This is a genomic window from Acinetobacter sp. 24-47-66 (genome assembly GCF_056779755.1).
The window spans coordinates 171,704-229,374 of the sequence record NZ_JBWYIL010000003.1 but is presented as its reverse complement, the minus strand read 5'-3'; the positions used below and the strand labels follow the sequence as shown (position 1 = coordinate 229,374).

Below are 57,671 nucleotides of genomic sequence, written 5' to 3'. Positions count from 1 at the left end.
GTCCACCTGGGAACTCTACCCATTTCACTTGAATGTTTTGATCCTTCAAAACGGCTTCTAATTCACCACGTTCTTTAATCACGGGCAGTAAGCCATACTTTTGATAACCGATATTTAACACTTGGGTTTTATCTTCTTTTTTTGAGTCGCAACCAGTGAGTAGCAAAGCACCTGTTAACGCAGAAGACAAAATGAGTGTTTTTTTCCAAAGATTAGCGTTAAAGCTGCTCATATTGAAAATCCTGAAAACTTAAAAATAAAAAAAATCAAAAAAATAAATGCGTCATGTAACGCGCCTAAGTTAATGAATTTTCTATTTCGTAAAAAATAAGAATTCAGGAATTCCTAATGAATAAAAAAGATAAAATTAAAAGAGAAAAAAATATCTAAAAAAATGCAAAAGACTCAAGCTGATAATAGCGATATTTTTGTTTCTAAGTTAATGAAATATATAAATATATATTAAAATATTAAATTGTGATAATGATATGATTTGTATGAATATATCGAATGAGTGTGAAGATAGTTCAACTAGGAATATCGATATATAAAAGAAAGATAAAGCAGTTCATGAGGGTGCAATAAAAAAGCCACTTTAGAGTGGCTTTTTACAAACAATTGAGTTTCTTTGGAAATTATAAAGTGCCTGACGCGCTTGTGGTAAGTCATCCACCGATGCTTTGACAAACCCTTGTTCCAAAAACCAATGTGCGGTTCGTGTCGTAAGAATAAATAACTGTTGGATATTAGACTTTTTTGCTTTCTCTTCTAAATAGTGCAAGATTTGGCTACCACGATTTGATTTGCGGTAACTTGGATGTACTGCCACACAGGCTATTTCTGCAGAACGAATTTCATTTGATTCAGTTGGTATTGGATATAATGCTGCACAAGCCAGAACCATACCGTCACGTTCAATCACAGCGAAATGATCAATTTCATTTTCTAAGCGTTCTCTAGAGCGGTATACCAAAATGCCTTCTTGTTCTAATGGGCGTAATAAACTGATTAATCCACCGACATCCTGAATCGTCGCTGTGCGGACTTCTTCATAATGTGCATCGGTGATCATCGTGCCATGCCCATCACGAGTAAATAATTCTTCGATTAATGCACCATCATGTTCATAAGATAATAAATGAACGCGGTTAACGCCATTTAAAGAGGCTTCCTTGGCATTTTGTAAATGCAATGCCAATTCATAATTTTGCTCTAAAGCAACGTCAATATGTTGATCTAGCTGATGCGGGGTCACTTCGCGCAACAACTGCTGTGGGCTTTGCATTAAACCTTGTTCGGAACCGAGAAAAATGAGTTTATCGGCACCGAGTTGGATAGCTGTTTTGGTCGCCACTTCTTCAGCAAGCAAGTTATAAACTTCACCAGTGGTTGAATAACCTGAGGGGCCAAGCAATACAATATTGTGATTGTCCAAATGTTTTTGAATCGCATCTGCATCGACTGAACGCACTTCACCGGTAAGTTGAAAATCGATACCGTTACGAATGCCATAAGGTTTAGCTGTTATAAAATTACCAGATACCACATCAATGCGAGCACCATACATGGGTGAATTTGCAAGTCCCATAGACAATAAGGCTTCGATTTGTAAACGGATTGAGCCTACGGCAGACATGACCGCACCTAATGAGTCACGTGTTGTTACTCTACGATGATTATGAAAAGGACTATCTAAATTCTTCTCAGCAAGATTTGCACTGATTTGTGGTCGTGCTCCATGAACCAGAATGAGTCGAATGCCGAGAGAATGTAAAAGGGCAATATCATGAATAATATGTTGAAAATTTGGTGATTGAACTGCTTCGCCGCCAAACATTAAAACGAAGGTTTTATTACGATGGGCGTTGATATACGGCGCTGAGTTTCGGAACCAATGCACATATTGCTGTGTCATATTTTGAATTGTATCTATTGAGTCCGATTGCATGCATGTACCGATAGAAGCGGGAAGTGGTCATCAGATTCTAAACAAAAAAATGATTTTCCACACCTGCATTAAAATAAAGACATAAAAAAGCCCAAACTGAGTTTGGGCTGAGTGCAGGGAAGATCAATTTGAGAAGATCTAGGAATAAGCTTATCCGATGATACGCACGATGCGATCTGTACGCTCATTCACTAAGACATAGTCTCCATTAATTTTGTACCACTGCTGGTTACGCGCCGCTTTAGGTAGATTCTTCGCTTGACGATCACTTAACTCAAATTTTGAAGAGTTGAATTGACGTGGTAACTGTTGACCTACTCGCCATTGACGGCTTGGATTTACATTTTGGAAGCCACGATTTTGTTCATAGCGGTCATGTTGATATTTCGCAGTCTGACCTTTATTCCAATGCGCTGGTGGAGGAGTTGGTTTTGAATAGTGACGACCATCGTCATGTGGACCAGCCATCGCAGATGTTGCCAATAAACCACTCATTGCTAATGTAAGTACTGATACTAACTTTTTCATGTGGGATACCTCTAACTTTGTTATTTATCCGATATCGCTAAAGTACAAAATGATTTGAGATAAACCGTGGAGAGATATAGTCAATTTGTGAAATGTATGAAGAAGTGATGAAGATGAATGATTAGGATTGAACTCAACAAAAAACCCGACATGAAGTCGGGTCGATTTAAACGTCAAAATTAATCTTGCTGGATTTTCAAAATGCTATTGCTGTTTGAATCCACCAGAATAAAGTCATTATTCACTTTGTACCATTGTTGGTTTTTACCAGGTTTTGGTAGGTTATGATCTTTATATTCGGTTTTATAACTATTGCCACGATAGTGTTGAGGCATGACGTAGCCAGTTTGCCATTTATGTTGACGTAAACGTTTTACGCCACGCTCTTCTCTGTTTTTACGACGATCTTGGAACTCTTGATCTGATGAAGCATCATATTGAGTACGTTTCTCAAATCCTTTACCACGTTCACGTGAACCTTTATCTTGGTAGTCATCAGAGTAAGGAGCAGCATTGGCAATATTTGCTGTAAATATTGCACTTAAAGATAATGTCAAAACTGTCATAATCTTTTTCATATTCCGCCCTCGTTGACCTTATAAATTGGGGTTCACACTAATGTACTGAAAAAATGCAGAGAAACTGTGAAGATAGAATGTAATTTAGATTAAAAATAACGAGATAATAAGAACATATTTTAATAGGAATGAAAATAGAAACCGATGCTTTAGCTGAGCAATCAATGCTTTGAGCAATTTTAAATTTTGAATCCTAATATGATTTTTAAATTGTAAATATTTTAATAACACAGAAGATGATTTTCTTTTAAATAAGAAAAATCATCTGATCCGTTTCATCTCAGTGCCACTGATTATGATATTCCTGCAATTGTTGAATAGCTTCGATAATGATCCACGCAGTTTCGGCATGATCTAAACCTTGAACTAATGAAGCATCCAACTGTAACTGTTCGATCGTTTGGATCGTTGATAATTTTCGAGCTTGGTCTGCCATATTATTTCCTTATAAAAGTGTTGAATTTCATGGCATTGATCATAGTTAAAATTTATAAATATAAAAAACCGAATATTTTTCTCAATTTAATCTGATTATTCGATTAGTGTTCGAATCAAATGCTTAGAAGACAGCATAATTTTTTATATCGATAAACTTAGCGTATGTATAGACTTTTGTTATAGTAAGAACAATTTTAAAGCAACACTAGGAATAGGTTATGTCTGTCGCTCCGCGTATTGGGATTTTAGGTGCTGGTGGCCGTATGGGTCGTACATTGATTCAAGCAGTTCAAGATGCTGGTTATCAATTAGCAGCAGCGGTAGAGCGTCCAGGCAGTAGCCTTATTGGCGCGGATGCAGGCGAATTAGCGGGTATTGGTACACTTGGTGTGAAAGTCGTGGGTGATATCCAAGATGTTTTAAATGATTGCGATGTATTTATTGATTTTACTGCACCAGTTGCAACTGAACAGCATTTGAAACTGTGCCGTGAGGCTGGTGTTGCATTAGTGATCGGTACGACGGGAATGAACGATGAGCAAAAAGCATTTTTAGATGAAAGTGCAACGATTGCTCCTGTAGTGTACGCAGCAAACTACTCCGTAGGCGTGAATGTATCCATTAAACTTTTAGAATTAGCATCTAAAGTCTTTGGTGACAGTGTCGATATTGAAGTGATCGAAGCACATCATCGTCATAAAGTTGATGCGCCATCAGGTACTGCTTTAATGATGGGTGAGGCGATTGCTGATGCATTAGGTCGTGATTTGAAGCAAGATGCTGTGTATCACCGTGAAGGGCATACTGGTCCTCGTGAACGTCAAAGTATTGGTTTCCAAACCATTCGTGGTGGCGATATTGTGGGTGAACATACGGTAATGTTTATTGGTGAAGGTGAACGTGTAGAAATCACACATAAAGCCACGAATCGCATGAATTTTGCTGCAGGTGCAGTACGTGCCGCTGCTTGGGTTGTAGGTAAAGCACCGAAAAAATATGACATGAAAGACGTTTTAGGCTTCAACGATATCAAAGTTTAAGTTTAAAAATACTGCGTGATCATCTAAATAATAATGTTAAATATGAAGAATAAAAATGAAGAAAATTTCTATGATCTGCTTGCTTGTCAGTGCCATTGGCCTGACAAGCCAAGTTCAAGCCAATGAAGCCTCTCGACTCACCATTAACAAAAACAATATTAAAGTGTGGACGATGCAAAATCTTGATCATCCTGTGTTGTCCTATCGTGCTGAAACAGTAGTGGATGCTTCACTCGAAAGAGCAGTTGCAATAGTTTTGGATGTGGAAAATGCAAAATCATGGGTACCCAATGTCGGCTCAGCACAGGTGATTTCTCAAGATTTGAAGCAAGGGGAATTTAAACTCTACATGGTGTTAGATTTTCCATTTCCTTTGAAAGATCGAGATCTGATTGTGCAAGGGAAAATGTATAAGGATTCAAAAGGTATTATTCATATTAAGAATAAAGCTTCGCAAACGGGAAAATCGAAGAATCCTCAGTATATTCGCCTGCAACACTATGTTGGAGACTGGAGCTTTGAACAGATTGGACCGAATAAGGTAAAGGTCAGCACTTCAGGATATGCGGATCCAGAAGGTGCAATTCCACAAAGTGTGACCAATATGTTTGTACAACAGCAGCCTTATCAAATGTTGCAAAAAATGAAAACTGAATTAGCAAAATCTCAATCTGCGCAGATATCGTTACCAGATATTTTGAAATAATGACGTTACATCAGTCATTTAATCATTTTTCAAAGTGTAAGCTGTAAATTGCTTTAACTCTGCTGCTTGAGGCAAATGAAAACTCAAAATTGGTTGCTTTGTCTTAGATGCCTGATCCAATAGAAAAACTTGGTAGGTCTGTTTTTTGGAATCATCACATTGAAAATTTAAATTTTTTTGTGTGGGACTATTGAGCTTGACCGCATGATCAGAAGATACGGTGTAAAGGTAAATTTTCTCCTGCTCTGGAGATTCAATACTTTTTGTAAAACGATAATGACTGTTGTGCGTCACTTTCAAGAAGCCATCAATTAATGATGTACAAATAAATTTTTGCTCAAGTGCAACTTGATCGATAGCATGCTCTGGTTGGCAAGCTGTCAAAAGTGTTACCAAGGGTAATATCAAATATAATTTATCGTTGTTCATATGGCCTCCTGTGTGTTTTTAGCTGTAAGACCATCATAAATTTGCTAGGTTTATAGATACAGATACACACATTTTATAAAAATGAGCACAGTTCATGTTTCAGTATCAAATCTTAGCCAAACATATCAAACAGAAAATTCTGAGTGGAGAACTGTGTTCAGGACAGAAGCTCATTTCCCTTCGGCAATTTTCAGCATTACATGCCGTCAGTTTAAATACAGCAAAAAATTGTTATGCATTATTGGAATCGGAAGGGCTCATCACTGTTAAAAATAAATCAGGTTATTTTGTACAACATTTGAAATCCAAAAATGATCAACCAGTATTGCCTTATCATCGTGAATTTGAAGCTGAAGCAAAGGATATCAGTAACTTAGATTTGCAAATTGAAATACAGGAGTCTTCAACCAATAATCGATCAATTCATTTAGGTGCAGTACAAATCTCTCCAAATCACGTGCCTGTAGATGCAATCCGAAAGTCAATTCAACGTGCTTTAAAACACAGTCAACCTGAAGATTTCCTTTACAGTAATCGACAAGGGCATTTGAGATTGAGACAAGCTTTATCAGACCATTGGGCTGAAGATGGGTTTTATATCAATCCAGACGAGATTTATATCACCAATGGCTGTATGGCTGCGTTATCACTCGTGGTTCAGCTCTTGACCAAGGAAGGGGATGGCATTGTGATTCCAACCCCAAATTTTAATGGTCAATTACAGTTGTTAGGGACACTGAAACGCAAGTTGATTGAGATACCTGCAAATGTGGATGGTTTTGATTTAGAACGCTTAGAAAGAGCAATGCAGCACCCCGATACCAAAGCCTGTCTATTGACTGTGAATTATCAAAATCCACTAGGATTTGAGCTTTCTAATCATGATAAGCAGAAGATTGTGCAATTGGCTGAACAATATCAATGCTATGTGATTGAAGATGATATTTATGCTGAATGTAGTTTTAATTTACAAAGACCTTTACCGATTAAGCATTGGGATGAAGCAGGCTATGTCATTTTATGCAGTTCAATATCAAAATCATTGTCCAGCGCATATCGAGTAGGTTGGTTTTGTTTACCGCCAAGGCTTAAACATTTACATCGTCAAATTGTCATTCAAAATGTCAGTGTGAATACACCTTTGCAATTGGCTTTGGCTGACCTGATGTATAGTAGAGCCTATCGTGAGCATCTACTCCGATTAAAACCAAAATTAAATCATCAAGTTGATGCATATCGAAAAACGATATTAAACGCTTTCCACGGGATCGATATTGGGTTAAGTCAGCCGGATGGTGGTTATGTTTTATGGCTGCAATTGCCGACACATATTGATGGTTTAGAACTCTATTATGCCGCACGTCAACATGGTATTAACATTGTTCCCGGTGATGTTTTTGGAGAAGAGCGCCGTTATAAAAATTATATTCGCTTAAATGCAGGGCATGAACTGACTCATGAAATTCATGACTCCATCGTGTTTTTAGCGGATTGGGTGAAACAAAAAATGAGGTCATCATCCCAAGCACCTTCTTAAAAAGTTTATGGCGCTAAACTAAGGTTTTTAAAGCAGTGATTTTCATGATCATCAATCATTCCTATCGCTTGCAGATAAGAATAGATAATGGTTGGACCCACGAATTTAAAACCATTCTTTTTTAGAGTTTTAGACAGTTGCAGGCTTAATTCGCTTTGTGTTGGTGCTAAGCGATAGTCTGGCACAGAATGAACTTTGGGTTGATGCCCTACAAAACTCCATAGCCATTTGACCATATCAGGCATGTTTTGGCGCATATTCAACCATGCTCGAGCATTATCTCGAATCGCCTTTAGTTTACCTAAATGACGAATTATGCCCGGATCTTGTGCTATTTCGATTAAATGTTCATCTGTAAAAGTCGCAATTTCTTCAATGGTGTATTGAAAGAAATGATGTCGATATCGCTCGCGTTTTTTTAAAACAATAATCCAAGCGAGTCCTGCTTGCTGACCTTCTAAACAGAGCACTTCAAATAAGGTGTGTTCATCATATACAGGAACACCCCATTCTTGATCGTGATAATCAATATAAATCTGCTCATCGGAGCACCAGCTACAGCGTTGAATCGTCATGCGAATGCTCCGAAGTGATCAAATGGTAAAAGCAACCCACTGATCGTTTTGATTGTCCCAAAAGAACAACTCTGCTTGTTCTAAATCCGAAAAATTAATCCAGAAATCTTTACCTGCTTTATCTGCAAAACCAGTGCTAATCAACAGAGCTTCTTCGGTAATTTCCATAATCCAGCCCTGATGGCTTTGTCCATTTAAGACAATACGTTGTTGATTGCCAGATTCTGCAAATTCAACTAGACGATTAATCAAGGCTTCTGACATGAAAACTTCCTAAAAATAAAAACTTTAATTTAACGTAAATAAGGGTATGGATTGACAGGGCCTCGACCGCGACCATCTAAGTAAATTCCATAATGTAAATGAGGGGCAGTATGTCGAGCATTACCCGTATTGCCGACATAACCAATATGGTCACCTCGTCGCACGAAGTCACCCTCATTGAGACCTTTTTTATGCTGATCTAAATGCGCATAATAATGCCAAGAACCAGCGGGTCCTAAAATCCAAATGACTTTCCCACCCAGCTTATTATCGCGCATACTGCGAACAATTCCATCAGTTGCACTATAAACTTTTGTACCACGAGCCGCCAAGATATCAATGCCTTCATGTGTTCGACCGTGACTTCGTGATGCACCCCAAGTGTCTGTCAGTTGTCTCGCTTTTACACCTTGTACTGGGATAGGTAATTTTCGATCCAAAGGAAGCATATGTAAACGAGCAACGAGGGTTGGATCAAGCGGCGTTTGTTTTGGAGGTTGGCTACTGCAGGCGACAAGTAAAATAGCTACACTTAGGATGATGTAATGTCGCAAATACTTAGTCACTCGAACTCCTTGATATGATACAGCCACACTTATTTGAATCGACTATGTCACAAATTCACGGCTGAGATCAATTTTTTCATCGCAGTTGGAATGCCCATTTCTGTTACAACTTGTGGAGCGAGCCATTCACCTCCTAATTCTGTTTGGAGGTATTCCATCTGGTCGAAATCAACATGGAAAATATGTGCATTCAGTAACCAGGTAAAGTGGGTGAAACTGTGTGAAATTTGAGTTGGTAATTGATTACTCACCAAACCATATTGCTGAGTCAATTGACTAAATTCTGAAGTTTCATCAATGATGGGTAAGGTCCATAAACCACCCCATAAGCCTGAATGCGGACGTTGTTGCCATAACCATGTATTTTCAGTACTTCGCAGTAATAAAACATCCGCAGTCTTTATAGGCACTGCTTTTTTTGGCTTTTTAAATGGTAACTCTTGTGTCAGACCCTGCTTTAAAGCTTGGCATTCTGACTGCATTGGACAGTACAGGCAAAGTGGTTTTTTAGGAGTACAAATTGTTGCACCCAAATCCATAATGGCTTGCGTGTAATCATGGTTGCGTTGTTCAGGACAGAGTTGCTCGGCTAATTCCCACATTGCACGTTCATGGACAGGCTTTGATAAATCATCTTCAATGGCAAAGAAACGTGCTAAAACACGCTTAACATTTCCATCCATTATCACGCCGTATTTGCGTAATCCAAGTGACATCAATGCACCAGCAGTTGATCTACCTATTCCTGGCAGGGCCATCCAAGCTTCTAAAGTCTCTGGAAAATGTCCATTTTGACTTACGATTGTGGCTGCTTTATGCAGGTTGCGAGCACGCGCATAATAGCCTAGACCTGCCCAGTAAGGAGCAACTTCATCCCAAGTAGCATGACCTAAATCGGTGACCGTCGGAAAGCGCTCAATAAAACGATCATAGTATTTCAGAACAGTTTTCACTTGGGTTTGCTGCAACATAATTTCAGAGACCCAAACTTTGTAAGGATCATCTGCGACTTGCCATGGCAGGTCATGTCGACCATGTACATCAAACCAATCCAGTAACGCAGTTGAAAAAGAAAACATGAAAATACCATTAATACAATCTGTGCTCAGTATAACCAATCTAGGCAAAGACCTTTTAAAAAAGCATGAAAAAAGGCGCATATTGCGCCTTTTTGTAAAATCAACATTACTCTTGAATAATGCCCCAACGACTATCTAATTTAAGCGGTTGGTTTTTGTAACGAGGAATAATATGGATGTGTAAATGTTCCGACTCTTCATCGCCAAAAACTTTGCCATCATTAAAAGCGATATGAAAGCCTTCCGGATGATGACGGATTTTTAACTCGTTACGTGCCAGTTCTAACAACGACTGTAAACTTTTACGCTCTTTATCGGTAATTTCAAAAAAAGAACTCACATGACGTAAAGGAATAATAACGGAATGTCCTTTAGTCAACGGCTGCTGTTCTGGCAAAATCACACCGAATTCATTTTTATCAATCACATCATATTCATCGTGATTGCAATAAGTACATTGTTCACTCATCCTTATATTCCTCTTATATTTTATCTTCTTTCTTCAATAATCTTAGCGCTAATAAACTTTGAAAGTAATTAATCTAAGTGACGCGACAGTAACTCATACATCGCAGCTAAGCTTTTTTCCTCAGCTTCAGCGTTATAACCGAGATCTACACCATTGGCTTTTGCCCGTTCATCAGCTTGTGGATTGCTAAAACCATGTTTTGCATCCTCAAAGATAATGACCTCATGTGGCACCTGAGCTGCAAACATTTCTTCTTTAAATTGTGCCACATCATCTAGCGTGACCATGCTATCTAGCTCACCATGCAAAACCAGAATTTCAGCTTTTACTTGACCTTGTTGAGCAGGTGTTTGCGCAGATAAATTAGCATGGAAGGTAGCAACTGCTTTTAAGTTCGCACCAGAGCGAGCAAGATCTAAAACAACTTTTCCGCCGTAACAAAAACCAATCGCAGCTAATCTAGTTGCGTCAACTTCAGGCTGTGCAGATAAAGTGTCTAACGCAGCTGTAGCGCGTTGTACAATCGTTTCAGGCTGTGCGAAAGTTTGCATCATCCACTCATTTGCTTGAGAAGCTTCAGTGGTTACCTTTTTGTCGCCGTACATATCAATGGCAAAAGCAGCATATCCTTGTTCTGCAAGTTCTCGAGCACGTTGTTCTGTATATTCATTACGACCCCACCACTCTGGGGCTACAATAATACCTGCAGCTCCTGAAGAGTTTTCAGGTGCGGCAAAATAACCAATCAATTGAGTACCATCTGCCGCTTTATACTGAATTTCTCTTGTTTGAATTGCTGAAGTCATTATTGAAAGTCCTTTCGTTTATGAAAATCAGCAAAGATTAAAGCATAAATGTTTTCCGAAGTGATGAATTTGCAATAAGAAAGTAAAATCAAATGTGAGAATTTATGAAAGATTGGAATATATAAAACGCGTATCAATGAACAGATAAAAAGAAATAAAAAAAGAAGAAGGAGTACCTTCTTCTTTTCATCAATCTTGTGTTTTCAATTTAATCTAGTGATTTAGAACACTAGACTTTGCCTCTTGAGATAAAGCCTACAATTGCGAGAATCACTGCAATCACAAGTAAGATAATTGCGAAATCTTTAGATAAGCCTGCTACACCACCAAACCCTAGCAAACTTGCTATCAATGCAATCACTGCAAAAATAATCGCCCAACGGAACATTTTGATTCTCCATAAATTTTTATTAATGTTCATTCAGTATAAGAAAATAAACTGAGCAAAATGTATACAAAGGGTATTTTAACGTAGAGTATTGATATTCTTTAGTTAATCAACTGTAACTGAGATTGATGAAATTTTATGCGAATTATTAGTGATATACTGACTCAAATTTTTGATATTTAGCTGAATCATGAGCACATCTTTACGCCCTGAATTTTGGAAACATTATTCACTGTTTGAAATGAACCAAGCAGAGTGGGAGGCACTGTGTGATGGTTGTGGTATGTGTTGTTTGGTTAAATTAGAAGATGATGAAACCGAAGAAATCGCATATACCAAAGTTGCGTGCAAACTTCTAGATTGTCAGACGGGGCATTGTTCAGATTATGAAAATCGTCAGGTGCATGTACCTGACTGTATTCAGTTAACGCCTGAAAAATTACAACAAATACGATGGCTACCTTCGAGTTGTGCATATCGACGTATTAATGAAGGTAAAAAGCTACCGAATTGGCATCACTTGGTGACAGGCAATAAACAAAGTGTGATTAGTGCTCGAAAATCTGTAGCAGGTCGTTGTATATCTGAACAGCTTGTTAATGAAAATGAAATAGATGAATACATCGTACGGTGGGTACGCTAGTACATTCAATTGCTAGACTACACATATTTTGTAATATAAAAACACTTTTAAAATGATCATTGCCGTTTAATCCTTGAGACTGATATTCAAGGATTTAAAAAGGGAAAGGCATGTTAAAAGCTGCAAAACTAATTTGGATTGTTGGTTTGAGCGGAATCATAATGGCGTGTCATGCCAATCAAAATAAAGCCACTGAAGCACAGAATCCGCAGGAATCAACAGTCAAAAACGAGAATTCAAAAGCTCAAGAACAACGATATCAAGTTGAAAAAATTGCTCTATTTGATGAACCATGGGCGATTGCAACTTTACCAAATGGTCAACTGTTAATTACAGAAAAGTCAGGCATACTTAAGTTGTTTGACCCACAATCAAAACGTAGTTTTAACGTGGCTGGTGTGCCTCAAGTTGCTTATGGCGGACAAGGTGGGTTAGGTGATGTTTCGATTCATCCTAATTTCAATAATAACGCTTGGTTATATCTCAGTTATGCCGAAGAAAAAAATGGATTGTTTGGTGCAGTGGTAATCCGAGCGAAATTGGATTTATCGAATATCGAAGCACCGAAACTGACGGATATCGAACGCATATGGGAGCAAGTCCCTAAAGTGTCGGGTCAGGGGCATTATGCACATCGTATAGTGTTTGACCAGCAAGCGAATTTATGGATTAGTTCAGGGGAACGGCAGAAGTTTCAGCCTGCACAAGATATGCAGTCTAATCTAGGTAAAATTGTATATTTGTATGATGATGGTCGTGCTCAAGAATCTAATCCATTTGCCAAACAAGGTGGTGTCTCAGCGCAGATTTGGAGTTTAGGTCATCGTAATCCTTTAGGTATGGCATTTGATCATCAAAATCGTTTGTGGGTGGCAGAAATGGGCCCTAAAGGTGGCGATGAGTTCAATCTTATTGAAAAAGGTAAGAATTATGGCTATCCAATTGTATCTAATGGTGATCACTATGATGGGAAACAGATTCCGAATCATGAAACGCGACCTGAATTCATAGCCCCTAAACTTGATTGGTCTCCAGTGATTTCACCCTCGAGTCTGATTTTTTATAAATCTAACTATTTTCCACAATGGAAGAACAAAGCCTTAATCGGTGGATTATCATCGAAAGCCATTATTGTGGTAGATCCACAATCTGAACCTGTACGAGAAATTCAGCGCTTGGATATGGGGGTTCGAGTACGAGACTTGCATGAAGCGAAGGATGGCACAATTTGGGGAATAGAAGATGGACCGCAAGCTTATTTATTCAAATTAAAAGCAAAACTCGAATCTGAGTAAAATGAAAAATGTTGAATAGTGATGGTTGTTTTGACTATTAATATTGGAATTTGACTATTACATAGTAGACTAGTCAACAGCACTTTGAGATCTATAAAAAATATGTCCGATACACAAATTCCGCTACCTGAACGCTTACGTCCACGTGATTTGTCTGAGATTATCGGACAAGATCATTTACTTGGTGAAGACGCACCTTTACGTCAAATGATTGACCAAGGACATTTACCTTCGATTATTTTTTGGGGGCCTCCAGGCGTCGGCAAGACCACCATTGCGCTATTGTTAGCTCAAGCTGTAGATCGTACTTTTATTAGCTTGTCTGCACTCAACACTGGTGTTAAAGAGCTTCGAGAAATCATTGGGGAAAGTGGTGATCTCATTGTGCCAGTGGTTTTTATTGATGAAATTCATCGTTTTAATAAATCTCAACAAGATGCCTTACTGAGCGCAGTAGAAAAAGGCAAGATTACTCTGGTTGGTGCAACCACAGAAAATCCTTCTTTTGAAGTCAATAATGCTTTGTTGTCGCGCTGTCAGGTGTATACGCTGAATGCATTATCTGAGCATGATATTCAACATTTAATTGAACGTGCACTCAAGCAAGACCAATTTCTGAAAGACCGTCATATTCACATCGAAGAATATGATGCATTAATTCAATTTGCCGCAGGTGATGCTCGTAAAGCACTCAATTTATTGGATCTCATTGCGAGCACATTTGAAGCAGATGTTGAAAATATTGTCACCAATGCCATCGTGGTGAAAGTAGCTCAACAAAATATTGCGCGATATGACAAATCTGGTGAGCAGCACTATGATTTAGTCTCAGCATTCATTAAATCAATTCGTGGAAGTGATCCTGACGCTGCACTATATTGGATGGCGAGAATGTTAAAGGGGGGGGAAGATCCAGTCTTTATTGCGCGTCGGATGTTGATAGCCGCTTCGGAAGATATTGGAAATTCTAATCCTAATGCGTTGTTATTGGCTGGGGAGTGTTTTAGGTCCGTTCAAGCGGTTGGGATGCCAGAATGCCGTATTATTTTAGGACAATGTGCAGTGTATTTGGCCACAAGCGCGAAAAGTAACAGCACTTACTTAGCAATCAATAAAGCATTAGAGTTGGCTGAACGTACGTCAAATCTTCCAGTTCCATTGCATTTAAGAAATGCTCCAACCAAGTTAATGAAAGAGCAGGGATATGGTGTAGATTACTTATATCCACATCACTATCCAGAACATTTCGTGTTGCAGGATTATATGCCTCCAGAGCTGAAAGGCACCAAATTGTACGAATCAGCTCGTAATAAGCGTGAAGTCGAAGCAGAGCGTTTACAGCAGCGACGTTGGCAGCAAGAGCAGCAACAACAATAAAAAAAAGCCCAGTTCTATAGGAAGCTGGGCGAAAAGCGATTCATCTGGTCGGCAACTACAGTCTCTCTCTTGAGCCACCAACTCCTGTAGTTGCCTGGTATAAAAATATATTAGTTGAACTTAGTGATATTGTAAAAACGATCATTTTAATAAATAGCATTAATTTATTCGATTAATGGGGGTAAATTTAAAAACAAAAACAACAATTGAGTTTTTTAATGATCAATGACCCAGATTTGTCATCTTATTTAAATATCGATTCGATAAATTAATAGCATTACCAATGAGGAGAGAGCATTGGTAATGCGACTTAACAAAAATAATGAATGTATAACAATAATTTGAAAATATAAAAATAATATCAACAGATACAAAAAAGCCGAGTCATATGACTCGGCTTTATTTTATCTAAATTTTGATTTAGATATCAGAAAGGTCAACACCGATACGTGTAGCAACTTCTTCATAAGCTTCAACCACACCACCTAAACCTTGGCGGAAACGGTCTTTATCTAATTTTTTCTTGGTATCTTTGTCCCATAGACGGCAACCATCTGGAGAGAACTCATCACCAAGAACGATACGGTCATGGAACACACCAAATTCAAGTTTAAAATCAACTAAAAGCATGTTGCCTTGAGCAAAAAGATCTTTTAACACCACGTTTACTTGGTGAGTTAACTCTTTCATACGCTCAAGTTGCTCAGCAGTAGCCCAACCTAAAGCAATGGCTTGAGATTCATTCACCATTGGGTCGCCCAAAGCGTCATCTTTGAAAAATAATTCAAATGTAGGTGGTGTAAGTTCTAAACCTTCTTCAACACCCAAACGACGGCAAAGCGAACCAGCTGCATAGTTACGGATTACACATTCAACTGGAATCATGTTTAACTTTTTAACCAAAACTTCGTTTGGTGTTAAAAGTTTTTCGAAATGAGTTTCGATACCTGCAGCTGCAAGTTTTTCCATGATAAAGGCGTTAAAACGGTTGTTCACCTTACCTTTGCGATCTAGCTGTTCGATTTTTTCGCCATTAAATGCTGAGGCATCATCACGAAAGACTAAAATCAGGTGGTCTGCACTATCGGTTTCATAAACGGATTTAGCTTTACCAGTATAGAGCAAGGTTTGTTTTAACATGGTGGAACCTTTTTCAGAAAAAATATGCCTAGAACGACTAGGCTGGCCAGTTTTGATAAATCTGGGTTAACAGGCTCGCAGCTTTTTGTTTGTCTGCAAACGCGTTAGTTGGGGTAAACACGGCCAAGGTATGACTCGAACCTACAGATGTCAGTTTAAGCACTAAACTTTCACCATCCACTTGAATTGTCGCGGAATGGGGATTCTTAGGTTGATTGACAAAGTTGTAGTTGAGGCTACTGAGGGTGGCGATTGTGTATTGCCAAATTGTAGCAGAATTTCCGTCAATTTTGATCAACGGATTGCCATTTCCATCAGTTAAAAGTTGTGGACGACCGACAGCAGTTGATTGTTCACTCTCAACAGGATTAGAAACGGTTGGTGCCACATTAGGACGAGGTAGCTCGAAACGATTACCTCGCTTATTAACCATTTGTGGCGCATTGTCTATTGCAAGCTGTTCAACAACAGGCGCTGGATAAAGCGGTGTTGCTGGTCTAACCATTGAACCTTCAGGAAATTTAAGCGGGGTTTGTGCAGTAGATTTTTTATAATCGAGTGAACCATTATCGATACCAATCGTACTACAACCGACCATGCTGAGGGCTGAAAGGGCAAGGGGTAAGCCAAAACGTAGTTGCATAGTTGTTATACTCTTCTTTAAATAATGCTCGCAGCTTTTAATGCATCACGCAGTGAAGCTCGATATTGTTCTGCTAATGGAGTAAGTGGTAAACGGATACCTGTACCAATTAATCCCATTTCATGAAGTGCCCATTTCACAGGAATTGGGTTTGATTCACAAAATAGAATTTCGTGTAAATTTGCAACTTGATCATTAATTGCTTTTGCTTGAGCTGCATCACCCACTAAACCAGCGGCACACACTTGGCTCATTTGCTTTGGAGCAACGTTAGCGGTCACAGAAATATTACCTTTCGCACCATGCTCAATCAGTTGATATGCTGTTGCGTCATCACCTGAATAGACCACCATTTCTTTGCCTTCAAGTGCTTTTAAAAGCTCAGCACCGCGAGGAACATCACCTGTTGCATCTTTAATACCTACGATTTGAGGAATATCAGCAAGACGAACTACAGTTTCATTGCTCATATCAACGCCAGTACGGCCAGGTACGTTATAAAGAATTTGCGGTAAATCAACAGCTTCAGCAATTGCTTTGTAATGCTGATACAAGCCTTCTTGAGTCGGTTTGTTATAATATGGCGTTACTAAAAGTGCAGCATCTGCACCAAGCTCTTTAGCTTCTTTGGTAAGCTCAATCGCTTCATGCGTTGAGTTTGCGCCTGTGCCGGCAATAATTGGAATGCGTTTATTGGCTACACGAATTATTTCTTTGATCACTTGAGTGTGTTCAGCCATGCTTAAGGTCGAAGCTTCACCTGTTGTTCCCACGGCAACGATACTATTTGTACCTTGTTCAATGTGCCATTCAACAAGCTTCTCGAGACCCTTCCAATCAACAGTTCCATCTTCAAACATTGGAGTGACGATTGCGACGATTGAGCCTTGAATTACCTGAGCTTGCTGAGTAGTCATTTTAAAACACGATCCTATTTTTCCATCCAGTGAAGGTTGAGAAGCGAAGTTTGGATGGGTATGTATTTTGATTTATATCACGATCCAATATGCCTGCATACTGGATAATGCGTATGCAAATTATGAACTAAGCAACCAATAAGAACAATATGAATTCACTTCAGTCAAAAAAAAGTTTAGTTAAAACAAGTAACTTTTTTTAAAAAAAGCAATTTTAAGACCTTATGGTTAGGCATTTAAATAACAGTGAAGATAGATGTTCGTCTATGAAAGTATTGCGGATAAAAATGAAAATTCGAACTAAAATCTGACCAATTTACCCTGAATTAATAGCTTATATCACTTACATCAGATTTAAGATGTATGTATATACAGGTGAATAGACTAATAATTTTTAAATTATGTGATTATTATAATTTATAAAACGTCTTATTTTTTTTACTTAAAGGTTAAATTATTCTAATACTTATAGATTTTATAATAGATTTTTCTTGGTTTTTTCCTAAATAAAAAAAATAATTAATCGTTTTGAAGACTAGAATTTATTTTGGTTGGCAAGAGGTATGAAATTTAATCTTATTTTGATTACATTTTATTACACCATTTGATAACTCTCACTTTCATTGACTTACATAGATAATCGGGCATCGGACTCAAATGCTGATGAGTGAGGGAAGTTCAATGCAAGAATCAGTAAGTAACAAACATGCAATTTTGACGGTAGGTATCTGCTTCCTCATTGCAGTAATTGAAGGCTTAGATATTCAGGCTGCAGGTATTGCAGCTGCGGGTATTCGTGAACATTTTGGTTTAGATAGTTCACAATTAGGTGTGTTTTTTAGTGCCGGTATTTTAGGTCTGTTACCTGGGGCACTGGTAGGTGGGCGTATTGCGGACCGTATTGGTCGTAAAACAGTTTTAATTTGGTCTGTTGCTGTTTTCGCTGTATTCACTTTATGTACGGTATGGGTAAATAGTTTTAACAGTTTATTGGCTGTACGTTTCCTTGCAGGTGCAGGACTAGGTGCAGCAATGCCAATTCTCATCACTTTGGCTTCTGAAGCAGTAACCCCACAAAATCGTGGTCGCGCTGTTGGGCTAATGTATTGCGGTATGCCTGTCGGTGCTGCGATCTTATCTTTAATTGCAAGTACAGATTTCGGTGCTAACTGGAAAAATATTTTCTATCTTGGTGGTTTATTACCATTAATTGTTATTCCAGTGATGATGAAGTTCTTACCTGAATCTAAAGAATTCTTGAAAACGCAAAATAGAACTGAAGCTGAAATTGCAGAAGCTCCACAAGGTTCGTTTAAAGATTTATTTAATTCACAGAATCTTCTTCGTACGATGTTCATCTGGTGTAGCTATTTCTTCACGCTCATGGTGGTTTACATCATGCTCAGCTGGTTACCTTCTCTATTCCAAGAATTAGGTTTCTCAAGAAAAGAAGGTGCGACAGCGCAATTCTACTTCATGGTAAGTGCTACTGTAGGTACTGTGATTTTAGGTGTATTAACTGACCGCTGGAAAAAAGCTTATGTGATCTTGTTAATGTACGGTGGTATTTTGGCTGGCCTTCTTGCGTTGAATGCAGCAAGCTCACTCACACAAATGTATTTGGCTTCAGCATTGGTTGGTGCTTTCGTGATTGGCTGTCAAGGTGTGCTTTACGCATTTGGTGGTATTGTGTACCCAACAGAAGTACGTGGTACAGGTGTTGGTGTAGCATCAGCAGTAGGTCGTATCGGTGCTATGCTTGGGCCAGCAATTGCAGGATCATTGTTAACGGCAGGATTTGGTGCAGCAGGCGTAATCTCTGCAGCAATCCCTTGTATTATTATTTCTGCGATCTTCATGTTAATGTTGGTACGTCGTATCCAGAATTAAGACAAAAACATAGATTAAAGCCTGCTTGATGCAGGCTTTTTTTATAGAGTTTTCTTATCAAATTTTCTACTCAAACAATTGTAGTTCTCATGATCCTATGCAATAGTCCCTAACAATTTCAAAAATATTGGGAGCTGAAAAGGATGTTCCAACCACAACAAAGTGCACTTATCGTTGTTGATGTTCAGAATGGATTTACCCCTGGGGGAAATTTGGCGGTAGCAAATTCAGATCAAATTATTCCAACCATTAATTTACTTGCTCGGCATTTTGACAATGTTGTCCTTACCCAAGATTGGCATCCTCAAGACCATATTTCATTTTTTGAAAATCATCCTGGAAAGTCTGCTTATGAGACGATTGAATTAGCTTATGGCCGCCAGGTGTTATGGCCTTCACATTGTGTGCAGGGTACACATGATGCAGATTTTCATCCAGACTTGAATATATCCAAAGCGCAGTTGGTCATTCGTAAAGGTTTTCATCCACATATTGATAGTTATTCTGCCTTTTTAGAAGCTGATCATCGAACATCGACTGGCTTAGCAGGTTATCTGCGTGAGCGTGGAATTCGTGACATCTTCATTGTCGGGATCGCCACTGATTTTTGTGTGGCTTGGACGGCAATTGATGCTGCAAAATTAGGTTTTAACAGTTATGTCGTGTCAGATGCGACTAAAGGCATCGATTTAAATGGTTCGTTGCAACATGCATGGCAAGAAATGCTTGCACAAGGTGTGAAACGAATTTACGCCAAAGAACTGATGACTCTCAGACACTCAGCGCAGACCATTTAAAGGCATGGCTCAAGATCATACGTCGTTAATCCAACAAGTGAACTTCTAAATGAAAGCTATCAATCAATTCGTGCAGAAAACCTTTGCGCTGTGGGTACTCTTATTTGCAGGAATTGCCATGTATATGCCAGAAGCTTTTATTTGGCTTAAGTCTTATATCACTTGGATGCTCGGGATTATCATGTTTGGCATGGGAATGACCCTGTCGTGGGAAGATTTTAAAAGTGTTCTCAGCCAGCCTAAGGCGGTTGCCGTTGGCGTGAGTGCTCAATTTATAGTGATGCCATTATTGGCATGGGGATTGTGCATAGCATTTCGATTACCCGCTGAAATTGCCGTTGGCGTACTCCTTGTTGGATGTTGTCCCGGAGGTACAGCATCTAACGTCATTGCTTATATGGCAAAGGCAAATGTGGCTTTGTCCGTCGCGTGTACCTCAGTTTCAACGATGTTAGCACCTTTGCTGACACCATTGATTTTTTATCTCTTAGCGAGTCAGTGGATCGATATAGATGCGGTAGCAATGCTTGTATCGGTAATGCAAGTGATTTTGTTCCCTATCATTTTAGGGGTGATCGTGAGCGGCCTATTTAAGCAAAAAATAGATCGATATATCGCAATGATGCCTATGGTTTCAGTCATCGCGATTGTATTGATTGTGGCTGCGATTATTGCTGGAAGCAAAATGCAAATTTTACAGTCAGGGTTACTGATCCTTGCTGTTGTAATTTTACATAATGGATTAGGATATTTTATAGGTTATTGGGCTGCAAAATTATTGCAGCTCAATCAAGCAGATGCTAAAGCAGTTTCGATAGAAGTAGGGATGCAAAATTCTGGCTTAGGCGTTGCTTTAGCTGCGGTTCATTTTGCGGCAACCCCCATTACAGCACTTCCAAGTGCAATTTTTAGTTTGTGGCACAATATTTCTGGACCCGTCTTGGCAAGTTATTGGGCGACGCGTGACAAAGCTCACCTTAAAAAACATGAATATGACGATGATGTGATTAAGTAGCTGATTTTATTTCATTAACTGATCTAGAAATTCTTTTTCAGTCATGATGTGAATACCATGTTGCTTTAAAAGCGCTGCTGTAACACCGTCCGCATTTATTTTTGACCCCGAAAAAGAGCCATCATAAATCTGACCAAAACCACATGATGGACTTTTAGCTTTCAAAATCGCATGAGTAATCCCATGTTTTTTCGCAAAAGCTAAGGTCTGTTTGGCACCTAAAATAAATGCTTCGGTAACATCTTTTCCCGAAAGATCAAATACTTTTGCATGGCCACTCAAAACATCGGAGCCTGTTCCTTTTTGAATTTCAGCAGGGGCTCTGGGAGTGCTAAGTCCTCCAGAAATTTCAGGGCAGATTACGACGGCCTGATCGGTATCAATCAGCGTTTTAATTTTTTCTTGAAGGCAATGTTGACCATCGTAGCGAACTGGATGTCCGACTAAACATGCACTGATAAGATATTTCATTTGATAAAAAAAGACCGATAATTTTCATTATCGGTCTTTTTGTATGAGAGTAATAAAGTTTCATACTGATCAAGCCTTATCTCATTGATATTTCGAATTCGAAATTAATGGAAGAAAAAATAAAGTTTCATACTTAACTTTAAATTTTCTTCCATTTTTACTTTTCATCGAGTAATAAAGTTTCATACTGAAATGAAACTCTAGGCTCGTTTAATTTATTTTCATATTATATCAATGATGTTAGAAAGTCAGTGTAAGCTTTCAGTTTTTCAAGATCTTGAAGTAATTGGTTTTTTTTTCTTAATATTTCTGTTTTTAGTTCTGGAAAGTCTATAAGTGCTTGTTCAGAAGCTTTGATTTGGTTTTCATAAATCTTTTGCTTTTCTTTTAATTCATTAGTCTTGAAGTTAAGTTTTTTCGAATCACTTTTAACAATTGCTAAATCAAATTGTTTTCTAAATTCATACATGCTTTCTGTTTCAACAAATGTTGAAAGCCTTGGATTGTCAGAATGAATATGTTTGACCAAGTGTCCTTGTCGTACCATTTTTCTCAGAAGCCTATAAAGTTGCTGGTGGTTGATTCGTTCCTTTTCATCTTTTAAAAGATTCAAGTTGTTCCAAATTTTGTTTGATGTCCATCCATCAATTTGGTTGTGGGAAAGAAGTACTAGAAAAGATTGAAAGAAAGGCGAAGTAATTTGTTTCATGATAAAAAAGTAGAAAACTTAAAAAGAGGATTATAGTCCGTGGATATATAGTCCTCAAATAGTGATAGTTCTGTTTTTTAAGCACTTGAATGTTTATGTCAGAACTTACTATTCAATTTGGGCAATTGGTTCGAAAGTACAGAAAAGAAAAAAACATGTCTCAAGAGCAACTTGCATTACTCTGTAATATGGATCGGAGTTACTTAGGGCGGATTGAAAGAGGTGAGGTGAATCCTACTTTGGAAAAACTTTACGAATTAGCAAATTCTTTAGATGTAAATGTAAAAGATTTATTGCCTGAGTAATTTTATAAAGTTATCTTCTGTTATGATTTGGCATATTTTTTAATTTAAAATTTGGTGCTGTTTTGAAAGTAATTGATTTCTTTTCTGGTTGCGGTGGTGTAAGTGAAGGATTACGCCAAGCTGGATTTGAAATTACAATTGGTTTAGATTTTGATTCTAATGCGGCGACAACATATCAAGCTAATTTTCCTGAAGCTTTATTTTTTAATGATGATATTCGCAAAGTAGATGAAAAAATATTAACAAAAGCTTTTAAAGAGAAAAACATAAAAAAAGAACCTCTTTTGTTTGTTGCATGTGCTCCATGTCAGCCATTTTCTACACAAAATAAATCAAAAAGTGAAGATGATATTCGACGTACATTATTAGATGAAACACACCGGTTTATCAGTAAATTAAAACCTGAGTATATTCTTGTTGAAAACGTTCCTGGTCTTCAAAAAATTGATAAAGAAAAAGATGGCCCTTATAAACGGTTCATCACTTTTTTAGAATCTAAAAAATATAAGATTACAGAGTTCATCGCAAAATCTGAAGAGTATGGCGTTCCTCAAAAACGTAAACGTTTTGTTCTATTAGCTTGTAAATCTGGAAAAATGGAAATTCCACAAAGAACACATGGAGAAGGTTTAGAACCGATTAAAACTGTTCGAGATTTTATTGGAGAATTTCCAGCTATCCAAGCTGGTGAAGTACATCCAGATGATCCATGGCATAGATGCCCAACATTAAATGAACGTAATCTAGAGCGTATTCAAAATACTCCAGAAGGTGGGGATCGTCGAAATTGGCCAGATCATTTGATTAATGAATGTCATAAGACACATTCTGGTCATATGGATGTCTATGGTCGTATGAGTTGGGATAAGCCAGCTCCGACTTTAACAACACGTTGCTATAGCTATTCTAATGGGCGTTTTGGGCATCCAGATACGAATCAACATCGGGCAATTAGTGTGAGAGAAGCTTCAAGATTACAAACATTCCCTCAGGACTTTATTTTTAATGGAAGTGTGGTCGAAGTTTCTCGGCAGATCGGAAATGCAGTGCCATGTGAAATGGCTAAACAATTTGGTTTAGCCATTTTGCAACATTACCAAAAATTAAAATAATTTTAATCTATCGGGTACTTCGATATTAGAGTTGATGTAGTCTACTCCGATTCTAGCAGCATGTTGAGCAGCCATAGATTGATAGCGTTCAGCATATCCGACACGTAACTGTGACTTCGGTTTCACTTTGATATCTTTTATTACTACATTACCACTGTGATCTTTGGTAAATATCATAAGTGGGATTTCTTTTCTTTTAAGCTCATCTGCATGATTTTTGATTATCATGTAATCTAGAGCTGGCAGATTAGATATCTCATTTAAAATAGAAAAATATTTTCTTTGATCATTATCATATACATACACATACTTGGAATGTGTAGCAAATTTAATAGCATTCTCTTGATTAGCAGGGAAAAGTTCTAACACACGTATTAATCGATGCGGAGTTAATCTATCATTATATGGATCGTTGGCTTGGCTGGGTATCATGTCACAGGCTGCAGATACACATAAATACCATTTAGACGGCTGATCTGTTTCCTCATGTTCGGAAATTGTTTTAAAGATCGTACCAGTGGAAATATATTCATTCTGATAATTTTTAGATGATAAATGCATGTTTAAGGCATGATACATATCTTTAGGTGTTTTATTTTCATTAAAAGGAAGCTTCATTTGTTCACAACAGAATTTAGCTAGATTGGCATCAGATTCGAGATTTAATTTATTTTTATAAAACTCAAAAGTTAAAAGAATAAAACTCTTCAAATCATCATTGCAGTTGAATTTAAAAGAAATTTCTTCAGATACGTCAGCGTAAATATTGCTAAGAAGTTGAGACACCTCAGTTTCGTTAGTTGACTTCAAAATTTCTTGCAACCAAGCAGCTTGGCCATGTTTATCGTTGTCATGAACGCTATCAAAAGCCATTGCATCAGATTCGATATGATTCTGGATTTCAGATTGTATTAACTGATAGTAAGAAGGTTTCCAACTAACTAAAGAGTTTTTTAAAGTATTCCAGATGTTAATAGGGTCTTGGTCGAGATTTTCTGAACTTTTTGGATAAATACATACGAAAAGATTGCCTGACTTGATCCAGGTTTTACCTTCGGAGTCGCCTTCTATTATAGTATAGCTATTTTCTGAAGATTTATATATTTGATTGTTACCTAAAAAATAATCGCAAATAATATTTGAAATTTCCTCTTTCTTATCTTTGAATTGTGGGTTTCTAGATAATATGCCTTTGAGTCTACCACTATTTTTGTCAAAGAGAATGTAATCTATAAGTTCTTTGTCTGACAGACTATAGGTACCACCTGATTGTATGCTAGGTAAAATTTCTGTATCCCAAAAATCGTCAAATTCATCAATTTTTTCAATTTCATATTCAATATTTTTAATAGGACTAAAAGAGGCAGCAATTTGTTTCCAAACAGTTTCAGGTTTTTCACTGGTATACACTACAGCTAAGTTAAAATGCTTAGAATTTTTCAAGCCACATAAAATTTCTAAAGTTTTACTCGGATTATCTCGTTCAAGATGATAATCAATAATAAGTAAATCAGATTTTCTAATGCGCTCTACATCTAGATTGCGTACTGAGTTATCAATATCACATAATATTTTTTCATTTTGAAAAAATTTTTCTAGTAGAGCTGCTCTTTGGGATGTAAGGACTTTATCTTCATCAATGTGTTCATTTTTAGACAATGAATCTATTAAATCCGGATAGGGAATAAATTGATCGTCAATCATCATGACTGAGCGTATAGCATTATTGCAAAACGTTTTTTGAACTAAACTTTCATATTCATTAGCAACAGTCACACTTATTTCTCCAATCCATTAAATTTAATAATAAAGTTAGCGCCCTCTTCGAATATGAAAGGGTCATCATTATGTTGTTCGGCATACCAAATTTTGTGATGCGCTACAGCTAGGTTTTCACGGCATAAATACAGCCCTACGCCACGTCCATTCGCTCGTTTTGTGTAGAAAAGATCAAAAAGTCTTGGAACATCGTCTTCATCAACTTTGGGTCCTGAATTTGCGATTACTACGAGATCATTAACTAAATCAATTTTAATTTTTCTGTCTTCAACTAATGAAACCCAATACATTGCATTGTTAATCAAGTTAATGAATACAGGATAGATACGTGAGGGAAGATCACTAATTTTTAATGATCTAAAAGCTTCAGTTACTTCAAAATTGATTCGTTGTCTTTCAAAACGATCGCCATAGAACTGATTAATATGGGCTTCGATATTTTTCCCTGTAATGGTTTGGCGTGTTTGATAGCCAGAAATTTTTAATGGGGAAAGGAAGCGAATTTGGCTTGTGAGTGCTTTATGAGAGTTGTAAGCTAATTTAAAACCAGGATGTTCTTTTACATCACTTGGTAATGAATTTAGCCCACGAGTGACTAAGGAGTCTATTTCTTCAAGCTCATGAGATAAAATTTCTACACTAATTCCAAGTTGTGCGACTGCATTGATTGTCCGCATTTTGTCTTCAATATCAGAGCGTTCTTCTTCAGCTATTGAGAATGCTGAATCTAAGTTAATGCCGTCAGATATTTTTTCTAATGTTTTTAAAATTGCATCATATTTAAATGTATAGGTTTCAATTAACTGTAGATATATGATATCTAGATTGTTTAGAGCATTTTCTAAATGAGATGAGTCCTCAACACTTTCAACAATATTGATTGCTTGACTGTAGTATGAGCTTCTATCTTCACTAATATCTTTTTTCCAAATAGAATGAAGTGCATCAATCTTAGCCTCAATGGTAGATAGATATTTATTCAATTTTGAATTGAGAATGCCCTGGTTTTTATCGAACAATTTCTTAGCTGTTTGTTGTGGAGCTAACTTATTGAGTTCTGACTCCATCTTGTTAACAACAGTTTTTAACTGAATAATATAAGCTGAGAATTCGTTATATTTATCACGATATTCCCTATACTTTTCTTCATAAATTCCTAGCTTGGGTGGTTTCGTAGGCGTTTTAATTTCAGTACGGATCACGTCAAGTTTAGAGAGCTGTTGATCAAAATCTTGAAGTTTATCAATAGTTAGTTTATCTACATTCTCTAAACTATTTTTAAGAGCTTTAGCTAGTGATAGAGAATTATCTAATTTGGGTGTCTGATCTTTTAAAGCTTCTTTAAAGCTGTTTTGTGATGCCTTTCGAGCTTGTGTTTGAGCATCTTTTCTTAGCTCTTTATTTTTCTTTGCAATAAGTAATAACTCTTGTCGTTCTTCAGATTTAGAGCCAAAATATCTATCAGCTAATTCAATTAAAAGATCAGAAACTAATACTTTTAATTCTCTTGATGCTTTATTTTTAATAAAGCCTTCACGTCCAGCTTTGTCTTTGAGTTCTTTATTTAACTCATAACTGATACCAATATATCCGAAAGTTCTTCGGTTTGACCAATAGTGTCTCCCCGCATGATTTGTACGACGTTCTTCAATTTCAAAGAAGTCATTATCAACTCTTCCATATGGTAGTACACGTAAATTATCTCTAAATATTAGTAACCCAGCATATTTTTTTGCTTTCTCACTTAATACAGCCACGCTTTTTTCATCTAAGGAGGTAGTATCCTGCTTATATTCAAAAGAACCAATTTTAAATTTGAACCTACCTACGCCAGAACTAGGATTAATACTAATATTTGGAGGTATAAGGACATCACCTTTATCTTGACCAAAAGCTACAATATGACCTCTAAACCAACCTTTTTCATCGAATTCACCTGATATTTTATGTTCAAGAGTTTCAAAATCTTGCATATTAAAGACATCAGTCTCTCTTAAGATATCCGATGGTTCTGAAGTATTTTTTATTCTAAAGAGGCGGTATGAGAAACTTTCATCTTTTTCAACGTATGGATTTGTGAATGCTCTTAGAGTATCAACAAGGTCTTTTTCGATTGAAGCTAATTCAAGATTATCTTTTGCGAGATCACCTTGATTAGTTAATAAACTTAAATCGCGTCTTAGATCAAGCAAGAATAGAGCTGTACCATGTTGCCCACCATCTTTTTCAGAAACATTATTTAGTATTTCCTTCCAAGGTAAGATAGCTCTTTCATCTAAGACAGATTCCTGGCAAAAATTGAGAATTTTATTCTGTGTAGTTATAAAGTTTTCTGATTTATTGTTTTCTAACTCATCTTCAGAAAATTTTATCCAAGCTCTTTCTTTGATTAGTCTTTTTAATTTTAAATCTTCATCTTCATCTTCATCTTCATCTTCATCTTCATCTTCATCTTCATCTTCATTGAATACAATATTTTGAAGAAGTTCTTGCTTTAATAAATCAAAAGCAATAGTGATTTCATCAATCGTGTCGAACTCTAAGAAAGGAATACTAATATCTTCAAAGGACAGATATGGATTTTCAAACAATCGCCAATCGACAAGAAGAGAAGTAAAAGAGCCATTTAACTTTTTAGTCACAAGAAAAGTAACATTTGCTAAAAATGCGGCAGAGAGTCGCCCAATACCTTTTTCACCCTGGGTTTGGCGAATTGGAATACCAAAACGATCTTCATCACTTAGAGCTTTTTTCTTACTTTTAGATTCTGTTCCGACAATTAGCCAGTTATCAATAATCTGCTCTGGTGACATACCACAGCCATTATCGATCAATGCACCACAAGGATATTCAGCATCTACAGTAAATAATGCAACATCTCTCGCATAAGCATCATAAGCATTTTTCCAAAGCTCACTTACAGCTGTGGGGCAGTCTGCAATTTGTCCTTTACCTAAGTGCTCAATAGTACGAGCTCTGGCTCTAAAGTTAAAAGATTTTACAGACATAACAACCCTTGATAAATCAAAATTATGAGAGGTGTGTATCTAAATATGGATACTTTTTCTTGTTATATGATCTTAACTTAATGTTTGTTAGAAGTCTTTTAAAATGAGAAAAGATAGCCTGAAAAAAATTATATAGCTTTAATACCAGACGGATTGTAAGGCATCTTGTTTGGCAATCTTAAATTTTTAAACTTTTTTTTTGTTCATCAGAAATCTAATTTAAAATAATATTAGTTAAACGCTCCATCCATCCTTTTAATTCTTGTTCGGATATATCCTGATTCTTTGAATTCATCCGTGGATGGTTCAAAGTACTATTTTTAGAGCTAATATTTTTAAAGATGCCTTTTGGCCAACGTAAGCATTGAGTGACGACAAGCTCAAGAACTTTGGCACGATCAGTTTGGTTCCATTGATTCATGTCTTTAAGTGATAAGACACGAGTTGAAAGAGGTTTCTTATTATCAGAAGTATCTACTTCTAAGATCAAAATATTTTGCCCATTAAATTGAAAACTGACTTCTGCGACACATCTAGGATTTCCATCAGTTTTTATATGTTTGGAGTGACCTTGAATGTTGGGTAATTTATGGAGTTGAAAGGTAGAATTTTTAACTGTGTTTTCCTTGCAAAACAAATCAATCATTTGTTGAAATGCAGAGAAACGATCAAGATATAAATGAAGATCTTCAGTTTCATCTTCAACACCATTAAATTCAGCAGAGGGGATAGTACCCTCAGAAATAGGCTCATTGGTGCTAACTTCCGATGGCGCATTAGTGGATGGTAAGTCTTGATCTTTTGTACCATGATTTCTATGCCTAGTTTTTTTAGAAGTTTTCCTTGTTTCAATGGCTTCTAGGAAGTCGAAGTGTGTCGGTACAACATCAATGATTTGAACATCATCACTATTGCCATCCTCGTCATCTTTGATGGTCGGTTCTTTTCCGTTATTTTTAGTTCCCGAAGAGTTTTCACCTTTACCACCTGATTTAGACTCAATGAATTTATCGCTATAGAACTCAACTTCTTTCGAAATTCGGCTTGAGATTCTTTCGAAACCTGATATTTCATTGACAAAAAACTCAGAAGTTTCAGCCTTGTAATAGCCATATGAATCAAAGATCACTCCATTGAGTTGAGGGGGATTAAAACAAAAACTCCATATACGATATTGGTCAACGTCATAGCCATATTTGGTACAAAACTGACTGATACTTTCAAAGGATTGTCGAATATCAGGATCAAGAAGAATCCAAGATAAGATGCGTCGAATACCTGAATCATTGAAATGAGAAATAGGGTATGAGCAAGCTGGTAAAATATTGATGAGGTAATGATCTCGATTTGAAACAATATCAAAATCGATACTGAAACTATTCTCTATTATTGCTGATCTTGCTAAATATGGAGTGTAGAAAAACAGAGATCGAGCAAGCTCAAATTGAGGTAGCTTAATTTTAATGGTTTCGGACATTGGATGACCGAATTGATCCACACGGACTGCATCAAATAAGAAATAATGTTCTAGAAACTTTCCTTTCGGTAAGTTTGTATTATTGACAGAAGATAGCCAATCTTGAGTTGAACGAATTTTAAAGCGTAAATTGTAGCCTTTGGGATATTCTTGAGTGGGGTTGATGTGGCTATTTTTTCTTAATAATTTTGCATTAGAAAAATTAGTGAAAGTCGTCTCAGGTATTTTATTTTCATTTTCCAAAGCTAGATTTATTGCCCAACTGCCTGAGTTATGTTTTTTAAACAAAGAACCAATCTTTTTTATTTTCATATTCTTAGCGATGTGACTGATCTTAGCCATGATCGATCCTTTTCATTTGATTTAGGAATTTGAGTGCTTCATCTGTTAATCGTTCTTCACTTAATCCCGAATATCGTAATAATTGCCAACTCGCTAGGTGTTGATTAATTTTTTGAAATTGAATAATGGTTCGAGTAATTCTTCGGATTTGATAAGAGCTAATATCTTCTGAAAAAGTACTCAAAAATTTATGTGTTAAGGGCAGCTGATATAGGTTTTTCTCTACGGTGGAGTGTTGAGGTAGTTGCTTGAGATACCAGTTTCTAGATTGCCTAGGTAAACTCAAATCGTCTAATGATTGATAGAATATTTTGAATAATCGCCTCACCATGTGCCAATCCTTCAGAGGCCAATCTACTTTCATGGGAATACTTGCGGGCAAAGCGTGAAAGCTTTTATTTTTTGTGAGTAACCAAGTTTTATCATTGCGATAAAGCCATGCATATAAGGCTGCATTTTTGACTCTAGATGGCTTTATTCCAAAATTTTGAATCAATGACATCCATTCATTACGTTTTTCTTTGAGCATCAATATGTCTTTGCATTTAGATGTTTCACTAGGTGTATTAGTATTCGAGTGCTTAGCAGGTAATTGATGAATTTCATCCAGAATGGCTACCCATGTCCAGCCTTTAGGTAAAAACGTCTCTAAAACAATAATATGTTCAAGATAACTGAATGACTTACGATGCTTTCTAAAGATAGCTTTAAGCCAACTTGTTTCGGACTTCAGTTCATCTAGGTGATGTTGCTGTAACCATTTGAGATCCCATATTTTTATAACGGCTGGATAAATTTTTGAATGATCAATGTGTTTAGAGCTTTTTTTGAAACCTGATCGTTTTGCAATACGTTGATAGAATTGAGTCCATTGATGAAAGCTAGGTGATGTTGTTGGAGGAAGGTTTAACAGCTCATCAACACGCTTACTCACGATTAGATCTAACTCATGAGCAGGGTTATGAGGTTGCTTACGATCTAGGATGAAACTTGCAGGAATAAATTGATGTCGTCCATTCAAATGGGCTGGTGGTAAAAATTCTGACAATTTAACTTTATGTTTGCTACAACAATTTGCGCCTTGGATATACCAAACTCTTGACCAAAAGAATTCTCCATATTGGCGATATTGTTCTTCTAAGCAATGGTGACAATAGCGATGCGTTGTTATCTGCTTAACTTTGGATGCCGCAACTCCTAATGCTAAATGGATAGAACCTTTTGATTGACTCCCCATCCAGTGAAGGCATTTTAACCGTGTATTTTCAGGAGAAAATAGAGCGTGGATTGGAAAAAGAGTATGTTCATAAACAATCTTTTCAAGTGTGTAGTTCGGTGATAAATGCGTTAACAGGCATATGAGATGGCTAGGTAAATCAATCGTGGCAATAACCTTACGATTAGCAAATACTTCTTCAAGTAATTGCTTAGGGCTTGTAATAGCATGATGAATTCCAGCTCTAGCTATCGTGCTATAAATTAATTCATTGGGATATGGTGTAGGAAAATTCAACATGCCAATTTCACTATTACATTGATTGCACCCAAGTTTGAGTATCAAAAATTAAATCGCTCGATTGAAGAACGTCATAAAAATTTTGGGATTTTTGCTTTTGAGAAAACTTAAACCTTAAATCATCTGACGGTAAGCTCACCCATTCACTTTGTTTTATTTTTCTGAGATTCATTTTTTCAGGTTTGATTTCTTTATCCACCTCGACCTCAGTGAGCCAATTAGAAACGATAGGCATGAGTTCTTGCATATTGAGATGAGGGAAATCGACAAAGGCTTTTTTGATTACAGAAATTACTTTAGATTCTGGATATCCAGTGGCAATCAGTAGGTTATGCAATCTTTGAGCATGTACATTTCCATTATATTGTTCAACTTTTTCTTGTTCTTCTTCTATTTTTTTCTGAAGTAGAAGTAAGGTCTTGTCCACATATGGAATAGTTAAGTCGGAATAAAGTGCGATGCGATTAGGATCTCCAGACTTAAGCGCTTCTATCATTGGATGGACAAATTTGAGTTCATCCTCATAGACTTGTCTAAGCAAACTTGGCGTTATTCTTTCTAGTCCTGTCATGATCGCTCGACATTGAGCCAAAACAAAAAGTTTGACGACTATATCCAGTACGCCTTGAGACAGCTCATACCAACAGTCTCGAATTTCGTCACTCAGTTGTCCTTTATTGGTTAGCCATTGGTATTTCCATAGAGCATTGGTAAAAGCCATCCATTCTGTTCTCGTCGTGGTATTTGATAATGGGGGATTGTTCTTCATAGGTTCCCATATAACAGCTCCGAAACCAGCCCCACGACGCGCTGAACGCAGATCTCCATCAAATATAAATTTGGCTTTGGGGGTGCCGACCATAACCACTGGCAAACCTACAACATTGATTAAGGTGACAAAAAAGTTCAGCATTTTTTCAGCACCACCTGAATTTTTAACACTCAGGTGTTGGATTTCATCAATGACGAGTACACCAATAGCATAGGTATTGGTAATTTGACGCATATAGTTGAGTAGAGCTTCGATTCCTAATCTTTTTAAGGCAACTTTTCTTTCAAAATCTGTTCCTAATGCAACATCAATCGCCTTAAAGAAATGCAAACATAGATTTTTTAAAGAGCCATCATGAGGACAGTCTATTTTTAGATAAACGAGTTGAGTGAAGTTATATTTTTCATGATAAATCACTTGAGGATAGAGGTTCAGAATTCGCTGTAGGGTTGTACTTTTGCCACTTCCTGAACAACCGATCAGTGAATAGCTTAAAGCTGTAGATTTTGGTGCATCAAATCTAAAGGCGTTAATGTCTCCTGACATAATACGCTCATAACCGTTTTGCAAATGTTGGTGCAATTTACCATCAGCAATATTGCGTCCTACATAGCCTTGACGAATTAATATTGCAATTTTTTGTTCTAATGAAATATGTCGAGTAATGGGTTGAAAAAATTGATGAAGAAGTTGCGATGAAAGATGAATTCTTTCGTTCTTAGATCTCAGAATATCTTCAGGATTAAAGTCCACCTTTCCAATCAGATTAGCTTTGATATCCGCAATTTCTTGCATGATTGGTGGTAGAGCCTCAATAAATGGATTGTCTTTATATTCACCAAAACTAGGTGTGTAACGTGCTTGAATAAAGTTTAATGGCAAAGTCATTTAGTCATCCTCACCAAACAATTCGTCTGTTAAGTCTGGATAATGAACCGCTTCAGCATCTTGAGGCTTAATTGAGGCTTTCAGTTTAGGCATTGGAATAATATTTGTATCCAATATTTCTTGCTGTTTTACCTTAGCTTTGCGTTCAATATTTTTTTCTTTTGCTTTATTTTTAGTTATTTCAGCGATTCGTTGAGATGGTTTAATTGGATTCTTCGGAAGCTTAGTTTTAAGTTTTTCACTGATAAAAGCTTCAAGCTCTCTTCGTTTTTTTGAAGCCTCTAGTTCGTGTTGTACAAGGTGCTCTTTTTGGGCTTTTTGCCTTTCTTTGACTTCCCATAAAGTACAATCTTTAAATTCTCTCGATCGATCGGAGAGAGACCCTATCCAATATTCGAGACTATTATCTTTCGGAAAAATATAAATTTTATTCACTGAGTAAGGATCATATGCGGCTTCAAGGTTTTGAGGACGAGAACTTCCTGTTTTACGATGTAACCAACCGAGATCAAGTACTTCTTTCGCTAGGTAGTAAAGACCAAATGCTTTGATACCTAGTTCTGATATTGTGATTTTAGTACGTGGCAATAATGCGATTCTGAGTGCTTCTTCTGGAACACTTCTCAATTTTCCTGTTCGGTTTTGAATACCCCAATTCCATAAATGTAAGGGAATAGTTGGTAAGTCATTGGGCATATCTGCTTCACGATCATATGTTTTTAGCACATGAAATTGATTATGCGAGATGATGCAAGCAAGAATGATTTCAGTAAATTGGTGAATATTTAATGTGGCATCTTGACGGTAATCATTACCACCAGTCTTTTTTACAGTTGTGCCTTCAACAATACCTTTTCCCTTACCTTCTTTTTTGAAATAAGCCTGATATGTATTGAAAGCTTGTTCTACGATGCCTTTAGCATCACCACGTCTAGCTGGTGCATTTTCAAGTCTTACAGCGAAAGTTTTCTCTAAGGCTTCAATTTGATAGCCTAATAATTCTCCTCGATCCGCGAGTAAAGCATCAGGTAGACCAACAGCTGGCCAATCCTCTTGCTGAATTGAGATCCCATACTCAGCACAATACTGAACCTTATCGGTCATCGCTATATTCAATGCTTGTATTGCAGCTAAATATGAAGGTGATTCAAAACCTATATAAAAGCCTGTGACTAATCTACTGAAGACGTCAATCACAAAGTAAATGGTGGGTCTACCAACGATACTTTCTGGATTTGAATTGGAAACAAGATAAATATCAGCGATCGTGGCATCAATTTCATAACGTGCACCAGGGCCTGTGACTTGAGCGTTAGACGTTGATTGCAAAGGACGATAGTCCTTTCGGTAGTTGGATGTACCAATACGAGATTTTATGCTTTCAATTTTTTTGAATTCTTTTTCGTAGTAATACTTAAACTGCCATATTGTTGGAATATCTGATTCTGCTATATCAGGATAGAGATTTTTATATGTGGTTTGAAATTTTCGATATACAAATGGGAGTGAATGCTTGTTGTCTTTTAAAAAGAATAATTTAATGGTGCGATAGAAAAGTTTTTCAATGTTCTCATTAACATTAATGCCTTGTTCACTATTATAGATACGAGGTCGACCTAATTTTTTGTCTTTAGCTATTCTTTTTTGACCCTTAGCTCCACTATTTCTGTAATCAGGAAGCAATGCATTAGGAGTTTGACCTCTTTGCCAATATCTGCGAGCTAAGCGATAAATAGTTTGTTTGGTGACTTCATGTTGATTCATGATTTCACTAATTATTTTGCCTCTTTGTATTGGAATATAAAATAATTCATGAGAGATCAGAGGATAAATAAGAGCATAATTTTGGTCACGTTTTATTTCTTGTATTGATTCCTTCTCAGGTTGAATGAAAGCAAGTGACTCATGTGGGTCTATTGTTCTTTTAATATTGCCATCTTCCAAACCTTTTAAGATTTCTGTTCTACTAACTTCAATTGGAAAAGCATTTTCCAAATCAAGACTAATCCAAATCACAGAGTCAGGTAGGATAGTTAAAATCCTAAATAAAGAGCTTTCAAAAGTTAATACTTCATTGATTTTCAGCATGAAGTACCTCATTCCAAATATTTAGTTCGCCCAATTGAATATGGTCTGTATTTAAATCCTTAAAAGAAATATTAAGATCAAATATGAAATACCTTTGAGCAAGTAGGTCTCTAATTTCTCTTAACGATTGTCCTAACTCAAAATGATATTTTTGATCAATCGTTCTCGCTAATTCATTAATCTTTTTAGATTTATTTTTAATGAAAATATCCGCATAAAAGTTAAGTTTATCTAGCGTATCTTGTTCACTTATTTCCAGAGTATTTATTGAACTGTATAACCATTGGATGTTCTGGCTAACAGTCTTAGGAACTTGGTGCTCGGTAAAAATATAAAAGGGTATGTTTTGCTGTTTCCAATATTGTCGTTCAATTTCTATTTTTTCTATTGTGCGTGGGTCATTGAGAGCATTTGAATATTTAACTTGGACTACAAATTTAGGTGTTATTGTATTATGTGTATCCACTAAAAAATCACTTGTCATGATTTGATAGTGTTTCCCAAATCTAGGGTGAGGGATTCCAATTGTCTTCGCAATTTCTAGAGTTTTTTCAATGTCTAAGGGATATTGTTCTCGGATATCGATAGTCGTTGGATGCCATTCTAGTAATAGAAAAGTAGAAAGTTCTAGATCCGAAAGAAGGTGATGAGTTCTTTGGCTTTTATGACCAAAAACTCGGTGAGATCGACCTTCTGAACTCACATCTCGAATTGTGAGCCAAGGTTTATAGCTATTTCCAAAACCCTGTCCTCGTCCTTCTTTAATCCATTTTTGAATTTTGAGTTCATGATTTTGTGTGTTCTTAAAGTTGGCCATAAAAAAATCCACACATCATGCTGTTTAGAGCATAGCTTGTGTGGATTTTTTGAGCAATTCAGTATTACACTTTATTACTCAGTATGAGACTTTATTACTCAGTATGAAACTTTATTACTCTCATACACTTTTTAAGTGTAGATCAAATTGAATTATTCAACCGTAACTGACTTAGCTAAGTTACGCGGCTGATCTACATCGGTACCGCGTAGTACAGCGACGTGATAGGACAAAAGCTGCACAGGAATACTGTATACGATTGGTGATAATAGTGCTGAAACGCTCGGAACTTGAACAACGTGTTGGCGCTCTTTTTCCTTAATGCCACTATTTTCATCTGCAAATACAAACAGCTCACCACCACGTGCTTGAACCTCTTCCATATTTGATTTGAGCTTATCAAGCATGTCATCCTGAGGAGCAAGAATGACAACAGGCATATCATTATCAACTAAGGCCAATGGGCCGTGTTTCAACTCACCAGCTGCATAACCTTCAGCATGAATATATGAAATTTCTTTCAGTTTAAGCGCTCCTTCAAGCGCGATTGGGAACTGTGTTCCACGACCTAAAAATAGGCAATGTTGTTTTTCAACAAACAATTCAGATAGGCGTAAAATTTCTTTATCACATTGTAATGTGTCAAGAATCACTTTAGGTGTATGCCACAATCCAGTAATGATTTCAGTTACTTGTTCATTAGAAATCGTTTGTTTAACTTGACCGAACTTAAGCACGAGAAGCATCAAGGCAGCAAGTTGTGTGGTGAATGCTTTGGTCGACGCAACCCCAATTTCTGGACCTGCTAATGTCAATAAGCTGTAATCTGTTTCACGCACCATGGAAGATGTTGCAACGTTACAGATCGTCATCGTGGTGATATTAATATTTTTCGCTTTGGCACGTTTTTGTGTATCACGAAGAGCAGCCAATGTGTCGGCAGTTTCACCTGATTGAGAAATACACACATAGAGTGTATTGTTCACGATGACTGGAGTGCGATAGCGGAACTCACTTGCAATTTCAACTTGGCAAGGTACATCAATCAGTTGTTCAAACCAATATTTTGCGATCATGCCTGCATGGTAACTGGTACCGCAAGCGATGATTTGAACTTGCTGAATCTGAGAAAAATCTTCTACAGCATTTGCAAGAAAATCATCACGTAAGTGATCGGCATTTAAGGCTTGAGAGATGGTTTGCTTGATCGCTTCGGGTTGCTCATAAATTTCTTTCAGCATGTAATGCTTATATTCACCTTTTGAAGCATTACTCACTGTCGCATCAAGTTCTTTGACAGGGCGTTCAACGCGCTCACCTTGTACATAGACTTCAATCGTATCACGTGTTAAACGCGCAATATCACCTTCTTCAAGGTATATAAAACGATTGGTAATCGGTAATAGGGCCAATTGATCAGAACTGATAAAGTTCTCACCAATTCCCACGCCGATCACGAGCGGTGAACCTTCACGAACAGTGATCAATTCATTTGGGTAATCTGTATGTACGATACCGAGTGCAAATGCACCTTTGAGTTGAGGCACAACTTGTTCAACGGCTTTAAGCAGGTTAGGAGCAGACTTCAGTGCATCATGAACTAAGTGTGCAACAACTTCAGTATCTGTTTGGGATGTAAACACATATCCTAATGCTTCAAGATCATCTTTAAGCTCTTGGTAATTTTCAATAATACCGTTATGTACCACAGCGACTTGACCAGATATATGCGGATGTGCATTATTTTCTGTAGGTTTGCCATGAGTAGCCCAACGTGTATGTGCGATACCAAGCGCGCCAGTGATCGCTGCTTCTAAAACCGCTTCTTCAAGGTTGATAACTTTACCGACACGACGTTCACGTAAAACTTGACCTGCATTGATTAAAGCTAATCCCGCTGAGTCATAACCACGGTATTCAAGACGCTTTAAGCCTTCAATTAGAATATTCGTTATGCTTCGTTCTGCTACACCGCCGACGATACCACACATATTGTAATCCCCTTAATTCTTAATCTTTTGTGGACGTGGATAATTGTCTTTCACAAATTGTTTAGAGCGTTCTACCGCTAAACTATGATCATCCACATCACGAGTAATCGTCGATCCAGCACCAACTGTTGCACCATTACCAATTTTAACCGGCGCGACTAAAGAGCTGTTTGAACCTATAAAGGCTTGGTCACCAATGATCGTTTTAAACTTGTTGGCACCATCATAATTACATGTGATCGTACCCGCGCCGATATTTGAACCCTCACCCACTTCAGCATCACCTAAGTACGTAAAATGATTGGCTTTAGAGCCTAAACCAATGGTGGTGTTTTTCACTTCAACAAAGTTGCCAATGTGTACTTCATTTGCCAATTTAGCACCAGGGCGCAAACGTGCGAATGGTCCAATTTGAGTCTGCTCACCCACAATGGCTGAATCAAATACGCTATACGGTTGAACTTTCGTGCCTGCAGCAATTTTGGAGTTTTTAATTACACAGCCTGCACCGATTTCGACATTGTCACCAAGTTCACATTCGCCCTCGATAATGACATTGATATCGATACGTACATCTTGACCAACCTTGAGTGAACCTCGGAGATCGAAACGACTCGGGTCGATCAAATGTACACCTTGCTGCATCAGTAATTTCGCTTGGTAGTTTTGGTATTCTCTTTCCAATGCTGCCAATTGCACACGATCATTTACACCTTCAACTTCGAAAGCTAAAGCAGGTTCAACTGAGGCAATTTCGAGTCCATCGTCAATAGCCATTGCTACGATATCTGTTAAATAATATTCGCCTTGCGCATTATTATTATTCAGACGTGGCAACCACTCGTGCAATTTGGCATTGCTTACTGCATAAATGCCAGTATTAATTTCTTGAATTAAACGTTGCGCTTCAGAAGCATCTTTATGTTCAACAATGGCTTGGATTTTACCATTTTCTCTCACGATACGACCGTAACCTGAAGCATCGTCTAGTGTAAGTGTGACTAAGCCAATACCTTTAGATTGTGTTGCTTCAAGTAATTTTTGTAATGTATCGGCTGTAATACAAGGCACATCGCCGGATAAAATTAAAGAAATACCATCTTTGGGTAAGACAGGTAAGGTCATTTGAACAGCGTGACCTGTACCAAGTTGTTCAGCTTGTTCAACCCAGTCAATATTTTCTGTCGAAAATGCTTGTTTAACTAGAGCGCCGCCGTGACCGAAAATAGTAATAATATTTTCAGCTTGTATTTTTTTTGCGGTTTCAATGACATGCCCTAAGAGTGGACGTCCTGCTAAAGGCTGTAATACTTTTGGTAGTTTTGAACGCATTCGCGTCCCTTTACCTGCAGCAAGAATAACAACTGTGGTTGACATACAACATCCTTTCTTTGGAGCTTGGCTTAAGCCATATCAATATAGAGATAAATTATAATACAAAGTGCTGCCCACAGACCTGCGATCAGGTCATCAAGCATAATGCCGAAACCACCGTCGACTTGACGATCAATGACGCGAATCGGCCAAGGTTTCCAAACATCAAAGAGACGGAAAAGTGCAAAACCAATAAAAAGCCATACCCAATTCATCAGGCCTAGGTAGATTAAAGGGAGAAACGTGATCGATTGACCCGCAAATTCATCCCACACAATTCGTCCGTCATCATGGACGCGCATTATATCAGCGGCTCTTCCACAAATATATATCCCAATCAATGACATAACGATTATGGCAATCGTGCTATACAAAAAACCTATTGCCATGAAAGCAGGGATAAACAACAAGGCAAAAGCTGAACCAAAAGTACCAGGTGCTTTTGGCGCTAAACCAGAACCGAATCCAACGCCACAAAAAACAATGAAACGTTCAGACCAAGTCATCGTTTTAAAATTAATTGGTTGTTTTTGCAAAGTGCTGATATCCCTGTAATTCTAGTTCTTGTGGTTGTTGATGATGATAAAAATCTAATTGCTGTGTCTCTTTTACGACACCAATCACCGTGATCGGTGTATCGCAGTGTCGAGCTTTTAATTCATCCAAGGCAGGTAAAGGAATGGTAAAACACAATTCATAATCATCACCACCTGCTAAAGCCAATTTCCATTTTTGCTGATTGGACAATGCTTGTAAGGCAGGACTAAGTGGAAGTTGATCTAAGTGTAGGTCGGCACCAACATAAGATGCTTTGAGAATATGTCCTAAATCTTGTGCTAAACCATCGGATACGTCAATCATACTATGCGCCAATCCTTTAAGCGCTTGACCGAGTTCACAACGTGGAGTGGGATAATCGAGACGTTTTTTTAAAGCATGATCGGGATATTTTAATCCGAATGCAGCATCACCGACAGTGCCGGATACACAGATTAAATCACCTGCTTGAGCACCAGAACGTGGCACGGCTTTTCCAATATCCACCCAGCCTAGAGCGGTAACTGATAATGTGAGATGTGGGCTTTGCGTTGTGTCGCCGCCAATTAAACTTACTCCAAATTGATCGCAACAATCATACAAACCCTGACTAAACCCTTTTAGCCAATCATGATCAATTTGGGGTAGACTCAATGCCAAGAGAATGCTTTGAGGTTTTGCACCCATGGCTGCAATGTCTGAAAGATTCACAGCTACAGATTTCCATCCAATCGCATGGGGATCTGTATCGATGGGGAAATGTCGACCAGCAACGAGGGTATCGGCACAAATGACCAATTGTTGCTGTGGAGGTGGGGTGAGCAGGGCTGAGTCATCACCGACACCTAAATCGACTGAAGAATAACTCGGTCGATTGAAATAGGTGTCAATAATAGAAAACTCAGCCATTTCAACAACAACTTATTTTGCTTGTTGCTTTTCTGCTTCACGCAGGCTTTGTGCCAAACGGTCTAATACACCATTGATGTATTTGTGACTATCTGCACCGCCGAAGTGTTTAGCTAATTCAATTGCTTCATCGAGAACGACGCGATATGGAATTTCAAGATGCTCTTTCAATTCATACGCGCCAAGACGCAAAGTAGCTAATTCAACGCCGTCCAGTGCCGAGATCTCACGATCTAGTACTGGAATTAATAACGCATCCAATGCTTCATGATTTGCAATCACTTGTGTGAGCAACTCGTGATAATAGCTGAGATCCACTTTATGCATGGCATTTTCAGCACGTGTACGTGCTTCAATTTCATGCACAGGGTTGTGGCTCATTTGCCATTCATAAATCCCTTGTACAGCAAAACGACGTGCTTTGCGTTTAGCTGCATAAGTAGCTTGGAGTGTCTGCGACATGCTTTAGATCGCCTTTAGCAAGTTAACCATTTCAATTGCAGTCAAGGCAGCTTCACCACCTTTATTACCTGCTTTTGTACCTGAACGCTCGATGGCTTGTTCAATGCTGTCTGTAGTCAATACGCCATTGATTACAGGTAAACCAGCTTCTAAACCAACAACACCAAGGCCTTTTGCACATTCACCAGCAACAAAGTCAAAGTGAGGAGTGCTACCGCGAATAACTGCACCAAGTGCAATTACCGCATCAAACTTACCAGAATTTGCGAGTTTTTTCGCCACAACCGGAAGTTCCCAAGCGCCTGGCGCGTGAACGACAGTGATATTATCGTCTTTAACACCATGTCGATGCAATGTATCAATTGCACCTTCTAATAAATGTTCAACAACAAAGCTGTTAAAACGACCAACTAGAATCGCGTAACGATCTTCGCTCGCGAGATGTAATAAACCTTCAATACGGCGAATCGCCATAGCAACCTCGATATTTAATAAGAGTTATGAATGAGAGCTCTGATCAGCTGTGATGTATTCGACCACTTCTAAATTAAAGCCAGACAATGCATTGAAGCGTAAAGGTGAGCTCAGGAGCTTCATTTTCTGTACGCCTAAATCACGTAAAATTTGTGCACCCACACCAATCGTTTGGTATTGCTGCGATAAGGCAGCATTTGACTTGGCTGGTTTTGGCGCAGTTAATGCTTCTAATGCTGGACCTAAATCAGACGGCTGACGTTGTCCAATCCATACCAAGACACCACGATCGCTTTGAGCAATTTCTTTTAAAGCACGATCTAAATTCCAAGCTGCTTCACCATCTTGCTTATTAAGCTTTAATAAGTCTCGCGCCGGATTGAAGCCATGAACGCGAACAGTCGTCACACCCTCTTCAGGTTGACCTTTAACCAATGCCAAATGAATATCAGGATTCCCGACTTCACGATAACGGTAAAGATCAAAAGTACCATACTCGGTATCGAGTTTTTGTTGATCCAAACGCTCTACCGTTTGTTCATTGGTCATACGGTAGTGAATAAGATCAGCAATTGTACCAATTTTTAGACCGTGTTTTTCAGCAAAAATTTCAAGGTCAGCACGACGGGCCATAGTCCCGTCTTCATTGATAATTTCACAAATCACAGAAGCTGGTTCAAGACCTGCAAGACGAGCTAAATCACAACCTGCTTCGGTATGACCTGCACGATGGAGCACACCACCTGGTTGTGCCATGAGTGGAAAAATATGGCCTGGCTGAACGATATCTGCTGGTTTTGCATGTGCCGCAACTGCTGTTTGAATCGTGTGCGCACGTTCTGCTGGAGAAATACCTGTAGAAATGCCATTTGCAGCTTCAATAGAAAGCGTGAAGTTTGTCCCGTGTTGAGCGCCATTCGCATCAACCATCAACGGTAAATTTAATTGTTTGCAGCGTTCACGGCTTAAGGTTAAACAAACTAAGCCACGAGCATGCGTGATCATGAAATTAATGTCTTCAGGTCGTACGTGCGTTGCAGCAATAACGAGGTCGCCTTCATTTTCACGATCTTCATCATCCATCAGGATGACCATTTTTCCTGCACGGATATCTGCTACAAGTTCTTCTACAGTATTGAGCGACATCAACCTTCACCTTTTTGTTATGTCATTCTGACATTTGAATAAATTTGTTGCGCCATAGTCTAACGCTTTTTTAGTCAGTTTGCCTATGCTTATGACTGTACCATTCAACACAGTCCAACTTACACCTTCATAGCACATTGAAAAGAGAGATAAAATTACCAAAAGAGCAATTTTGTATACAAACTAGACGCTTAGTCTAACTTTTCACGACTGTGAGCTTTAAAAAAGAAAAACCAGATTTAACTTAGCATCAAATCTGGTTTACTTATTAAAATTTAATCTAATTAAGAGCTGATTGTGCGATCCGTCGAAGAGCTTTGAGCTTTGCCTTTCAAAATTTCAGTACGGATATTTTGTGCAAGTTCGGCACAGGCTTCGTTCATACCATTAATCATGAAAGCGTGACGTGTTAACACACTGGTTGGATTCGGCATCGGAACCAATTGATAGCATTCACCAATATGCTTTAACTGATCGTGGGTCAAATATAGCGCCATTTCTTTCGCAATCAGGTGATGTGTGAGTCTTTCCGCCGCTTGTACTGAGTCGAGTTGCATTGCTTCCACTGGCGCGGTTACAGCACAGCGCGTTTGTAATACGAACCGTTTATCCTCACGGTAACGTTTATAGAGTACTTCTGACAATAATTGAAACACCGAACCAATCATTAAGATGCAAGCAATCGAGTTATTCTTGAGTGAAGAAATACTGATGACAGCGCCTTGTTGATCAAAACTACGATTCACAACGATATCATCAACATTCAAATGATAATGCGCTGTACACAGTTCAATACTCTTATTTAAGAAAATTTGACATAAATTAAAATAAGGTAAAGAGACAGATTTGTTGACCGTATTAATTAATTGTTTCGGATCATAAAATTGGATATTCAGTGATAAAGCATCCTGATTTAACTGCAGAGTCGGTACTTTTGGCGTAATTGCAGCTTGTTCTTTATTTTGCTCTGGCGTATGAGGTTGTTTAGGCTGACTCTTTTCCAGTTCTAATGCTTCAGTGAGCAGTTTGATCTCATGACGTAAACGGGACTCATTATTTAATCTCGCAAGATATTCGCTACGAGTAGGGCGAGCAATGGCACGATAAGCCAACCATAATAAGCCATGAATAAAGAGTGACGAGAGGATCGCCAGCCATTGTGTTCTTAATATTTCACCGATACTTGATTTAACCAATGTGATTTCCACACTGCCAATTTTCTTTTCATTTTGTAGTGCATCTCGAACGAAGATTTCACCCTGACGCGTCTTAGACAAGCCTGCAGTCGCGAGAACTTGATCTCCTGTGCCAAGAATACGTATATATGCAACACTTGGATTCGTTGCATAGCGGTTGGCTAATAATGCAAGAGATACAGTATTGGCAGGTTCAAGTTCAGTTAAGCTATCTGCGACCAGTTGAGTCGTCATTAGCAAACCTTGGCTTGCACGGTTTTCATTTAATTGATGTGTCGTTGCAATAACCAATAAAAAGGTATGCAAGGCAAAACTTACAATCAGCAGGCTAGCAAATAGCCCTTGTCTAGGCGCATTCAACGTAAACTTCCAAAGAAAATTAATTCAATTTCGATTATGATTCTTACAATATTCGTAGCTCAGACCCGAGTCAATTCATGCGAGAAATCATTCTTATTTCATTTTTAGGACCTGACCAACCGAATCAGTTTACTCGATTGATGCAGGTGTTGTCCGTACATTCTTTGCAAATTTTAGATGTAGGACAAGCAGTTATCCATAACCAATTGACTCTCGGCATCGTGGTTGCTTCCGAAGACCAGACAGCAACGGCTTTGGCCATGAAAGATATTCTGATTTTAGCACACGATATTGGTCTTACTGTGCGCTTTAAACCGATCGATTCAGAAGATTATGAGCAATGGGTGAAAGAGGGTGGACGTACACGATATATCGTGACGGCATTGGCACCTGAACTTACCGCAGCACATTTGCAAGCAGTGACTAATATTGTTTCAAGTCAAGGGTTTAATATTGAAACAGTCACTCGTTTGTCTGGTCGCCCAACGTTGAATCATTTTGAAAATGAACCAAAACGTGCTTGTGTGCAATTTGGTTTGAGCGGTCAGATGTTAGATGCTGCAGCGATGCGAGCGGCATGTTTAAGTTTATCAAATGACCTTAGTGTCGATGTTGCAGTACAAGAAGACACGCCGTACCGTCGTAATCGTCGTTTAGTTTGCTTTGATATGGATTCAACGCTGATCGAACAAGAAGTGATTGATGAGCTTGCAATTGAAGCAGGTGTCGGTGCACAAGTCGCAGAAATTACTGAGCGTGCTATGCAAGGTGAGCTGGACTTTCAGAGCAGTTTCCGTGCGCGTGTGGCGCTACTGAAAGGTATGGATGCTTCTGTATTGCCTAAAATTGCAGAACGTTTAACGATTACTGAAGGTGCAGAACGTCTTATTTCAACCCTGAAATCTTTGGGTTATCGTACGGCTATTTTATCTGGTGGCTTCCAATACTTCGCTGAATATTTACAAGAAAAACTTGGGATTGATGAAGTTCATGCCAATATCTTGGATGTTCAAGATGGGCAGGTCACTGGCGAAGTTAAAGGGCATATTGTGGATGGCGCTCGTAAAGCATTTTTATTAGGCCAAATTGCGGATGAAATGGGCATTTCACTTGAGCAAACGATTGCAGTAGGTGATGGTGCGAATGATTTGCCAATGCTCTCTATAGCGGGCTTGGGCGTTGCATTCCGTGCTAAACCATTGGTGCGTCAAAATGCAAATCAAGCCATCTCAAGTGTTGGGTTGGATGGTGTTCTGTACCTGTTAGGTGTACATGATAAAGATTTAAGTCGAGCTTAAAATCAAAAAAAGCTTATTAAAAAGGCGACCAAATGGTCGCTTTTTTTTATCTAAGTGAATCATTCTTAGACAAATTTTAATCAGCTAAGTTCAGACGAAAAAACAGATGGTCATCATCGAAAAAAAGATGTTTTTGACAAAAAATTACGAGGTATTTTTTTGTAATGACACGCCAAGTTTGACTGATTCTGACTCTATGAAAAATGTCTAATCTTAAAAAATGTAATGACAAAAGAATGTTGCGACAATATGTGTCGCTTACAAAAGCATCAGGTCTTTTTTTCTGAAAAAAACTCACCATAATGCTTTCATAAACGCCAACAAGACCATTGAAGAAAGTGAAGCGTTATTTAATTTGTTGTGAAACACCATTAGGCAGTATTTGAAACATCTAAATTTTGACGGAGATTTTTATGGTCACTTTAACTTTTGCAACGATACTCGGATTTGCTCTGATCGCTGTAGCATTGGCGGCCGTATTCTTTTCACCTTATCGTCATTGGCTAGGGTTTATGTTGGCGGGTATGGTCTTCTGGGGTTTACTTGAAGGTATTCGTTATAGTGTCCAACACGTCTTTGACATGTCTTTGGCATATAGTTATTTAACAGCGATTAGCTTAGCCATGGTGGCTTTAACGGCTTTCTTACTTCGCGAAGATAGTCGTGCGCAAAAGGCTTTAGAAAATCGTCGTTATATTGAACATACTCCTGTATATGAGGACGATTAAATCCTACTCATGACAAATGATATGTAGACCAAAACTGCGTGGTAACAATTTTATATTTAAAGGTGTATCAAAATGATATACCTTTTTTTTGCCTATACGTTTTGTTAAACAAAGCTGCATTTCCTTACTTATAAGATATGCTAGGATGAATCAATTATTTTTGATATTAAAAAAACGGACTTAAATTGTCATGAAACTATCTTCAATACCTGTTGTGAAATTACCTATCGTTGATGCAAGCACAGATCCACTAGACCTTTTGGTGTTAGGTTTGGCGTTGCGTATGAAACAATTGTCACGTACGAGTCCAAAATTTATTGAGTTAATTCATGATCGTCAGTTCCGTATTCAAATAGGTACAGATCTAGGTGTTGCACGTCAGATTTTAGTCAACAATGGTCAGATTGATTCTGTTTCAGGTGATGCAGAGAAAGCAGATTTCGTACTTCAGTTTGCTGATAGCGAGCAAGGTGTTAAAACCCTGTTGAAAGGTGATCCAACTGCATTCATGACGGGTATGCAAAATGGCAGTATTAAAATGGAAGGTGATTTCAGCTTATTGGTATGGTTTAACCAAGTCGCTAAATTAATTCCACCAAAAATTCCTAAACCTGTAAAAGAAAAAATACAATTTGCTCGTCAATTTATTAAAGAAAAGACAGGTAAGTAATACAGCACCTAAATACGGACTTTTCTCGTTTTGATTCTAGAGATGAGTATTGAAATGCAAGAAAAAAAGCCCTCATCAGAGGGCTTTTCTAGTCATTCAACTTCAAGATTGAAGGTTACCGGACCATCATTGATGAGATGCACTTTCATATCCGCTGCAAAGATTCCGGTTTGTACATGTTCAAACTGAGATTTTGCGTATTCAACTAACTGTTCATACAGTTCTTTTGCTTCGAGAGGCGGCATTGCAGGGCCGAAGTCAGGACGCAAACCTTTTTGGGTTTGTGCCATCAGGGTAAATTGCGAGACTAATAATAATCCGCCTCCGACTTGGCTAAGATTCCAACCCATTTTTCCTTGGTCATCATCAAAAAAACGGTATTTTAAAATCTTATCGATGAGCTTCTTACCTTTTTCAAAGTTATCTTCTTTGCCAATACCAATAAAAACTAAAATCCCTTTTTCGATTTGACCAGTAATCTCACCATCCACAACGACTTTCGCTTCAAGGACGCGTTGGAGTAAAGCACGCATAATTCAACCAAGTTTGATGTTTTTTAATTCAAATGAATTGTATCAAATTGGAAAAAAGAAAAGGGATAAAGTCGTCATCTATCCTAATAAGTCATTGATAAAAAAATAATTAATCGGAGTATATACTTTTAATCTAATAAAGCGATTGAAATAATAAAAATTAACCTTTTTACCAATTTTGTTAAAGAAGGTAATTTACGCGTGCAGGAAAGGTAAATTTGAGAGAGAAAACGATGTTTAAGCGTTCAATGTTGGTTGCAATGCTTGCAACTGCGACAGCAGCATCAGCTGCACCATTAACAAAAGATAACGGCGCACCAGTGGGTGATAACCAAAACTCAATCACTGCAGGTCCAAATGGTTCTGTATTATTACAAGATGTACAGTTGATTCAAAAACTTCAACGTTTCGGTCGTGAGCGTATCCCCGAGCGTGTTGTACACGCACGTGGTACGGGAGCTTATGGTGAATTCGTTGCAACTAAAGATTTATCAGATCTTACTATTGCTTCACTTTTCAAAGCAGGTACGAAAACTCCAGTATTCTTACGCTTCTCTACAGTAATTCATGGTAAGCATTCTCCAGAAACTTTACGTGACCCACATGGCTTCGCAATTAAGTTTTATACTCAAGAAGGTAACTGGGATTTAGTTGGTAACCAAACGCCTGTATTCTTCATTCGTGATGCGATCAAGTTCCCAGACTTCATCCACGCAATGAAACCAAGCCCAATTGACAACGTTCAAGACGCTAATCGCGTATTTGACTTCTTGTCTAGCCAGCCATGGGCAACAAATATGTTGACTTATGTATATGGTAACCAAGGTGTTCCTACGAGCTACCGTGAACAAGACGGTTTCGGTGTACATGCATTTAAATTGTACAACGACAAAGGCGAATATAAATACGTTAAATTTAACTTCCGTTCTAAGCAAGGTGTTAAAGGTCTAAACGTTAAAGAAGCTGCTGAATTACAAGGTAAAGACTTCAACCACTTAACGAATGATCTTTATAAGAACATCAATGCGGGCAATTTCCCGAAATGGGATCTTTATATCCAAGTGTTGGATCCTAAAGATTTGAATAGCTTCGATTTCGATCCACTTGATCCAACTAAAATCTGGCCTACTGATTTAGTACCAGAAACAAAAGTGGGTACTTTGACATTAAATCGTATGCCGAAGAATTTCTTCCAAGAAACGGAACAAGTTGCTTTAGCACCAGGTAATTTAGTACCAGGTATCGAGCCATCAGAAGACCGCTTACTTCAAGGTCGTATCTTCTCTTACTCTGATACACAAATGTACCGTTTGGGTGCAAATCACCAGCAAATTCCAGTAAACCGCCCATTGGTAAATGTGAACAACAATAACCAAGATGGTTATATGAATGTTGGTGCAACTTCATCTAACGTGAACTATGAACCAAGCCGTATGGAGCCAAAACCATCTACAGCGAAAGCTCGTGCTGTTGAAACTCCACTTTCTGGTACGGTTCAGCAACGTGGTGTGAAGGAGCAAAACTTTAAGCAAGCGGGTGATTTATACCGTTCATACTCTGCTAAAGAGAAATCTGACCTCATTATGAACTTAGCAGCTGATCTTGGTAACGTAAAAGATTCAGAAACTAAACACATCATGTTGTCTTATTTCTATAAAGCAGATGCGGATTACGGCACACGTATGACTAAAGCTGTAAACGGTAACTTAGCGACTGTTAAAGCGAAAGCGGCAGCTTTAAAAGACTAATCAAGATTAGTCCTTGGATTGGTGATTAGGGTCTAAGGTGTCACCTCAAAAAAGTCCTGTAAAACTCAATTCCTTTCCTGCAACCCTAGGGGAGTTTTACAGGCATTCGTTATCGAATTTAAACTCAGGTGAGGGAAGAATGAAAAATATTGTATATAGTTTATTAATCGCTTTACTGAGTTTAAGTTCAGTAATGCTTCACGCTCAAACGACGTCTGTCAGTAGCTCACAACAATCAGATCAGAAAGAAGTGATTGACTTATTTTTTGCAGCAGCGAAAACAGGAAACAAAGAAGTTATTCATGAATTTTTGAAACATGGTTTTCCAGTCAATATTAAAAACCATGCTGGTTTTACACCATTAATGATGGCGACCTACTATGGTCATCAAGATATTGTAACGACTCTATTGGAAAACGGCGCAGACCGCTGTGCTCGTGATAATAAGGGTAATACAGCTTTGATGGGTGCTATCTTTAAGCTTGAATGGTCAATTGCCAAACAATTACGCCAGGTCGATTGTGATGCTCAAGCAAAACAGACAGGACACAAGACCACAGAAGAATTCGCAAAAGTTATTGGGCAAGATAAAGCATTGAAAGCTTTGACTGAGTCATATAGTCAAGACAATGCAAAAGAATAATCAGTTTAAGTTTTAGTAATTAGTCGAATAATCTTCGACAATTACTAAAACGAGCTATGAATCGCAACAAAATGTGCTTTAATGCAATAAGTTGCTAAAAACTGAAAAATAATATGTCTGCCATTATTCAATCCTTACTTGATACTGACTTGTATAAATTCACGATGCTACAAGTGGTATTACATCAATTTCCTCAAACGGATAGTGTCTATCAATTTCGTTGTCGTAACCTTGAAGATACAGCCTATCCACTCGTGGATATATTAGAGGAACTGAACGAACAGTTAGATTTACTGTGTCAGCTCAAATTTAAAGAAGATGAATTACAATATTTAAGAAGTTTACGCTTTATTAAAAGTGATTTTGTAGACTATTTAGAATTATTCCAACTTAAGCGCCGCTTTATTAAAGCCAGTATCGATGATCAAGGTCGTTTAGATATTCGTATCGAAGGACCTATGGTTCAAGCAATGATGTTTGAAATTTTTGTGCTTGCAATCGTCAATGAACTCTATTTTCGTCGTATTCGCGATGAGCAGGTATTGGCAGAAGGAGAGCGCCGTCTTAAAGCTAAAATTGAATTGTTGAAACACTATGAAAGTAGTCAACAACCCAATGATCCACCATTCCTTGTTTCCGATTTTGGAACACGCCGTCGCTATAGTTTTGACTGGCAGAAACATGTGGTGGAAGAGTTTAATAAGGCTGCACCACATATTTTTCGTGGCACAAGTAATGTTTTATTGGCAAAGCAGTTGGGTATTACACCCATTGGTACGATGGCGCATGAATTTTTACAAGCTTTCCAAGCACTTGATGTTCGCTTACGTGATTTCCAAAAAGCTGCACTTGAAACTTGGGTGCAGGAATATCGCGGAGATTTAGGCATTGCACTGACAGATGTTGTTGGTATGGATGCATTCCTAAGAGACTTTGATTTGTATTTTGCCAAATTGTTTGATGGTCTACGACATGACAGTGGTGATCCATATGAGTGGGGCGATAAAGCCTACGCACATTATAAAAAATTAAAAATTGACAGCAAAACTAAAATGCTCACTTTCAGTGATGGTCTAAACTTAGAGAAGGCATGGGATTTGCATCAATATTTTAAAGATCGTTTCCAAGTCAGTTTCGGGATTGGTACTAACCTCACCAATGATATGGGACAAACTGCTTTGAATATTGTTTTAAAGTTAGTCGAATGCAATGGTCAATCGGTAGCTAAACTCTCTGATAGTCCAGGAAAAACGATGACTGATAATGATACCTTCCTCGCATATTTGCGTCAGGTATTTGATGTTGAGTCTCCTTAATCATAATTTCCCTTTTCTGATTTTTTGCTAATACCATGCAAAAAATCAGAATAATTTTGAAAAAGTCTTGTGCTAAGATTTGAACAAGGCCAATAGAACTATTCAATAAATATGACCACTAACGCTTTTGATTTCGGTCTGCTCATTGAAGCAGAACAACTTGTTCCTCATTTAGGAAGTGAAAAGTTACGTATTGTTGATTTGACCCGAAGTTCGGTCTATGAGCAATTACATATTCCGCATGCTATACATCTGAAGCCAAAATTTTTAGTGCGCCAAGAGGAACAAACTACGGGTTTATTGCCTGATGATGAAGGGCTTCAGCAGCTAGTCCAGATATTAAACATATCACCTGAGCATCATGTCGTGGTCTATGATGATGAAGGTGGGGCATGGGCTGGTCGATTGATCTGGAATCTACACTGTATGGGTTTTTATAACACCAGTTTATTAAATGGTGGTATTCATGCATGGTTAGGCGCCAACTATCCTACTTCTTCAGAAGTTGAAGAGGTTCAGCCAGTCACATGTCTTTTTCAAGTTAAGACATCCAATGTTGATCAACACCGTATTGATTATTCAACTTTAATAAAAAAAATTGAAAATAAAACTTGCCAAGTATGGGACTGCCGAACGGCTGAGGAGTATACCGGGCAACGTCTCGCGGCACGTCGTGGTGGACATATTCCAACGGCTAGACATTTTGAGTGGAGTACTGCACTTAATCGTCAAAATCATTTAAAATTGCACCCCTTAGAACGCACGCAACAACGTTTAGAACAATTGGGCTTTCAATTTGATCAGCCAGTCGTCGTATATTGTCAGTCTCATCACCGTTCAGGTTTAGCTTACATTATTGGTCGATTACTGGGTTGGGATATCCAAGCTTATGATGGTGCGTGGAGCGAGTGGGGCAACCGCCTCGACAGTCCAATCATTACTGGAGAGTCACCTGAGTGAGTCTGACAAATTTAAAAAAGAAACTATTTATTCAAGCGCAGCAAATCGTCCCGCAACAAAAACTCAGCCGTTTGGTGGGTAAAGTCGCAGCTAGTGAAAACCCAGTATTAAAGAATGTTGTCATTCAAGCATTTAAAGCAAAATATGGCATTGATATGTCAATTGCTGAGCAACAAAATGCCTTGAAATTTAAATCCTTTAATGAGTTTTTCACTCGCTCTTTGAAAACAGGCGTTCGTTCAATTGATCCTAATCCTAAAAGTGTCGTGTCACCTGCAGACGGTGCAATTTCACAATTAGGTAAAATCAATGAGGGCGATATTTTTCAGGCAAAAGGTCAAAGCTTTTCAGTTGAAAAGTTAATTGGTGATCCTCAATTGGCAGCACCATTCAAAAATGGTGAATTTGCAACAGTGTACTTATCACCGCGTGATTATCATCGTGTGCATATGCCTTATTCTGGTACATTGACTGAAACTTTATATATTCCAGGTGAATTATTTTCAGTCAACCAAACTACAGCTGAAAATATTCCGGGTTTGTTTGCACGTAATGAACGAATGGTATGTTTATTCGATACTGATATTGGTCGTATGGCTGTTGTTTTAGTTGGCGCAATGATTGTTGCTGGAATTGAAACTGTTGCGACAGGTAAAGTAAAACCAACAGGTCGCTTAGAGCTGAACCATCATGCGATGAAACTTGAAAAAGGTGATGAGCTCGGACGTTTTTATTTGGGTTCAACGGCTGTAGTTTTGTTTGAGAAAGATAAAATGCAATGGGACCAAGCATTTAAGGCGAACTCAACTGTAGTAATGGGTGAAGCGTTGGGTCATCTTATTTGAGTATATCTTTTGAATAAGAAAAGCGCCTAAGGCGCTTTTTTTTATTCGTGCATTTTATACAAGCGTTCTTTGGGAAACACGGCAATAAATGTAGAGCCTTCGTTTTCTTTCGACTCGATTTCAATATGTGCGCCATGTTGCATAAGTACGTGCTTAACGATGGCAAGGCCTAAACCAGTACCACCTGTTTGACGACTGCGTGCACTATCCACACGATAAAAACGCTCAGTTAAACGCGGTAAGTGTTTTGGATCAATTCCAATACCAGTATCCTGAACAGAAAAATAGCCACGTTCTCCATCATCATGCCAGCCGATGGTGATGGTGCCACCTTTCGGGGTGTACTTTATGGCATTGGTAATTAAGTTGCTAAATGCACTCGCCAATTCCATATCTGAACCAATTAAGTCACAGTGGCTGTCTATATCAAGGTTAAGTGTATGACCATAATCAATATTGTAAGCTTGCGCATCATCAAACAGATGGTTCATTAAACTTGGCATTTCGATAATTTGATTTTTCGCAATTTGTTTTTCATTTTCTAAACGAGACAAAAGCAAAAGATCATTGACCAATGCATTCATGCGTTTAGTTTGCGATTGCATTTGTTCAAAGGCACGTTTCCAACGCGGATTGATATCTTCTTGATCTGTGAATGTTTCGATATACCCACTTAACACTGTGAGTGGTGTTCTTAATTCATGTGAAATATTGTCAACAAAATCTGAACGCATTTGCTCGAGATTTTTCATACGCGTAATGTCGTGCGCAACTAAGAGGCGACTTTCATTGCCAAAGCGAGTCAGTTTGATTTGCGCGTACTTATTATCATGGTTCACCAATTTAATTTTTACACCATCTGGTGCTTGATGGGTATTATGAAAATATTCAATAAAATCTGGCTGGCGAATAATCGTGAGCAGGTTGCGGCCACGATCAACAGCTTGAATGCCAAATAACTTTTCCGCAGCAGGATTCCACCATTCGATTTGATGGGAATCATCCGTAAGAATAATCGCTTCTGATAAAGCCACGAGAGAAGATTGAGTTCGATCGATCAGTCCAACCATTTCAGACTGAACAATACGTTCTTGGCGTTGAGCCCGATATACATTGAACAGTAATGCCCCCCAGATTCCATTTAAATTTGGTGGTACATCGTAAGGACGATTCGAAATCCAATCATTGACTAAATATAATGAGCGTAATTGGATACCAAAAAATATGAGACAGGCAATGCCTAAGCATATCCAAAGATAGCCAATCCCTAACCCGATACAGCCCGCAATAATCAGTAGAAATACCAGTAAACGTAAGTCTTGCTTGGCAAAAGTCCATAAACTGCTATATAGAAACTTTTGATGTTCACGTGCCAATTCTGGGACGGGGTAGGGTTCGTACATAAAATCTAAATTAACCTAAAGCAACATCAGCTCGTGTTGAAAAACGATAGCCAGTACCACGCACAGTTTGAACATAACGGTCTGCACCATAAGGTTCGAGCACCTTACGTAAGCGACGGATATGGACGTCGATGGTTCTGTCTTCAATATACACATTTCCACCCCATACCTGATCAAGTAATTGAGCACGGGTATAGGCACGTTCTGGATGAGTCATAAAGAATGCCAATAGACGATATTCTGTTGGCCCCATATCAAGAATATTTTGATTATAGCTGACACGTTGGCTTACTGGGTCAAGAATTAAGCCATTTGCATCAATGGTTTTTTCGCCATTTAACGCATTTGCACGTCTTAACACCGCTTTAATACGGGATACCAACTCACGTGTTGAAAATGGTTTCGTCATATAGTCATCTGCTCCAGCATCAAGACCTTGAACTTTATGGTCTTCTTCGCCACGCGCAGTCAACATAATGACTGGAATTTCGGAAAGTGTTTCATCACGCTTAAGGCGACGACACAAATCTACGCCACTCACGCCACCCGGTAACATCCAGTCGAGTAGGATAAGCGCTGGACGTTGATCAACAATCATTTGATGTGCTTGTTTCGCATCTTCTGCTTCCAAGCATTGAAAGCCTGCCATATCTAAAGAAGTATGGATCATTTCCCGAATTGGGAGCTCGTCGTCGACAATTAAAATGTAGTCATCTTTCACAACGCAATATCCTATGATGAACGGTGAACCGTTTTATATTTATGACAGGCTTATTACAAAGATTAATTATGACAGTATCATTGCAAGATGGAAATCGAAGTTAAATATAGCAATGTTTTGTGACAATTAGGCTGATATTTTGGCTCATTGATATTTATTAATTTGAAATTAAATCAATATCTTAAATTTACTTACGATTTGTCACAATTTCTTCATCTTAATTTGATGCTACTTTTTCATTAGATCATTCAATAGGGCGAGAAAAACGGTTTTACATGCCTGAACGACCTCAGCACGTGGAAGTTTAAAACCACCTACTACCCAGCGAACAGCAACTTGAGTGACATAGCCATTTAGACCAGTTGCAATCAAGGAGATCTCTTTTTCAGTGAGATGGGTATGTGGCATCATTAATGTGACAAAGGCATGAATCATTCGGTCGAAACGGCCCATTGTTTCTTGAATGGTTGCATGATTATGAAGTTCTTGGACGAGCATTGCATCAATATAAATAATCCGAGCGGTACGCGGATCATCTTCTAAAAAACTAAAGAACGCATTTAGACCTGCATCAATCATGTTTAGAGGCTCAGGAGAGGCTTTCATAATAGCTTGCATTAATGTTTGTTGAAGCTTCTCAATCAGTTCTAAAAAGATCGTTTGGAATAAGTTTTCACTTTTCTTAAAAGATTCATAAAAGTAACGTTCAGTTAATTTCGCTTGTGTGCAAATATCTTTAACGGTTACTGAGAAAAAACCATGAGTTCCATATGCTTCAATACCCGCTTCAATAAGTTTCTCACGGCGTGCTTGTTTGCGTTCAGTTAAGGACATCCCTTTAAATTGACGCTCTTTTGCGGGAGGCTTTTCAATCGCTTGCTCGTGTTCTGATGGAGTGAGGTTCTCTGGGTTCATAGCAATTCGAGTCTTTTTATAAAAGTGTTATGCTGCGGTCAGTATAGAGTACTGATCAGCTAAAGATACTAAATTGGCCTATAGTAACAATAAAAATGGTCGATAGTTACATTGACAATAATAATTGTCAAAATTATAGTGAACATGAATGACCCAGATCAACGCTGTGGTGCATAAAAATCAAAAAAAGGATTCACAATGAAAAATTTTAAAAACAAAGTGGCTGCAATCACAGGTGCAGGTTCTGGTATTGGTCAACAACTTGCGGTGTTACTGGCTAAGCAAGGTTGTCATTTGTCTTTAAGTGACGTAAATGAAAAGGGCTTAGCAGAAACAGTTGAACTGACGAAGAATGCAAATGTACGAGTCACAACCAAAAAAGTAGATGTTGCGAATCGTGACGAAGTTAAAGCATGGGCGGCTGAAACTGTACAGAATCATGGTTCAGTGAACATGATTTTCAACAATGCTGGGGTGGCATTGGGTTCGACCGTTGAAGGTGCAACATACGAAGAGTTGGAATGGATTGTTAATATTAACTTCTGGGGTGTCGTATACGGCACCAAAGAATTCTTACCATATATTAAGAAAACAGGTGATGGACACATTATCAACATTTCAAGTTTATTCGGTTTAACTGCGCAACCAACTCAGTCTGCTTATAATGCAACTAAATTTGCTGTACGTGGTTTCACTGAATCTCTTCGTCAAGAGCTAGATATTGAAAATGTGGGTGTGAGCGCGCTTTGCGTACATCCAGGTGGCATTCGTACCAATATTGCGAAAGCTGCAAAAATGAATGACAGTTTAAAATCTTTGGGCATGAATCCACAGAAATCTGCACAGACATTTGATAAATTATTACGTTGTCCACCTGAAGAAGCAGCGCGTCAAATTCTAGAAGCAGTGCAAAAAGATCGCCGTCGTTTACTGATTGGTAACGATGCGAAAGTGATTGATTTAATGCAACGTGTGATGCCAACGGGCTATCAAAAAGTGACTGCATTTGCGACTAAAATGAGTAAACGTTTCGATTCTAAATAATCGTTAAAAAAACCCGCGTCATGCGGGTTTTTTATTTTCTTGATTT

The 57,671-nt window shown here is 38.0% G+C and carries 57 protein-coding genes (1 of these 57 cut by a window edge); 20 read left to right on the top strand and 37 right to left on the bottom strand.

Annotated features, from left to right (window positions below):
• The 5 genes from AC1M84_RS05000 to AC1M84_RS04980 all read right to left on the bottom strand — a co-directional run.
• Window positions 1-232, bottom strand: partial view of a sulfonate ABC transporter substrate-binding protein gene (locus tag AC1M84_RS05000; protein ID WP_481592772.1) — the beginning only. The gene continues 743 nt to the left of window position 1, outside the view; only the first 232 of its 975 coding nucleotides appear in the window; its start codon is at window positions 230-232; its stop codon lies beyond the left edge, outside the window.
• A gap of 363 nt (window positions 233-595) precedes the next feature.
• Window positions 596-1,948, bottom strand: a complete 1,353-nt coding sequence (gene argA, locus AC1M84_RS04995; protein ID WP_481592773.1) for an amino-acid N-acetyltransferase — start codon at window positions 1,946-1,948, stop codon at window positions 596-598.
• A 150-nt stretch (window positions 1,949-2,098) separates the two neighbouring features.
• Window positions 2,099-2,476, bottom strand: coding sequence for an RcnB family protein (locus AC1M84_RS04990; RefSeq protein WP_481594538.1), 378 nt, complete (start codon window positions 2,474-2,476; stop codon window positions 2,099-2,101).
• Between the two features lie 179 nt (window positions 2,477-2,655).
• Window positions 2,656-3,054, bottom strand: a complete 399-nt coding sequence (locus AC1M84_RS04985; protein ID WP_092766593.1) for an RcnB family protein — start codon at window positions 3,052-3,054, stop codon at window positions 2,656-2,658.
• A 280-nt stretch (window positions 3,055-3,334) separates the two neighbouring features.
• Window positions 3,335-3,490 carry a hypothetical protein gene (locus AC1M84_RS04980; RefSeq protein WP_171076739.1) on the bottom strand — a complete coding sequence of 52 codons (156 nt, stop codon included), beginning with the start codon at window positions 3,488-3,490 and terminating at the stop codon, window positions 3,335-3,337.
• A gap of 220 nt (window positions 3,491-3,710) precedes the next feature.
• Between AC1M84_RS04980 and dapB the strand changes: the two genes are divergently transcribed.
• Window positions 3,711-4,532, top strand: coding sequence for a 4-hydroxy-tetrahydrodipicolinate reductase (gene dapB, locus AC1M84_RS04975; RefSeq protein WP_035264896.1), 822 nt, complete (start codon window positions 3,711-3,713; stop codon window positions 4,530-4,532).
• A gap of 55 nt (window positions 4,533-4,587) precedes the next feature.
• A complete protein-coding gene (locus AC1M84_RS04970) occupies window positions 4,588-5,238 on the top strand; it encodes an START domain-containing protein (protein ID WP_481594537.1) in 651 nt (216 codons plus the stop codon).
• Between the two features lie 18 nt (window positions 5,239-5,256).
• Here the strand turns inward: AC1M84_RS04970 and AC1M84_RS04965 are convergent, their stop codons facing one another.
• Window positions 5,257-5,667: a hypothetical protein gene (locus AC1M84_RS04965; RefSeq protein ID WP_481594536.1), complete on the bottom strand. Its 411-nt coding sequence runs from the start codon at window positions 5,665-5,667 to the stop codon at window positions 5,257-5,259.
• A gap of 94 nt (window positions 5,668-5,761) precedes the next feature.
• Here AC1M84_RS04965 and AC1M84_RS04960 point away from each other — a divergent pair, with 94 nt between their 5' ends.
• Window positions 5,762-7,204 (top strand): aminotransferase-like domain-containing protein, encoded by a 1,443-nt coding sequence (locus AC1M84_RS04960; protein WP_481594535.1) that lies wholly within the window; start codon window positions 5,762-5,764, stop codon window positions 7,202-7,204.
• Between the two features lie 5 nt (window positions 7,205-7,209).
• Here the strand turns inward: AC1M84_RS04960 and AC1M84_RS04955 are convergent, their stop codons facing one another.
• The 7 genes from AC1M84_RS04955 to AC1M84_RS04925 all read right to left on the bottom strand — a co-directional run bounded on the left by AC1M84_RS04955 (window position 7,210) and on the right by AC1M84_RS04925 (window position 11,351).
• The gene (locus tag AC1M84_RS04955) at window positions 7,210-7,779 is read right to left on the bottom strand and encodes a DNA-3-methyladenine glycosylase I (RefSeq protein ID WP_481594534.1); all 570 of its coding nucleotides are present in this window, start codon (window positions 7,777-7,779) and stop codon (window positions 7,210-7,212) included.
• An 18-nt stretch (window positions 7,780-7,797) separates the two neighbouring features.
• Window positions 7,798-8,043 carry a hypothetical protein gene (locus AC1M84_RS04950; protein ID WP_035264881.1) on the bottom strand — a complete coding sequence of 82 codons (246 nt, stop codon included), beginning with the start codon at window positions 8,041-8,043 and terminating at the stop codon, window positions 7,798-7,800.
• Between the two features lie 29 nt (window positions 8,044-8,072).
• Complete coding sequence (locus AC1M84_RS04945) at window positions 8,073-8,597, bottom strand: M23 family metallopeptidase (RefSeq protein ID WP_035264946.1); 525 nt, start codon at window positions 8,595-8,597, stop codon at window positions 8,073-8,075.
• A gap of 59 nt (window positions 8,598-8,656) precedes the next feature.
• Entirely contained in the window at window positions 8,657-9,688 is a 1,032-nt protein-coding gene (gene mutY / locus AC1M84_RS04940; RefSeq protein ID WP_481594533.1) for an A/G-specific adenine glycosylase, read from the bottom strand.
• A 106-nt stretch (window positions 9,689-9,794) separates the two neighbouring features.
• Complete coding sequence (locus AC1M84_RS04935) at window positions 9,795-10,163, bottom strand: HIT family protein (protein ID WP_265596980.1); 369 nt, start codon at window positions 10,161-10,163, stop codon at window positions 9,795-9,797.
• A 62-nt stretch (window positions 10,164-10,225) separates the two neighbouring features.
• Entirely contained in the window at window positions 10,226-10,963 is a 738-nt protein-coding gene (locus tag AC1M84_RS04930) for a dienelactone hydrolase family protein (RefSeq protein WP_035264872.1), read from the bottom strand.
• A gap of 229 nt (window positions 10,964-11,192) precedes the next feature.
• On the bottom strand, window positions 11,193-11,351 hold the full coding sequence (locus tag AC1M84_RS04925) for a DUF1328 domain-containing protein (RefSeq protein ID WP_035264869.1): 159 nt from the start codon (window positions 11,349-11,351) through the stop codon (window positions 11,193-11,195).
• A gap of 190 nt (window positions 11,352-11,541) precedes the next feature.
• Between AC1M84_RS04925 and AC1M84_RS04920 the strand changes: the two genes are divergently transcribed.
• The 3 genes from AC1M84_RS04920 (at window position 11,542) to AC1M84_RS04910 (ending at window position 14,666) form a co-directional block, all read left to right on the top strand.
• Window positions 11,542-11,994, top strand: a complete 453-nt coding sequence (locus tag AC1M84_RS04920; RefSeq protein WP_481591991.1) for a YcgN family cysteine cluster protein — start codon at window positions 11,542-11,544, stop codon at window positions 11,992-11,994.
• Between the two features lie 110 nt (window positions 11,995-12,104).
• On the top strand, window positions 12,105-13,289 hold the full coding sequence (locus AC1M84_RS04915) for a PQQ-dependent sugar dehydrogenase (protein ID WP_481594532.1): 1,185 nt from the start codon (window positions 12,105-12,107) through the stop codon (window positions 13,287-13,289).
• Window positions 13,290-13,391: 102 nt separating this feature from the next.
• Entirely contained in the window at window positions 13,392-14,666 is a 1,275-nt protein-coding gene (locus AC1M84_RS04910) for a replication-associated recombination protein A (RefSeq protein ID WP_092766586.1), read from the top strand.
• Between the two features lie 420 nt (window positions 14,667-15,086).
• Here AC1M84_RS04910 and purC read toward each other — a convergent pair whose 3' ends face one another.
• Genes purC through dapA form a run of 3 tightly spaced genes read right to left on the bottom strand, consistent with a single transcriptional unit; the run spans window position 15,087 to window position 17,366 of the window.
• Complete coding sequence (gene purC, locus AC1M84_RS04905) at window positions 15,087-15,806, bottom strand: phosphoribosylaminoimidazolesuccinocarboxamide synthase (protein ID WP_092766585.1); 720 nt, start codon at window positions 15,804-15,806, stop codon at window positions 15,087-15,089.
• A gap of 37 nt (window positions 15,807-15,843) precedes the next feature.
• Entirely contained in the window at window positions 15,844-16,449 is a 606-nt protein-coding gene (locus AC1M84_RS04900; protein WP_035264860.1) for a lipoprotein-34 precursor (NlpB), read from the bottom strand.
• 17 nt (window positions 16,450-16,466) lie between these two features.
• The gene (gene dapA, locus AC1M84_RS04895) at window positions 16,467-17,366 is read right to left on the bottom strand and encodes a 4-hydroxy-tetrahydrodipicolinate synthase (RefSeq protein WP_481592783.1); all 900 of its coding nucleotides are present in this window, start codon (window positions 17,364-17,366) and stop codon (window positions 16,467-16,469) included.
• Window positions 17,367-18,047: 681 nt separating this feature from the next.
• Here dapA and mhpT point away from each other — a divergent pair.
• The 3 genes from mhpT to AC1M84_RS04880 all read left to right on the top strand — a co-directional run bounded on the left by mhpT (window position 18,048) and on the right by AC1M84_RS04880 (window position 21,068).
• Window positions 18,048-19,256: a 3-(3-hydroxy-phenyl)propionate transporter MhpT gene (gene mhpT / locus AC1M84_RS04890; protein WP_035264856.1), complete on the top strand. Its 1,209-nt coding sequence runs from the start codon at window positions 18,048-18,050 to the stop codon at window positions 19,254-19,256.
• Window positions 19,257-19,399: 143 nt separating this feature from the next.
• Window positions 19,400-20,053 carry a bifunctional nicotinamidase/pyrazinamidase gene (gene pncA / locus AC1M84_RS04885; protein ID WP_481592784.1) on the top strand — a complete coding sequence of 218 codons (654 nt, stop codon included), beginning with the start codon at window positions 19,400-19,402 and terminating at the stop codon, window positions 20,051-20,053.
• 49 nt (window positions 20,054-20,102) lie between these two features.
• Entirely contained in the window at window positions 20,103-21,068 is a 966-nt protein-coding gene (locus tag AC1M84_RS04880) for a bile acid:sodium symporter family protein (RefSeq protein WP_481594531.1), read from the top strand.
• 6 nt (window positions 21,069-21,074) lie between these two features.
• On the opposite strand, the gene AC1M84_RS04875 is transcribed toward AC1M84_RS04880, so the two are convergent.
• Window positions 21,075-21,539 carry a 2-thiouracil desulfurase family protein gene (locus tag AC1M84_RS04875; RefSeq protein ID WP_035264844.1) on the bottom strand — a complete coding sequence of 155 codons (465 nt, stop codon included), beginning with the start codon at window positions 21,537-21,539 and terminating at the stop codon, window positions 21,075-21,077.
• 226 nt (window positions 21,540-21,765) lie between these two features.
• Entirely contained in the window at window positions 21,766-22,248 is a 483-nt protein-coding gene (locus tag AC1M84_RS04870; RefSeq protein WP_481594530.1) for a hypothetical protein, read from the bottom strand.
• Between the two features lie 89 nt (window positions 22,249-22,337).
• Between AC1M84_RS04870 and AC1M84_RS04865 the strand changes: the two genes are divergently transcribed.
• Both AC1M84_RS04865 and AC1M84_RS04860 read left to right on the top strand, forming a co-directional pair.
• Window positions 22,338-22,553, top strand: a complete 216-nt coding sequence (locus AC1M84_RS04865) for a helix-turn-helix domain-containing protein (protein WP_126132256.1) — start codon at window positions 22,338-22,340, stop codon at window positions 22,551-22,553.
• A 62-nt stretch (window positions 22,554-22,615) separates the two neighbouring features.
• Window positions 22,616-23,665, top strand: a complete 1,050-nt coding sequence (locus AC1M84_RS04860; RefSeq protein ID WP_481586927.1) for a DNA cytosine methyltransferase — start codon at window positions 22,616-22,618, stop codon at window positions 23,663-23,665.
• Here AC1M84_RS04860 and AC1M84_RS04855 read toward each other — a convergent pair.
• The 15 genes from AC1M84_RS04855 to AC1M84_RS04785 all read right to left on the bottom strand — a co-directional run bounded on the left by AC1M84_RS04855 (window position 23,657) and on the right by AC1M84_RS04785 (window position 44,801).
• Entirely contained in the window at window positions 23,657-25,441 is a 1,785-nt protein-coding gene (locus tag AC1M84_RS04855) for a response regulator receiver domain (protein ID WP_481586926.1), read from the bottom strand. The two genes, AC1M84_RS04860 and AC1M84_RS04855, sit on opposite strands and share 9 nt — an antisense overlap.
• A gap of 2 nt (window positions 25,442-25,443) precedes the next feature.
• A complete protein-coding gene (locus AC1M84_RS04850) occupies window positions 25,444-28,452 on the bottom strand; it encodes an ATP-binding protein (RefSeq protein WP_481594529.1) in 3,009 nt (1,002 codons plus the stop codon).
• A 214-nt stretch (window positions 28,453-28,666) separates the two neighbouring features.
• Window positions 28,667-30,271, bottom strand: a complete 1,605-nt coding sequence (locus tag AC1M84_RS04845) for a Tn7-like element transposition protein TnsE (protein ID WP_481594528.1) — start codon at window positions 30,269-30,271, stop codon at window positions 28,667-28,669.
• Window positions 30,264-31,787, bottom strand: coding sequence for a TnsD family Tn7-like transposition protein (locus tag AC1M84_RS04840; protein WP_481594527.1), 1,524 nt, complete (start codon window positions 31,785-31,787; stop codon window positions 30,264-30,266). Before AC1M84_RS04840 ends, AC1M84_RS04845 begins: the two co-directional genes overlap by 8 nt.
• Before the next feature lie 13 nt (window positions 31,788-31,800).
• Window positions 31,801-33,447, bottom strand: coding sequence for an AAA family ATPase (locus tag AC1M84_RS04835; RefSeq protein ID WP_481594526.1), 1,647 nt, complete (start codon window positions 33,445-33,447; stop codon window positions 31,801-31,803).
• Window positions 33,448-35,535: a transposase gene (locus AC1M84_RS04830; protein WP_481594525.1), complete on the bottom strand. Its 2,088-nt coding sequence runs from the start codon at window positions 35,533-35,535 to the stop codon at window positions 33,448-33,450.
• Window positions 35,519-36,352 (bottom strand): TnsA endonuclease N-terminal domain-containing protein, encoded by an 834-nt coding sequence (locus AC1M84_RS04825; RefSeq protein ID WP_481586921.1) that lies wholly within the window; start codon window positions 36,350-36,352, stop codon window positions 35,519-35,521. Before AC1M84_RS04825 ends, AC1M84_RS04830 begins: the two co-directional genes overlap by 17 nt.
• A gap of 152 nt (window positions 36,353-36,504) precedes the next feature.
• Window positions 36,505-38,343 carry a glutamine--fructose-6-phosphate transaminase (isomerizing) gene (gene glmS, locus AC1M84_RS04820; RefSeq protein ID WP_481594524.1) on the bottom strand — a complete coding sequence of 613 codons (1,839 nt, stop codon included), beginning with the start codon at window positions 38,341-38,343 and terminating at the stop codon, window positions 36,505-36,507.
• Window positions 38,344-38,355: 12 nt separating this feature from the next.
• Window positions 38,356-39,720: a bifunctional UDP-N-acetylglucosamine diphosphorylase/glucosamine-1-phosphate N-acetyltransferase GlmU gene (gene glmU / locus AC1M84_RS04815; protein ID WP_481592787.1), complete on the bottom strand. Its 1,365-nt coding sequence runs from the start codon at window positions 39,718-39,720 to the stop codon at window positions 38,356-38,358.
• 26 nt (window positions 39,721-39,746) lie between these two features.
• Window positions 39,747-40,223: a phosphatidylglycerophosphatase A family protein gene (locus tag AC1M84_RS04810; RefSeq protein WP_081403227.1), complete on the bottom strand. Its 477-nt coding sequence runs from the start codon at window positions 40,221-40,223 to the stop codon at window positions 39,747-39,749.
• A 10-nt stretch (window positions 40,224-40,233) separates the two neighbouring features.
• A complete protein-coding gene (thiL, locus tag AC1M84_RS04805; RefSeq protein ID WP_481594523.1) occupies window positions 40,234-41,163 on the bottom strand; it encodes a thiamine-phosphate kinase in 930 nt (309 codons plus the stop codon).
• 12 nt (window positions 41,164-41,175) lie between these two features.
• Complete coding sequence (gene nusB, locus AC1M84_RS04800) at window positions 41,176-41,625, bottom strand: transcription antitermination factor NusB (protein ID WP_035264834.1); 450 nt, start codon at window positions 41,623-41,625, stop codon at window positions 41,176-41,178.
• 3 nt (window positions 41,626-41,628) lie between these two features.
• Window positions 41,629-42,099, bottom strand: coding sequence for a 6,7-dimethyl-8-ribityllumazine synthase (gene ribH / locus AC1M84_RS04795; protein WP_035264832.1), 471 nt, complete (start codon window positions 42,097-42,099; stop codon window positions 41,629-41,631).
• Window positions 42,100-42,123: 24 nt separating this feature from the next.
• Window positions 42,124-43,245, bottom strand: coding sequence for a bifunctional 3,4-dihydroxy-2-butanone-4-phosphate synthase/GTP cyclohydrolase II (gene ribBA, locus AC1M84_RS04790; RefSeq protein WP_035264829.1), 1,122 nt, complete (start codon window positions 43,243-43,245; stop codon window positions 42,124-42,126).
• Between the two features lie 284 nt (window positions 43,246-43,529).
• Entirely contained in the window at window positions 43,530-44,801 is a 1,272-nt protein-coding gene (locus AC1M84_RS04785) for a hypothetical protein (RefSeq protein WP_481592789.1), read from the bottom strand.
• 77 nt (window positions 44,802-44,878) lie between these two features.
• Here AC1M84_RS04785 and serB point away from each other — a divergent pair, with 77 nt between their 5' ends.
• The 3 genes from serB to AC1M84_RS04770 all read left to right on the top strand — a co-directional run bounded on the left by serB (window position 44,879) and on the right by AC1M84_RS04770 (window position 47,497).
• A complete protein-coding gene (gene serB / locus AC1M84_RS04780; RefSeq protein ID WP_180028375.1) occupies window positions 44,879-46,099 on the top strand; it encodes a phosphoserine phosphatase SerB in 1,221 nt (406 codons plus the stop codon).
• A 413-nt stretch (window positions 46,100-46,512) separates the two neighbouring features.
• Complete coding sequence (aciT, locus tag AC1M84_RS04775; protein ID WP_035264816.1) at window positions 46,513-46,827, top strand: ciprofloxacin tolerance protein AciT; 315 nt, start codon at window positions 46,513-46,515, stop codon at window positions 46,825-46,827.
• 190 nt (window positions 46,828-47,017) lie between these two features.
• Window positions 47,018-47,497, top strand: a complete 480-nt coding sequence (locus AC1M84_RS04770; protein ID WP_481592791.1) for an SCP-2 sterol transfer family protein — start codon at window positions 47,018-47,020, stop codon at window positions 47,495-47,497.
• Window positions 47,498-47,589: 92 nt separating this feature from the next.
• On the opposite strand, the gene dtd is transcribed toward AC1M84_RS04770, so the two are convergent.
• Window positions 47,590-48,030 carry a D-aminoacyl-tRNA deacylase gene (dtd, locus tag AC1M84_RS04765; RefSeq protein WP_481592792.1) on the bottom strand — a complete coding sequence of 147 codons (441 nt, stop codon included), beginning with the start codon at window positions 48,028-48,030 and terminating at the stop codon, window positions 47,590-47,592.
• A 233-nt stretch (window positions 48,031-48,263) separates the two neighbouring features.
• Between dtd and AC1M84_RS04760 the strand changes: the two genes are divergently transcribed.
• The 5 genes from AC1M84_RS04760 to asd all read left to right on the top strand — a co-directional run bounded on the left by AC1M84_RS04760 (window position 48,264) and on the right by asd (window position 53,542).
• Window positions 48,264-49,778, top strand: a complete 1,515-nt coding sequence (locus tag AC1M84_RS04760) for a catalase (RefSeq protein WP_481592793.1) — start codon at window positions 48,264-48,266, stop codon at window positions 49,776-49,778.
• Window positions 49,779-49,971: 193 nt separating this feature from the next.
• Entirely contained in the window at window positions 49,972-50,421 is a 450-nt protein-coding gene (locus tag AC1M84_RS04755; RefSeq protein WP_481592881.1) for an ankyrin repeat domain-containing protein, read from the top strand.
• A 113-nt stretch (window positions 50,422-50,534) separates the two neighbouring features.
• Window positions 50,535-51,737, top strand: a complete 1,203-nt coding sequence (gene pncB, locus AC1M84_RS04750) for a nicotinate phosphoribosyltransferase (protein ID WP_035264803.1) — start codon at window positions 50,535-50,537, stop codon at window positions 51,735-51,737.
• A gap of 111 nt (window positions 51,738-51,848) precedes the next feature.
• Window positions 51,849-52,697, top strand: coding sequence for a sulfurtransferase (locus AC1M84_RS04745; protein WP_180028378.1), 849 nt, complete (start codon window positions 51,849-51,851; stop codon window positions 52,695-52,697).
• Window positions 52,694-53,542: an archaetidylserine decarboxylase gene (asd, locus tag AC1M84_RS04740; protein WP_035264801.1), complete on the top strand. Its 849-nt coding sequence runs from the start codon at window positions 52,694-52,696 to the stop codon at window positions 53,540-53,542. Before AC1M84_RS04745 ends, asd begins: the two co-directional genes overlap by 4 nt.
• A gap of 41 nt (window positions 53,543-53,583) precedes the next feature.
• Here the strand turns inward: asd and phoR are convergent, their stop codons facing one another.
• From phoR to AC1M84_RS04725, 3 genes are all read right to left on the bottom strand, one after another.
• Window positions 53,584-54,945 (bottom strand): phosphate regulon sensor histidine kinase PhoR, encoded by a 1,362-nt coding sequence (gene phoR, locus AC1M84_RS04735; RefSeq protein WP_035264800.1) that lies wholly within the window; start codon window positions 54,943-54,945, stop codon window positions 53,584-53,586.
• 10 nt (window positions 54,946-54,955) lie between these two features.
• The gene (gene phoB / locus AC1M84_RS04730; RefSeq protein WP_035264799.1) at window positions 54,956-55,666 is read right to left on the bottom strand and encodes a phosphate regulon transcriptional regulator PhoB; all 711 of its coding nucleotides are present in this window, start codon (window positions 55,664-55,666) and stop codon (window positions 54,956-54,958) included.
• Between the two features lie 228 nt (window positions 55,667-55,894).
• The gene (locus AC1M84_RS04725; RefSeq protein WP_035264798.1) at window positions 55,895-56,581 is read right to left on the bottom strand and encodes a TetR/AcrR family transcriptional regulator; all 687 of its coding nucleotides are present in this window, start codon (window positions 56,579-56,581) and stop codon (window positions 55,895-55,897) included.
• Window positions 56,582-56,779: 198 nt separating this feature from the next.
• On the opposite strand from AC1M84_RS04725, the gene AC1M84_RS04720 reads away from it, so the two are divergent.
• Window positions 56,780-57,625, top strand: coding sequence for an SDR family NAD(P)-dependent oxidoreductase (locus tag AC1M84_RS04720; protein ID WP_035264797.1), 846 nt, complete (start codon window positions 56,780-56,782; stop codon window positions 57,623-57,625).
• Window positions 57,626-57,671: the final 46 nt, after the last annotated feature.

What these genes read in the sequence shown, in the direction of transcription:
- AC1M84_RS04755 (WP_481592881.1), top strand. Translation starts at nt 49,972, where the DNA reads ATGCTTCACGCTCAAACGACGTCTGTCAGTAGCTCACAACAATCAGAT.
- ribH (WP_035264832.1), bottom strand. Translation starts at nt 42,099, where the DNA reads ATGGCGATTCGCCGTATTGAAGGTTTATTACATCTCGCGAGCGAAGAT.
- AC1M84_RS04875 (WP_035264844.1), bottom strand. Translation starts at nt 21,539, where the DNA reads ATGAAATATCTTATCAGTGCATGTTTAGTCGGACATCCAGTTCGCTAC.
- AC1M84_RS04835 (WP_481594526.1), bottom strand. Translation starts at nt 33,447, where the DNA reads ATGACTTTGCCATTAAACTTTATTCAAGCACGTTACACACCTAGTTTT.
- glmU (WP_481592787.1), bottom strand. Translation starts at nt 39,720, where the DNA reads ATGTCAACCACAGTTGTTATTCTTGCTGCAGGTAAAGGGACGCGAATG.
- argA (WP_481592773.1), bottom strand. Translation starts at nt 1,948, where the DNA reads ATGCAATCGGACTCAATAGATACAATTCAAAATATGACACAGCAATAT.
- AC1M84_RS04985 (WP_092766593.1), bottom strand. Translation starts at nt 3,054, where the DNA reads ATGAAAAAGATTATGACAGTTTTGACATTATCTTTAAGTGCAATATTT.
- AC1M84_RS04810 (WP_081403227.1), bottom strand. Translation starts at nt 40,223, where the DNA reads ATGACTTGGTCTGAACGTTTCATTGTTTTTTGTGGCGTTGGATTCGGT.
- AC1M84_RS04900 (WP_035264860.1), bottom strand. Translation starts at nt 16,449, where the DNA reads ATGCAACTACGTTTTGGCTTACCCCTTGCCCTTTCAGCCCTCAGCATG.
- AC1M84_RS04920 (WP_481591991.1), top strand. Translation starts at nt 11,542, where the DNA reads ATGAGCACATCTTTACGCCCTGAATTTTGGAAACATTATTCACTGTTT.
- AC1M84_RS04990 (WP_481594538.1), bottom strand. Translation starts at nt 2,476, where the DNA reads ATGAAAAAGTTAGTATCAGTACTTACATTAGCAATGAGTGGTTTATTG.
- AC1M84_RS04965 (WP_481594536.1), bottom strand. Translation starts at nt 5,667, where the DNA reads ATGAACAACGATAAATTATATTTGATATTACCCTTGGTAACACTTTTG.
- purC (WP_092766585.1), bottom strand. Translation starts at nt 15,806, where the DNA reads ATGTTAAAACAAACCTTGCTCTATACTGGTAAAGCTAAATCCGTTTAT.
- AC1M84_RS04830 (WP_481594525.1), bottom strand. Translation starts at nt 35,535, where the DNA reads ATGCTGAAAATCAATGAAGTATTAACTTTTGAAAGCTCTTTATTTAGG.
- pncA (WP_481592784.1), top strand. Translation starts at nt 19,400, where the DNA reads ATGTTCCAACCACAACAAAGTGCACTTATCGTTGTTGATGTTCAGAAT.
- AC1M84_RS04850 (WP_481594529.1), bottom strand. Translation starts at nt 28,452, where the DNA reads ATGTCTGTAAAATCTTTTAACTTTAGAGCCAGAGCTCGTACTATTGAG.
- pncB (WP_035264803.1), top strand. Translation starts at nt 50,535, where the DNA reads ATGTCTGCCATTATTCAATCCTTACTTGATACTGACTTGTATAAATTC.
- AC1M84_RS04950 (WP_035264881.1), bottom strand. Translation starts at nt 8,043, where the DNA reads ATGTCAGAAGCCTTGATTAATCGTCTAGTTGAATTTGCAGAATCTGGC.
- AC1M84_RS04840 (WP_481594527.1), bottom strand. Translation starts at nt 31,787, where the DNA reads ATGTTGAATTTTCCTACACCATATCCCAATGAATTAATTTATAGCACG.
- AC1M84_RS04870 (WP_481594530.1), bottom strand. Translation starts at nt 22,248, where the DNA reads ATGAAACAAATTACTTCGCCTTTCTTTCAATCTTTTCTAGTACTTCTT.
- AC1M84_RS04880 (WP_481594531.1), top strand. Translation starts at nt 20,103, where the DNA reads ATGAAAGCTATCAATCAATTCGTGCAGAAAACCTTTGCGCTGTGGGTA.
- mutY (WP_481594533.1), bottom strand. Translation starts at nt 9,688, where the DNA reads ATGTTTTCTTTTTCAACTGCGTTACTGGATTGGTTTGATGTACATGGT.
- AC1M84_RS04760 (WP_481592793.1), top strand. Translation starts at nt 48,264, where the DNA reads ATGTTTAAGCGTTCAATGTTGGTTGCAATGCTTGCAACTGCGACAGCA.
- phoR (WP_035264800.1), bottom strand. Translation starts at nt 54,945, where the DNA reads ATGTACGAACCCTACCCCGTCCCAGAATTGGCACGTGAACATCAAAAG.
- dtd (WP_481592792.1), bottom strand. Translation starts at nt 48,030, where the DNA reads ATGCGTGCTTTACTCCAACGCGTCCTTGAAGCGAAAGTCGTTGTGGAT.
- AC1M84_RS04725 (WP_035264798.1), bottom strand. Translation starts at nt 56,581, where the DNA reads ATGAACCCAGAGAACCTCACTCCATCAGAACACGAGCAAGCGATTGAA.
- mhpT (WP_035264856.1), top strand. Translation starts at nt 18,048, where the DNA reads ATGCAAGAATCAGTAAGTAACAAACATGCAATTTTGACGGTAGGTATC.
- thiL (WP_481594523.1), bottom strand. Translation starts at nt 41,163, where the DNA reads ATGGCTGAGTTTTCTATTATTGACACCTATTTCAATCGACCGAGTTAT.
- dapA (WP_481592783.1), bottom strand. Translation starts at nt 17,366, where the DNA reads ATGACTACTCAGCAAGCTCAGGTAATTCAAGGCTCAATCGTCGCAATC.
- glmS (WP_481594524.1), bottom strand. Translation starts at nt 38,343, where the DNA reads ATGTGTGGTATCGTCGGCGGTGTAGCAGAACGAAGCATAACGAATATT.
- AC1M84_RS04980 (WP_171076739.1), bottom strand. Translation starts at nt 3,490, where the DNA reads ATGGCAGACCAAGCTCGAAAATTATCAACGATCCAAACGATCGAACAG.
- AC1M84_RS04955 (WP_481594534.1), bottom strand. Translation starts at nt 7,779, where the DNA reads ATGACGATTCAACGCTGTAGCTGGTGCTCCGATGAGCAGATTTATATT.
- AC1M84_RS04915 (WP_481594532.1), top strand. Translation starts at nt 12,105, where the DNA reads ATGTTAAAAGCTGCAAAACTAATTTGGATTGTTGGTTTGAGCGGAATC.
- AC1M84_RS04930 (WP_035264872.1), bottom strand. Translation starts at nt 10,963, where the DNA reads ATGACTTCAGCAATTCAAACAAGAGAAATTCAGTATAAAGCGGCAGAT.
- AC1M84_RS04960 (WP_481594535.1), top strand. Translation starts at nt 5,762, where the DNA reads ATGTTTCAGTATCAAATCTTAGCCAAACATATCAAACAGAAAATTCTG.
- AC1M84_RS04910 (WP_092766586.1), top strand. Translation starts at nt 13,392, where the DNA reads ATGTCCGATACACAAATTCCGCTACCTGAACGCTTACGTCCACGTGAT.
- AC1M84_RS04745 (WP_180028378.1), top strand. Translation starts at nt 51,849, where the DNA reads ATGACCACTAACGCTTTTGATTTCGGTCTGCTCATTGAAGCAGAACAA.
- AC1M84_RS04720 (WP_035264797.1), top strand. Translation starts at nt 56,780, where the DNA reads ATGAAAAATTTTAAAAACAAAGTGGCTGCAATCACAGGTGCAGGTTCT.
- AC1M84_RS04825 (WP_481586921.1), bottom strand. Translation starts at nt 36,352, where the DNA reads ATGGCCAACTTTAAGAACACACAAAATCATGAACTCAAAATTCAAAAA.
- nusB (WP_035264834.1), bottom strand. Translation starts at nt 41,625, where the DNA reads ATGTCGCAGACACTCCAAGCTACTTATGCAGCTAAACGCAAAGCACGT.
- AC1M84_RS04770 (WP_481592791.1), top strand. Translation starts at nt 47,018, where the DNA reads ATGAAACTATCTTCAATACCTGTTGTGAAATTACCTATCGTTGATGCA.
- AC1M84_RS04865 (WP_126132256.1), top strand. Translation starts at nt 22,338, where the DNA reads ATGTTTATGTCAGAACTTACTATTCAATTTGGGCAATTGGTTCGAAAG.
- AC1M84_RS04845 (WP_481594528.1), bottom strand. Translation starts at nt 30,271, where the DNA reads ATGGCTAAGATCAGTCACATCGCTAAGAATATGAAAATAAAAAAGATT.
- aciT (WP_035264816.1), top strand. Translation starts at nt 46,513, where the DNA reads ATGGTCACTTTAACTTTTGCAACGATACTCGGATTTGCTCTGATCGCT.
- AC1M84_RS04925 (WP_035264869.1), bottom strand. Translation starts at nt 11,351, where the DNA reads ATGTTCCGTTGGGCGATTATTTTTGCAGTGATTGCATTGATAGCAAGT.
- ribBA (WP_035264829.1), bottom strand. Translation starts at nt 43,245, where the DNA reads ATGTCGCTCAATACTGTAGAAGAACTTGTAGCAGATATCCGTGCAGGA.
- AC1M84_RS04970 (WP_481594537.1), top strand. Translation starts at nt 4,588, where the DNA reads ATGAAGAAAATTTCTATGATCTGCTTGCTTGTCAGTGCCATTGGCCTG.
- serB (WP_180028375.1), top strand. Translation starts at nt 44,879, where the DNA reads ATGCGAGAAATCATTCTTATTTCATTTTTAGGACCTGACCAACCGAAT.
- dapB (WP_035264896.1), top strand. Translation starts at nt 3,711, where the DNA reads ATGTCTGTCGCTCCGCGTATTGGGATTTTAGGTGCTGGTGGCCGTATG.